This is a genomic window from Streptomyces sp. NPDC053431 (assembly GCF_044544925.1).
In the GTDB taxonomy this organism is placed as follows: domain Bacteria; phylum Actinomycetota; class Actinomycetes; order Streptomycetales; family Streptomycetaceae; genus Streptomyces.
Window position 1 is genome coordinate 4,565 of the sequence record NZ_JBITXX010000010.1, and the last position, 57,671, is coordinate 62,235.

The 57,671-nt window shown below is 73.1% G+C and carries 48 protein-coding genes and 1 pseudogene (1 of these 49 cut by a window edge); 31 read left to right on the top strand and 18 right to left on the bottom strand.

The annotated features are described in order from the left end of the window. The 10 genes from ACIGXE_RS22830 to ACIGXE_RS22875 form a co-directional block, all read left to right on the top strand. The coding region (locus ACIGXE_RS22830) for a HAMP domain-containing protein (RefSeq protein WP_399750166.1) at positions 1-4,211 on the top strand (4,211 nt) is incomplete at its 5' end. A 319-nt stretch (positions 4,212-4,530) separates the two neighbouring features. Next, on the top strand, positions 4,531-5,205 hold the full coding sequence (locus ACIGXE_RS22835; protein ID WP_399750168.1) for a two-component system response regulator: 675 nt from the start codon (positions 4,531-4,533) through the stop codon (positions 5,203-5,205). A 116-nt stretch (positions 5,206-5,321) separates the two neighbouring features. After that, positions 5,322-8,165 (top strand): DNA translocase FtsK, encoded by a 2,844-nt coding sequence (locus ACIGXE_RS22840; RefSeq protein ID WP_399750170.1) that lies wholly within the window; start codon positions 5,322-5,324, stop codon positions 8,163-8,165. Positions 8,166-8,388: 223 nt separating this feature from the next. Further along, the gene (locus tag ACIGXE_RS22845) at positions 8,389-9,228 is read left to right on the top strand and encodes a helix-turn-helix domain-containing protein (RefSeq protein WP_399750172.1); all 840 of its coding nucleotides are present in this window, start codon (positions 8,389-8,391) and stop codon (positions 9,226-9,228) included. 82 nt (positions 9,229-9,310) lie between these two features. Next, positions 9,311-10,819, top strand: coding sequence for a 30S ribosomal protein S12 methylthiotransferase RimO (rimO, locus tag ACIGXE_RS22850; RefSeq protein WP_399750174.1), 1,509 nt, complete (start codon positions 9,311-9,313; stop codon positions 10,817-10,819). Next, positions 10,816-11,502, top strand: coding sequence for a CDP-diacylglycerol--glycerol-3-phosphate 3-phosphatidyltransferase (pgsA, locus tag ACIGXE_RS22855; protein WP_399750176.1), 687 nt, complete (start codon positions 10,816-10,818; stop codon positions 11,500-11,502). Before rimO ends, pgsA begins: the two co-directional genes overlap by 4 nt. Next, a complete protein-coding gene (locus tag ACIGXE_RS22860) occupies positions 11,499-12,032 on the top strand; it encodes a CinA family protein (protein WP_399750177.1) in 534 nt (177 codons plus the stop codon). Before pgsA ends, ACIGXE_RS22860 begins: the two co-directional genes overlap by 4 nt. 109 nt (positions 12,033-12,141) lie before the next feature. After that, positions 12,142-12,525, top strand: coding sequence for a helix-turn-helix domain-containing protein (locus tag ACIGXE_RS22865; protein WP_399750179.1), 384 nt, complete (start codon positions 12,142-12,144; stop codon positions 12,523-12,525). Positions 12,526-12,764: 239 nt separating this feature from the next. Then, the gene (locus tag ACIGXE_RS22870; protein WP_399750181.1) at positions 12,765-13,235 is read left to right on the top strand and encodes a Dps family protein; all 471 of its coding nucleotides are present in this window, start codon (positions 12,765-12,767) and stop codon (positions 13,233-13,235) included. Between the two features lie 119 nt (positions 13,236-13,354). Beyond that, entirely contained in the window at positions 13,355-13,636 is a 282-nt protein-coding gene (locus ACIGXE_RS22875; RefSeq protein ID WP_399750183.1) for a hypothetical protein, read from the top strand. On the opposite strand, the gene ACIGXE_RS22880 is transcribed toward ACIGXE_RS22875, so the two are convergent. From ACIGXE_RS22880 to ACIGXE_RS22890, 3 genes are all read right to left on the bottom strand, one after another. Further along, on the bottom strand, positions 13,584-14,348 hold the full coding sequence (locus ACIGXE_RS22880) for an SDR family NAD(P)-dependent oxidoreductase (RefSeq protein ID WP_399750185.1): 765 nt from the start codon (positions 14,346-14,348) through the stop codon (positions 13,584-13,586). The genes ACIGXE_RS22875 and ACIGXE_RS22880 overlap by 53 nt on opposite strands. A gap of 36 nt (positions 14,349-14,384) precedes the next feature. Next, positions 14,385-15,185, bottom strand: a complete 801-nt coding sequence (locus tag ACIGXE_RS22885) for an Fpg/Nei family DNA glycosylase (protein ID WP_399750187.1) — start codon at positions 15,183-15,185, stop codon at positions 14,385-14,387. 148 nt (positions 15,186-15,333) lie between these two features. Then, entirely contained in the window at positions 15,334-19,971 is a 4,638-nt protein-coding gene (locus ACIGXE_RS22890; RefSeq protein ID WP_399750189.1) for an ATP-dependent helicase, read from the bottom strand. Positions 19,972-20,404: 433 nt separating this feature from the next. Here ACIGXE_RS22890 and ACIGXE_RS22895 point away from each other — a divergent pair, with 433 nt between their 5' ends. The 3 genes from ACIGXE_RS22895 to ACIGXE_RS22905 all read left to right on the top strand — a co-directional run bounded on the left by ACIGXE_RS22895 (position 20,405) and on the right by ACIGXE_RS22905 (position 22,408). Then, on the top strand, positions 20,405-21,178 hold the full coding sequence (locus tag ACIGXE_RS22895) for an AraC family transcriptional regulator (protein ID WP_399750191.1): 774 nt from the start codon (positions 20,405-20,407) through the stop codon (positions 21,176-21,178). 184 nt (positions 21,179-21,362) lie between these two features. Continuing rightward, positions 21,363-22,103: an AzlC family ABC transporter permease gene (locus ACIGXE_RS22900; protein WP_399750193.1), complete on the top strand. Its 741-nt coding sequence runs from the start codon at positions 21,363-21,365 to the stop codon at positions 22,101-22,103. Further along, on the top strand, positions 22,100-22,408 hold the full coding sequence (locus ACIGXE_RS22905; RefSeq protein WP_399750195.1) for an AzlD domain-containing protein: 309 nt from the start codon (positions 22,100-22,102) through the stop codon (positions 22,406-22,408). The genes ACIGXE_RS22900 and ACIGXE_RS22905 overlap by 4 nt, the downstream gene beginning before the upstream one ends. A 27-nt stretch (positions 22,409-22,435) precedes the next feature. On the opposite strand, the gene ACIGXE_RS22910 is transcribed toward ACIGXE_RS22905, so the two are convergent. Next, positions 22,436-23,377: a hypothetical protein gene (locus ACIGXE_RS22910; protein ID WP_399750196.1), complete on the bottom strand. Its 942-nt coding sequence runs from the start codon at positions 23,375-23,377 to the stop codon at positions 22,436-22,438. 79 nt (positions 23,378-23,456) lie between these two features. Between ACIGXE_RS22910 and ACIGXE_RS22915 the strand changes: the two genes are divergently transcribed. The 4 genes and pseudogenes from ACIGXE_RS22915 to recX form a co-directional block, all read left to right on the top strand. Then, the gene (locus tag ACIGXE_RS22915) at positions 23,457-23,651 is read left to right on the top strand and encodes a DUF3046 domain-containing protein (protein WP_389645785.1); all 195 of its coding nucleotides are present in this window, start codon (positions 23,457-23,459) and stop codon (positions 23,649-23,651) included. A 445-nt stretch (positions 23,652-24,096) separates the two neighbouring features. Next, entirely contained in the window at positions 24,097-25,245 is a 1,149-nt protein-coding gene (locus ACIGXE_RS22920; RefSeq protein WP_399750547.1) for an AI-2E family transporter, read from the top strand. Positions 25,246-25,536: 291 nt separating this feature from the next. Then, on the top strand, positions 25,537-26,670 hold the full coding sequence (gene recA / locus ACIGXE_RS22925; protein ID WP_399750199.1) for a recombinase RecA: 1,134 nt from the start codon (positions 25,537-25,539) through the stop codon (positions 26,668-26,670). Further along, a pseudogene (recX, locus tag ACIGXE_RS22930) lies at positions 26,582-27,241 on the top strand (recombination regulator RecX); the annotation flags it as partial. The gene recA and the pseudogene recX, both read left to right, overlap by 89 nt. A gap of 104 nt (positions 27,242-27,345) precedes the next feature. Here recX and ACIGXE_RS22935 read toward each other — a convergent pair. The 8 genes from ACIGXE_RS22935 to ACIGXE_RS22970 form a co-directional block, all read right to left on the bottom strand. Next, positions 27,346-27,831, bottom strand: coding sequence for a rhodanese-like domain-containing protein (locus ACIGXE_RS22935; RefSeq protein WP_399750200.1), 486 nt, complete (start codon positions 27,829-27,831; stop codon positions 27,346-27,348). Further along, on the bottom strand, positions 27,828-28,403 hold the full coding sequence (locus tag ACIGXE_RS22940) for a cysteine dioxygenase (RefSeq protein ID WP_399750202.1): 576 nt from the start codon (positions 28,401-28,403) through the stop codon (positions 27,828-27,830). Before ACIGXE_RS22940 ends, ACIGXE_RS22935 begins: the two co-directional genes overlap by 4 nt. Positions 28,404-28,479: 76 nt before the next feature. After that, positions 28,480-28,566: a putative leader peptide gene (locus tag ACIGXE_RS22945; RefSeq protein ID WP_351110210.1), complete on the bottom strand. Its 87-nt coding sequence runs from the start codon at positions 28,564-28,566 to the stop codon at positions 28,480-28,482. Positions 28,567-28,609: 43 nt separating this feature from the next. Further along, positions 28,610-30,289 (bottom strand): FAD-dependent monooxygenase, encoded by a 1,680-nt coding sequence (locus tag ACIGXE_RS22950; RefSeq protein WP_399750204.1) that lies wholly within the window; start codon positions 30,287-30,289, stop codon positions 28,610-28,612. A 175-nt stretch (positions 30,290-30,464) separates the two neighbouring features. After that, positions 30,465-31,361 (bottom strand): amino acid ABC transporter permease, encoded by an 897-nt coding sequence (locus ACIGXE_RS22955; protein WP_399750206.1) that lies wholly within the window; start codon positions 31,359-31,361, stop codon positions 30,465-30,467. Next, a complete protein-coding gene (locus ACIGXE_RS22960; RefSeq protein WP_399750208.1) occupies positions 31,358-32,005 on the bottom strand; it encodes an amino acid ABC transporter permease in 648 nt (215 codons plus the stop codon). The genes ACIGXE_RS22955 and ACIGXE_RS22960 overlap by 4 nt, the downstream gene beginning before the upstream one ends. Positions 32,006-32,154: 149 nt before the next feature. Beyond that, positions 32,155-33,075, bottom strand: a complete 921-nt coding sequence (locus ACIGXE_RS22965; RefSeq protein ID WP_399750210.1) for a glutamate ABC transporter substrate-binding protein — start codon at positions 33,073-33,075, stop codon at positions 32,155-32,157. Between the two features lie 279 nt (positions 33,076-33,354). Continuing rightward, positions 33,355-34,140, bottom strand: a complete 786-nt coding sequence (locus ACIGXE_RS22970; RefSeq protein ID WP_399750212.1) for an amino acid ABC transporter ATP-binding protein — start codon at positions 34,138-34,140, stop codon at positions 33,355-33,357. Positions 34,141-34,415: 275 nt separating this feature from the next. On the opposite strand from ACIGXE_RS22970, the gene ACIGXE_RS22975 reads away from it, so the two are divergent. Continuing rightward, entirely contained in the window at positions 34,416-35,120 is a 705-nt protein-coding gene (locus tag ACIGXE_RS22975) for a response regulator transcription factor (protein ID WP_399750214.1), read from the top strand. Between the two features lie 18 nt (positions 35,121-35,138). Beyond that, positions 35,139-36,587 carry an ATP-binding protein gene (locus ACIGXE_RS22980; RefSeq protein WP_399750216.1) on the top strand — a complete coding sequence of 483 codons (1,449 nt, stop codon included), beginning with the start codon at positions 35,139-35,141 and terminating at the stop codon, positions 36,585-36,587. A 125-nt stretch (positions 36,588-36,712) separates the two neighbouring features. Here ACIGXE_RS22980 and ACIGXE_RS22985 read toward each other — a convergent pair whose 3' ends face one another. Continuing rightward, the gene (locus tag ACIGXE_RS22985; protein WP_399750218.1) at positions 36,713-37,711 is read right to left on the bottom strand and encodes a TAXI family TRAP transporter solute-binding subunit; all 999 of its coding nucleotides are present in this window, start codon (positions 37,709-37,711) and stop codon (positions 36,713-36,715) included. A gap of 120 nt (positions 37,712-37,831) precedes the next feature. After that, positions 37,832-38,926 carry a LysR substrate-binding domain-containing protein gene (locus ACIGXE_RS22990; protein ID WP_399750220.1) on the bottom strand — a complete coding sequence of 365 codons (1,095 nt, stop codon included), beginning with the start codon at positions 38,924-38,926 and terminating at the stop codon, positions 37,832-37,834. Between the two features lie 181 nt (positions 38,927-39,107). Between ACIGXE_RS22990 and ACIGXE_RS22995 the strand changes: the two genes are divergently transcribed. From ACIGXE_RS22995 to ACIGXE_RS23015, 5 genes are all read left to right on the top strand, one after another. After that, positions 39,108-40,328 (top strand): four-carbon acid sugar kinase family protein, encoded by a 1,221-nt coding sequence (locus ACIGXE_RS22995; RefSeq protein ID WP_399750222.1) that lies wholly within the window; start codon positions 39,108-39,110, stop codon positions 40,326-40,328. Continuing rightward, positions 40,325-41,467, top strand: coding sequence for a 4-hydroxythreonine-4-phosphate dehydrogenase PdxA (gene pdxA / locus ACIGXE_RS23000; protein ID WP_399750224.1), 1,143 nt, complete (start codon positions 40,325-40,327; stop codon positions 41,465-41,467). Before ACIGXE_RS22995 ends, pdxA begins: the two co-directional genes overlap by 4 nt. A gap of 8 nt (positions 41,468-41,475) precedes the next feature. After that, positions 41,476-42,150: a HisA/HisF-related TIM barrel protein gene (locus ACIGXE_RS23005; protein ID WP_399750226.1), complete on the top strand. Its 675-nt coding sequence runs from the start codon at positions 41,476-41,478 to the stop codon at positions 42,148-42,150. 137 nt (positions 42,151-42,287) lie between these two features. Continuing rightward, positions 42,288-43,820, top strand: a complete 1,533-nt coding sequence (gene miaB, locus ACIGXE_RS23010) for a tRNA (N6-isopentenyl adenosine(37)-C2)-methylthiotransferase MiaB (RefSeq protein WP_399750228.1) — start codon at positions 42,288-42,290, stop codon at positions 43,818-43,820. 233 nt (positions 43,821-44,053) lie between these two features. Then, the gene (locus ACIGXE_RS23015; protein ID WP_399750230.1) at positions 44,054-44,761 is read left to right on the top strand and encodes a class III extradiol dioxygenase subunit B-like domain-containing protein; all 708 of its coding nucleotides are present in this window, start codon (positions 44,054-44,056) and stop codon (positions 44,759-44,761) included. Positions 44,762-45,146: 385 nt separating this feature from the next. On the opposite strand, the gene ACIGXE_RS23020 is transcribed toward ACIGXE_RS23015, so the two are convergent. Further along, the gene (locus ACIGXE_RS23020; RefSeq protein ID WP_399750233.1) at positions 45,147-45,386 is read right to left on the bottom strand and encodes an antitoxin; all 240 of its coding nucleotides are present in this window, start codon (positions 45,384-45,386) and stop codon (positions 45,147-45,149) included. 67 nt (positions 45,387-45,453) lie between these two features. Further along, positions 45,454-45,693 (bottom strand): hypothetical protein, encoded by a 240-nt coding sequence (locus tag ACIGXE_RS23025; protein WP_399750235.1) that lies wholly within the window; start codon positions 45,691-45,693, stop codon positions 45,454-45,456. A 113-nt stretch (positions 45,694-45,806) separates the two neighbouring features. Here ACIGXE_RS23025 and miaA point away from each other — a divergent pair, with 113 nt between their 5' ends. From miaA to hflX, 6 genes are all read left to right on the top strand, one after another. Further along, on the top strand, positions 45,807-46,745 hold the full coding sequence (gene miaA, locus ACIGXE_RS23030; protein ID WP_399750237.1) for a tRNA (adenosine(37)-N6)-dimethylallyltransferase MiaA: 939 nt from the start codon (positions 45,807-45,809) through the stop codon (positions 46,743-46,745). 108 nt (positions 46,746-46,853) lie between these two features. Beyond that, the gene (locus ACIGXE_RS23035) at positions 46,854-47,318 is read left to right on the top strand and encodes a hypothetical protein (RefSeq protein ID WP_399750550.1); all 465 of its coding nucleotides are present in this window, start codon (positions 46,854-46,856) and stop codon (positions 47,316-47,318) included. Between the two features lie 314 nt (positions 47,319-47,632). Continuing rightward, complete coding sequence (gene dapF / locus ACIGXE_RS23040) at positions 47,633-48,505, top strand: diaminopimelate epimerase (RefSeq protein ID WP_399750239.1); 873 nt, start codon at positions 47,633-47,635, stop codon at positions 48,503-48,505. A gap of 203 nt (positions 48,506-48,708) precedes the next feature. Next, the gene (locus ACIGXE_RS23045; protein ID WP_399750241.1) at positions 48,709-51,009 is read left to right on the top strand and encodes a RelA/SpoT family protein; all 2,301 of its coding nucleotides are present in this window, start codon (positions 48,709-48,711) and stop codon (positions 51,007-51,009) included. Positions 51,010-51,214: 205 nt separating this feature from the next. Continuing rightward, complete coding sequence (locus ACIGXE_RS23050; protein WP_399750243.1) at positions 51,215-52,759, top strand: M1 family metallopeptidase; 1,545 nt, start codon at positions 51,215-51,217, stop codon at positions 52,757-52,759. Positions 52,760-52,880: 121 nt separating this feature from the next. Next, positions 52,881-54,374, top strand: coding sequence for a GTPase HflX (gene hflX, locus ACIGXE_RS23055; protein ID WP_399750245.1), 1,494 nt, complete (start codon positions 52,881-52,883; stop codon positions 54,372-54,374). Between the two features lie 94 nt (positions 54,375-54,468). Here hflX and ACIGXE_RS23060 read toward each other — a convergent pair whose 3' ends face one another. Beyond that, positions 54,469-55,650, bottom strand: a complete 1,182-nt coding sequence (locus tag ACIGXE_RS23060; protein ID WP_399750247.1) for a trypsin-like serine peptidase — start codon at positions 55,648-55,650, stop codon at positions 54,469-54,471. Between the two features lie 154 nt (positions 55,651-55,804). Next, a complete protein-coding gene (locus ACIGXE_RS23065; protein WP_399750250.1) occupies positions 55,805-56,983 on the bottom strand; it encodes a trypsin-like serine peptidase in 1,179 nt (392 codons plus the stop codon). A 319-nt stretch (positions 56,984-57,302) separates the two neighbouring features. On the opposite strand from ACIGXE_RS23065, the gene ACIGXE_RS23070 reads away from it, so the two are divergent. Continuing rightward, on the top strand, positions 57,303-57,671 hold the 5' portion of the coding sequence (locus tag ACIGXE_RS23070; RefSeq protein WP_399750252.1) for a diaminobutyrate--2-oxoglutarate transaminase family protein. Its footprint extends 1,062 nt past the window's final position; the window shows 369 of its 1,431 coding nt (coding positions 1-369); it begins with the start codon at positions 57,303-57,305; the stop codon falls past the right edge of the window.

The following is a 57,671-nucleotide window of genomic DNA, read 5'->3' on the forward strand; positions in this document are numbered from 1 at the left end:
CGACGGCGGTGGCCAACGGTGATCTGTCGCAGAAGGTCACGGTGGACGTGGCCGGCGAGATGCTGGAGCTGAAGAACACCGTCAACACGATGGTGGACCAGCTGTCGGCGTTCGGTTCCGAGGTGACCCGGGTGGCGCGGGAGGTCGGCGTCGAGGGTCTGCTCGGGGGTCAGGCGGAGGTGCCGGGCGCCGCCGGTACGTGGAAGGACCTCACGGACTCGGTGAACACGGCGTTCCGCAACCTGACGGGTCAGGTGCGGGACATCGCGCAGGTGACGACGGCGGTGGCCAACGGTGATCTGTCGCAGAAGGTCACGGTGGACGTGGCCGGCGAGATGCTGGAGCTGAAGAACACCGTCAACACGATGGTGTCGCAGCTGTCGTCGTTCGCGGACCAGGTGACGCGGATGGCCCGGGACGTGGGCACCGAGGGCCGGCTGGGCGGTCAGGCCCGGGTGGACGGGGTGTCCGGGCGCTGGCGGGAGCTCACCGACTCGGTGAACTTCATGGCCGGCAACCTGACCTCGCAGGTGCGGCAGATCGCCCAGGTGACGACGGCCGTGGCCCGGGGCGACCTGTCGCAGAAGATCGACGTGGACGCGCGCGGCGAGATCCTGGAGCTGAAGAACACCATCAACACGATGGTCGACCAGCTGTCGGCGTTCGCCGACCAGGTGACCCGGGTGGCCCGCGAGGTGGGCACCGACGGGCGGCTCGGCGGGCAGGCGCAGGTGCCGGGCGTGGCCGGTGTGTGGCGCGACCTGACGGATTCGGTGAACGGCATGGCCGGGAACCTGACGGCCCAGGTGCGCAACATCGCGCAGGTCGCCACCGCGGTGGCCCGGGGTGATCTGTCGCAGAAGATCGACGTGGACGCGCGCGGCGAGATCCTGGAGCTGAAGAACACCCTCAACACGATGGTCGACCAGCTGTCCAGCTTCGCCGAGCAGGTGACGCGGGTGGCCCGTGAGGTGGGTACGGAGGGCATCCTGGGCGGTCAGGCCGAGGTGCAGGGGGTCTCCGGCACCTGGAAGGACCTGACCCAGTCGGTGAACTTCATGGCGAACAACCTGACCTTCCAGGTCCGGAACATCGCCGAGGTCACCACGGCGGTCGCGCGCGGCGACCTGTCGAAGAAGATCACCGTCGACGCCAAGGGCGAGATCCTGGAGCTGGTGACGACCGTCAACACGATGGTGGACCAGCTGTCGAACTTCGCCGACGAGGTGACCCGGGTGGCCCGCGAGGTGGGCACCGAGGGCATCCTGGGCGGCCAGGCCCGGGTGCGCGGCGTGACCGGCATCTGGAAGGACCTGAGCGACAACGTCAACCTGATGGCCAACAACCTGACCAGCCAGGTGCGGAACATCTCGCGGGTGTCCGCGGCCGTCGCCAACGGTGACCTGACGAAGAAGGTCACGGTCGAGGCGCGGGGCGAGGTCGCCGAGCTCGCCGACACCGTCAACACGATGGTGACGACCCTGTCCTCCTTCGCCGACGAGGTGACCCGGGTGGCGCGGGAGGTGGGCACCGAGGGCATCCTCGGCGGCCAGGCCCGGGTGCCCGGTGTCTCGGGCACCTGGAAGGACCTGACGGAGTCGGTGAACTCGATGGCCGACAACCTGACGGGTCAGGTGCGGCAGATCGCGGCCGTCACCACCGCCATCGCGAAGGGCGATCTCACCAAGAAGATCGACATCGACGCGCGGGGCGAGATCCTGGAGCTGAAGAGCACCATCAACACGATGGTCGACCAGCTGTCGAACTTCGCCGAGGAGGTCACCCGGGTGGCCCGCGAGGTGGGCACCGACGGGCAGCTGGGCGGTCAGGCCCGGGTGCGGGACGTCGAGGGCACCTGGTGGGACCTGACGGAGTCGGTGAACGAGATGGCCGGGAACCTGACCCGTCAGGTGCGCGCCATCGCCGCGGTCGCCACCGCGGTGACCCGCGGCGACCTCAACGTCAAGATCGACGGTGTGGACGCGGCCGGCGAGATCCAGGCCCTGCAGGACAACATCAACACCATGATCGCGAACCTGCGCGACACGACCCTCGCCAACGACGAGCAGGACTGGCTGAAGGGCAACCTGGCCCGTATCTCCGGTCTGATGCAGGGCCGCCGGGACCTCGACGACGTCGCCTCGCTCATCATGAGCGAGCTGACGCCGGTGGTCTCCGCGCAGCACGGCGCGTTCTTCGTGGCGATGCCGACCGGCTCCGCCAACAGCGACGCCGAACCGGTGGGCGAGGGCGAGGGCTCGTACGAGCTGCGGATGCGCGGCAGTTACGGCTACTCGGCCGGCTCCATGCCGACCTCGTTCCGGCCGGGCGAGACGCTCATCGGCACGGCCGCCGAGGAGAAGCGGACCATCCAGGTCAACGTGCCGCCGGGCTATCTGAAGATCTCCTCCGGGCTGGGCGAGGCCTCGCCGGCCCATGTGATCGTGCTGCCGGTGCTGTTCGAGGGCCGGGTCCTCGGCGTGATCGAGCTGGCGTCGTTCCAGCCGTTCACGCAGATCCAGCGGGACTTCCTCAACCAGATCGCCGAGCTGATCGCGACCACGGTCAACACCATCAGCGTCAACACCCGTACCGAGGTGCTGCTCCAGCAGTCGCAGGAGCTCACCGAGCAGCTGCGGGAGCGTTCGGCGGAGCTGGAGCACCGGCAGAAGGAGCTGCAGAACTCCAACGCGGAGCTGGAGGACAAGGCCGAGCTGCTGGCCCGGCAGAACCGGGACATCGAGGTGAAGAACACCGAGATCGAGGAGGCCCGGCAGGTCCTGGAGGAGCGCGCCGAACAGCTCGCGGTCTCCATGCGGTACAAGTCCGAGTTCCTGGCCAACATGTCGCACGAGCTGCGCACGCCGCTCAACTCGCTGCTGATCCTGGCCAAGTTGCTCGCCGACAACGCCGACGCGAACCTGACGCCCAAGCAGGTGGAGTTCGCCGAGACGATCCACGGCGCGGGTTCGGACCTGCTGCAGCTGATCAACGACATCCTCGACCTGTCGAAGGTCGAGGCGGGCAAGATGGACGTCTCGCCGACGCGGATCGCGCTCGTGCAGCTCGTGGACTACGTGGAGGCCACGTTCCGGCCGCTCACCGCGGAGAAGGGGCTCGACTTCTCGGTGCGGGTCTCGCCCGAGCTGCCCGCCACGCTCCACACGGACGAGCAGCGGCTCCTGCAGGTGCTGCGCAACCTGCTGTCGAACGCGGTGAAGTTCACCGACACCGGCGCCGTGGAGCTGGTGATCCGGCCGGCCGGCGCGGACGTGCCGCAGTCGATCCGGGAGCAGCTCCTGGAGGCCGGGTCGCTGCGCGATCCGGAGGCCGAGCTGATCGCCTTCTCGGTGACGGACACCGGCATCGGCATCGCCGCGGGCAAGATGCGGGTGATCTTCGAGGCGTTCAAGCAGGCCGATGGCACGACGAGCCGCAAGTACGGCGGTACGGGCCTGGGCCTGTCGATCAGCCGGGAGATCGCGCGGCTGCTCGGCGGCGAGATCTACGCGGCGAGCGAGCCGGGTCGCGGTTCGACGTTCACGCTGTACCTGCCGCTGAGCCCCATCGAGCCGGTGCACCCCGGTCAGGGGCAGGAGCAGCAGGACGCGGGGGACCCGATCGGCTACGAGGAGGAGGTCTCCGGGGGCCTGGTGCACTTCGCACCCGCACCGGTGCACACCGAGGCGCGGTCGGGGGCCGGCGCGCTGTTCCGGCATCGCCGCAAGAGCGCGGAGCAGCGGGCCCAGGTGCCCGGACGGTCCGGCAGGGACGACCTGGCGGCCGGCGAGGAGCGGCCGGAGCCGGATCCGCGGCCGACCTTCTCGTTCGCGGGGGAGAAGGTGCTGATCGTCGACGACGACATCCGCAACGTGTTCGCGCTGACCAGCGTCCTGGAGCAGCACGGGCTCGCGGTGCTGTACGCGGAGAACGGCCGGGAGGGCATCGAGGTCCTGGAGCAGCACGACGACGTGGCGGTGGTGCTGATGGACATCATGATGCCGGAGATGGACGGCTACGCGACGACGACCGCGATCCGGCGCATGCCTCAGTTCGCCGGGCTGCCGATCGTGGCGCTGACCGCCAAGGCGATGAAGGGCGACCGGGAGAAGGCCATCGAGTCCGGGGCGTCGGACTACGTGACCAAGCCGGTCGACCCCGATCACCTGCTGACGGTCATGGAGCAGTGGATGCGGGGGGAGGGCCGCTGATCCGGACGTCGGGATCCCCGGAGCACCCCCGGAGCCTCCGGAATCCCCGGGATCCCGACGCTGACCGGCCGTCGCCACACGGGTGTGAGAGCCCGCCGGACGGGGAACCTTCTGGTCTCCCACCGCGTTCGATACAGGGGCACGGAACTGCGTGCTCTGTGACAATGCGGTGACAGGGTGTGGCGACGGGCGGGGTGCGGCTACGATGACCGGCACAAGGACGGACGGCGCATGGGAGTCGTCTTCTGGGGCGGCGCCCGGTGCCTTCCCCGGCTCGCGGAGCCGGAGCGAACCAGTGCCGGGACGAGGAGGACGGGGCATGGTGCAGAAGGCCAAGATCCTCCTGGTCGATGACCGGCCGGAGAATCTGCTGGCGCTGGAGGCCATTCTCTCCGCGCTCGATCAGACGCTCGTGCGGGCATCGTCCGGGGAGGAAGCGCTCAAGGCGCTGCTGACGGACGACTTCGCGGTCATCCTGCTCGACGTGCAGATGCCCGGGATGGACGGATTCGAGACGGCCGCGCACATCAAGCGGCGGGAGCGGACCCGGGACATCCCGATCATCTTCCTGACCGCCATCAACCACGGTCCCCACCACACCTTCCGGGGATACGCGGCGGGCGCGGTCGACTACATCTCCAAGCCCTTCGACCCGTGGGTGCTGCGCGCCAAGGTCTCGGTGTTCGTCGAGCTGTACATGAAGAACTGCCAGCTCCGCGAGCAGGCGGCGCTGCTCCGGCTCCAGCTGGAGGGCGGCAACCAGAACGGCCAGGCCAAGGAGTCCGCCGGCCTGCTCGCCGAGCTCTCCGCCCGGCTGGCCGCGGTCGAGGAGCAGGCCGAGGCGTTGTCCAAGCAGCTGGACGACGACTCCGCCGACGCGGCGGCGGTCGCCACCGCCGCGCATCTGGAGCGCAAGCTCACCGGTCTGCGCCGGGCCCTGGACGCCCTGGAGCCGGGCACGGGCGGCGCTCCCAGCCTGCCCACCCAGAGCTGACGTACGGTCATCGCCCCGGCGCCCGCCGTGAACGGGCGTCAGTTCCCTGCCATGGCAAGGACGACACGAACGGGTGAGCGTGTTTCCCGGACGGCCCCACCGGTAACCTCAGCATCATGGCCTCACGTACGTCCGGCAAGGGTTCCCAGGGCACGGCGGGCACCGCGAAGCCGCGCGCCGGCCGTACGACCGGCACCGCGAAGAAGGCGGCGCCCGCCAAGTCCCCCGCCAAGCCTCCCGCGAAGAAGGCGCCGGCCAAGAAGGCCGCGCCGGCCAAGCGCGCGCCCGCGCGCAAGACCGCGGCGAAGAGGCCCACGCCCCGCCCGGCGCCGTCCCCCACCGGGGGCGTGTACCGGCTCGTGCGCGGGCTCTGGCTCGGGCTCGCGCACGGCGTCGGCGCGATGTTCCGGGGCATAGGGCGGGGAGCCAAGGGCCTCGACCCCGCGCACCGCAAGGACGGCCTCGCGCTGCTGCTGCTCGGCGTCGCGCTGGTCGTCGCGGCCGGCACCTGGTCCAACCTGCGCGGTCCCGTCGGCGACCTGGTCGAGATGCTGGTGACCGGCGCCTTCGGCCGCCTCGACCTGCTCGTACCGCTGCTGGTCGGCGCGATCGGCGTGCGGCTGATCCTCTATCCGGAGAAGCCGGAGGCGAACGGCCGGATCGTCATCGGTCTGTCCGCGCTCGTCATCGGCGTGCTCGGGCAGGTCCACATCGCCTGCGGATCGCCCGGCCGGGGCGACGGCACCGACGCCATGCAGGACGCCGGCGGGCTCATCGGCTGGGCCGCCTCGAAGCCGCTGGTCTTCATGACGGGCGAGGTGCTCGCCGTACCGCTGCTGGTGCTGCTCACGATCTTCGGCCTGCTCGTCGTCACCGCCACCCCCGTCAACGCCATCCCGCAGCGGCTGCGCGCCCTCGGCGTTCGGCTCGGCCTGGTCGAACCGGACTACGAGCCCGAGGAGGGCGGGGCCCACGACCCGTACGGCGACGACTGGCGTGACGACGCGCCCCGGGCCGCCCGCCCGGTGCGCCGGCGCCCGCCCGGCCCCGGGGCCGGGGCGGACCACGACCCGGACCGGGCCGAGGCCGCCGCCCTGGAGCGGCGCGGCCGCCGCCGCACCCCGCCCGCCTCCGCCTTCGACACCTCGGGGCTCGACCCGGTCGACGTGGCCGCGGCGGCCGCCGCCGCGCTGGACGGCGCCGTCCTGAACGGCATGCCGCCCTCGCCGCTGGTCGCCGACCTCACCCGGGACGTCACCGCCGAGCGGGCCGCCGCCGTGGCCGCGGCCGCCGCGGAGCGGACCGCGGCCGACGCGGACCAGGAGGCCCCCGACGTCTCGCGCGGCCCGGCCGCCCCGGTGCCCACCGCGCGGGGCGCCGCCCGGGACCGGACGGCCGGCGGCTCCGTACCCGACCTGACGAAGCCGGCGCCCGAGCCGACCGACCTGCCGGCGCGGGCCGAGCAGCTCCAGCTCTCCGGCGACATCACCTACGCGCTGCCCTCCATGGACCTGTTGGAGCGCGGCGGCCCCGGCAAGACCCGCAGCGCCGCCAACGACGCCATCGTCGAGTCGCTCACCAACGTCTTCGCCGAGTTCAAGGTCGACGCCGCCGTCACCGGCTTCACCCGCGGCCCGACGGTCACCCGCTATGAGGTCGAGCTCGGCCCGGCCGTCAAGGTCGAGAAGATCACCGCGCTCACCAAGAACATCGCGTACGCCGTGGCCAGCCCCGACGTGCGGATCATCTCGCCGATCCCCGGCAAGTCCGCGGTCGGCATCGAGATCCCGAACACCGACCGCGAGATGGTCAACCTCGGCGACGTGCTGCGGCTGGCCGAGGCGGCGGAGGACGACCACCCGATGCTGGTCGCGCTCGGCAAGGACGTCGAGGGCGGCTACGTGATGGCCAACCTGGCGAAGATGCCGCACATCCTCGTCGCGGGCGCGACCGGCTCCGGCAAGTCGTCCTGCATCAACTGCCTCATCACCTCGGTGATGATAAGAGCGACCCCGGAGGACGTCCGGATGGTCCTCGTCGACCCCAAGCGGGTCGAGCTCACCGCGTACGAGGGCATCCCGCACCTGATCACGCCGATCATCACCAACCCCAAGCGGGCCGCCGAGGCGCTGCAGTGGGTCGTGCGCGAGATGGACCTGCGCTACGACGACCTGGCCGCGTTCGGCTTCCGGCACATCGACGACTTCAACCAGGCCATCCGGGACGGCAAGGTGCAGCTGCCGCCGGGCAGCGAGCGCGAGCTCAAGACCTACCCGTACCTGCTCGTGATCGTCGACGAGCTCGCCGACCTGATGATGGTCGCGCCCCGGGACGTCGAGGACGCGATCGTGCGCATCACCCAGTTGGCCCGCGCGGCCGGCATCCATCTGGTGCTCGCCACCCAGCGGCCCTCGGTGGACGTCGTCACCGGCCTGATCAAGGCGAACGTGCCCTCCCGGCTCGCCTTCGCCACCTCCTCGCTCGCCGACAGCCGGGTCATCCTCGACCAGCCGGGCGCCGAGAAGCTGATCGGCAAGGGCGACGGCCTGTTCCTCCCGATGGGCGCGAACAAGCCGATCCGCATGCAGGGCGCCTTCGTCACCGAGCACGAGGTCGCCACCGTCGTCCAGCACTGCAAGGACCAGATGGCGCCCGTCTTCCGGGACGACGTCACGGTCGGCACCAAGCAGAAGAAGGAGATCGACGAGGAGATCGGCGACGACCTGGACCTGCTGTGCCAGGCGGCCGAGCTGGTCGTCTCGACCCAGTTCGGCTCCACGTCGATGCTCCAGCGCAAGCTGCGTGTGGGCTTCGCGAAGGCCGGCCGGCTCATGGACCTGATGGAGTCGCGCAACATCGTGGGGCCGAGCGAGGGTTCGAAGGCCCGGGACGTGCTGGTCAAGCCGGACGAGCTGGACGCCGTGCTCGACGTCATCCGGGGCGGTGACCCGGGCGTCTGAGGGGGGACGACGGGGGAGCTGCCGTAACGAGACCGGGCCGAGACTCACTCGTAAGGGAACGAGGGCAACCGTTTCCCTTGGCCGTACGTCAAGTTGGAGGGAGGGACAGGACCCTGTCCCAGCCTCATGGCGTACAAACGACGCCCGCCCGGTTGCCCCACCCTTTCGTACCACCCATAGACTGAACATCCAGCAGGTGGCTACACGCTCGAAAGGCGCTCTCGTGTCCATCGGCAACTCCCCCGAATCCCCCGAGGACGACCGGAACTTCCCGGCAGATGACCGGGATTCGATCGGTCGTGCCCTCCAGCAGGCCCGTGTCGCCGCCGGTCTCACCGTCGAAGAGGTCAGTGCCTCCACCCGGGTGCGCGTCCCGATCGTGCACGCGATCGAGGAGGACGACTTCTCGCGCTGCGGCGGCGACGTCTACGCCCGCGGGCACATCCGCACGCTCGCGCGCGCCGTGGGGCTCGATCCGGCCTCCCTGATCGAGCAGTACGACGCCGAGCACGGCGGCCGCCCGTCGCCCACCCCCGCCGCCCCGCTGTTCGAGGCGGAACGCATCCGCCCCGAGCCCCGCCGGCCCAACTGGACCGCCGCCATGGTCGCGGCCATCGTGGCCGTCGTCGGCTTCGTCGGCTTCACGATGTTCAACGGCAGCGACGTGCGGGACAACGGCGCGGTCGCCGAGGGCCCGGCCCCGGCGCCCAAGACCAGCTCCGCCCCCGCCAAGCCCAAGCCGGCCAAGCCGGCCGACCCCAAGCCCGTGCCCTCCGAGAGCGCCATCGCCGCGGTCCCGGCCGACAAGGTCACGGTCAAGCTGACCGCGACCGACGACAAGAGCTGGATCTCGGCCAAGGCGCACGACGGCAAGCTGCTCTTCGACGGCCTCCTGAACGAGGGCGAGTCCAAGACCTTCCAGGACGACGAGCGCATCGATCTCATCCTCGGCAACGCCGGGCCGATCGAGCTCTACGTCAACGGCAAGAAGATCGAGGACACCTTCGAGTCCGGCCAGGTCGAGCGCCTGTCGTACACCAAGGGCGACCCGCAGGCCGGCTGAGCCCGCCCCCTCATGTGACGCCCGTCGCGCAGGTGAACCCTGCGCGACGGAGGTACGGCCGGGACGAAGTAGTCTTGAGTCCATGCCCGAACGCCGTACCGTCGCCCTTGTCACTCTCGGCTGCGCCCGTAACGAGGTGGACTCGGAGGAGCTCGCAGGCCGCTTGGCAGCGGACGGCTGGGAGCTCGTCGAGAACGCCGAGGACGCGGATGTCGCCGTCGTCAACACCTGCGGCTTCGTCGAAGCCGCCAAGAAGGACTCCGTCGACGCCCTCCTCGAAGCCAATGATCTGAAGGACCACGGCCGCACCCAGGCCGTCGTCGCCGTCGGCTGCATGGCCGAGCGCTACGGCAAGGAGCTCGCCGACGCGCTGCCCGAGGCCGACGGCGTGCTCGGCTTCGACGACTACGCCGACATCTCCGGCCGCCTCCAGACCATCCTGAGCGGCGGCAGCGTCGAGGCCCACGCCCCGCGCGACCGGCGCAAGCTGCTCCCGCTGTCCCCCGTGGAGCGGCAGCAGGCCGCCGCGTCCGTGGCCCTGCCCGGGCACGGGGACGGCGCCGTGGCGGCCGCAGAGGCCCCCGAGAACGTGCCGGCCGACCTCCCCGAGGGGCTGGCCCCCGCCTCCGGCCCCCGCGCGCCCCTGCGCCGCCGCCTGGACACCAGCCCCGTCGCCTCGGTGAAGCTGGCCTCCGGCTGCGACCGGCGCTGCTCCTTCTGCGCCATCCCGTCCTTCCGCGGCTCCTTCGTCTCGCGCCGTCCCTCGGACGTGCTGAACGAGACCCGCTGGCTCGCCGAGCAGGGCGTGAAGGAGGTCATGCTGGTCTCCGAGAACAACACCTCGTACGGCAAGGACCTCGGCGACATCCGCCTTCTGGAGAGCCTGCTGCCCGAGCTCGCGGCCGTCGACGGCATCGAGCGGGTCCGGGTGAGCTACCTGCAGCCCGCCGAGATGCGCCCCGGTCTGATCGACGTGCTCACCTCGACCGAGAAGGTCGTCCCGTACTTCGACCTGTCCTTCCAGCACAGCGCCCCGGACGTGCTGCGGGCCATGCGCCGCTTCGGCGACACCGACCGCTTCCTGGAGCTCCTGGAGACCATCCGCACCAAGGCGCCGACCGCCGGTGCCCGGTCCAACTTCATCGTCGGCTTCCCCGGCGAGACCGAGGCGGACTTCGCCGAGCTGGAACGCTTCGTCACGCACGCCCGCCTCGACGCCATCGGCGTCTTCGGCTACTCCGACGAGGACGGCACCGAGGCCGCCGGCTACGAGCACAAGCTGCCGCAGGACGTGGTCGACGAGCGGCTCGCGCGGCTGTCCCGGCTCGCCGAGGAGCTCACCGCCCAGCGCGCGGAGGAGCGGATCGGCGAGACCCTGGAAGTACTGGTCGAGTCCTTCGACGAGGAGGAGGACGGCTGGATCGGCCGGGCCGCCCACCAGGCGCCCGAGACCGACGGTCAGGTGCTCGTCCCCGCGGACTCGGCCGAGGGCCTCGACCTGGCCCCGGGCCGTATGGTCAGCGCCAAGGTCGTCGACACCGAGGGCGTCGACCTGGTCGCAGAGTGTCTTTTCGAGGAGGCGGGCAGATGACCGGAGTCCCGGCATCCGCGACGGGCGGGACCGGTAGGCCGGCGCCTCGCGGCAAGCTGGGCGCTGCGGCCGTCAACCAGGCCAGCCTGTGGAACATCGCGAACATCCTCACCATGGTCCGGCTCGTGCTCGTGCCCGGCTTCGTGGTGCTGCTGCTCCAGGACGGCGGGCACGACCCCGCCTGGCGCGCCTGGGCGTGGGCGGCGTTCGCCGTCGCCATGATCACGGACGTCTTCGACGGGCACCTGGCGAGGACGTACAACCTGGTCACGGACTTTGGGAAGATCGCCGACCCGATCGCCGACAAGGCGATCATGGCGGCCGGTCTGATCAGCCTGTCCGCGCTCGGCGACCTGCCGTGGTGGGTGACGGGCGTGATCCTCGCCCGTGAGCTCGGGATCACCCTGATGCGCTTCTGGGTGATCCGGCACGGGGTCATCCCGGCCAGCCGCGGCGGCAAGATGAAGACGCTCGCCCAGGGCACGGCGGTGGGCATGTACGTGCTGATGCTCACCGGTCCACTGGCCACGTTGCGCTTCTGGGTGATGGCGGTGGCCGTCGTGCTGACCGTCGTCACCGGTCTGGACTATGTGCGACAGGCGGTCGTGCTGAGGCGCAGGGGACTCGCGGCGGAACGCGCCGCCGCGGCCGGGACGGACCGCGCGGAGGCGGACGGACGATGAACGAGGCCGCCCGGGTGCTGGCGCTGCTCGCGGAGCGTGGTCACACGCTGGCGGTGGCGGAGTCCCTCACGGGCGGTCTGGTGGCCGCGGAGCTGACCGGGGTGCCAGGAGCCTCCCGGACCTTCCGCGGCTCCGTCACGGCCTACGCGACGCCGCTCAAGGAGCAACTGCTCGGCGTGGACGGCACCCTCCTGGCGGAGCGCGGAGCGGTCCACCCGGAGGTGGCGCTGCAGATGGCGGCGGGTGTCCGGGGGCGGCTGGGGGCCGACTGGGGCATCGCGACGACCGGGGTCGCGGGCCCCGATCCGCAGGACGGGCAACCGGTGGGGACCGTGTTCGTGGCCGTCGCCGGGCCCGCGGGGGAGGGCGCCGGGGCCGGGAAGGTGGCCTCGTTGCGATTGAACGGCGATCGAGCGGAAATCCGTAGAGAGAGTGTACGGAGCGTGCTCGAATTGCTTCGGGAACTGCTCGCCGACGAACACTCGGAAAATGCGCGGGCACAGGATACGGAACAGAACGGGGGAGATTGATGTTTGCAGCCATGAGTGAACACGACATCGCTCCCCGCACGGCCGCGGCGCGAGGCGGTACGGTGGGGCGTGAAGGATGCGGCTACGCGGTCCGAGGAGGGAGCCACCGATGATTCTGCTCCGTCGCCTGCTGGGTGACGTGCTGCGTCGGCAGCGCCAGCGCCAGGGCCGTACTCTGCGCGAAGTCTCCTCGTCCGCCCGAGTCTCACTCGGCTATCTCTCCGAGGTGGAGCGGGGGCAGAAGGAGGCTTCCTCCGAGCTGCTCTCCGCGATCTGCGACGCGCTGGACGTACGGATGTCCGAGCTCATGCGTGAAGTGAGCGACGAGCTGTCGCTGGCCGAACTGGCCGAGTCGGCAGCGGCGAGCGAACCGGTGACGGCACCGGTGCGACCGATGCTCAATTCGGTGTCGGTGACGTCCGTGGGCGGTGTGCCCACCGAGCGGGTGACCATCAAGGCGCCCGCGGAGGCAGTGGACGTCGTCGCCGCCTGAGGCGAGACCCAGCACGAAACGAAGTGGGGCGGAGCCCCGGTCGGTGCCCTGGAAGGGTGCCCGGCCGGGGCTTTTCTCTTGCCCGCTCCAGCCTTTTCTCTTGCCCGCTCCGGCCCGGCCACCGGTCCGCCCACTCCGGGCGGGCCTTTGGTCCCGCCTTCGGGCGATTCCGTTTGAGATGCCGGATTCAGGTCATGCGTGCATCGTGGGGAGAACGAACGACTGTTTGGAGATCACGCATGTCCGTGGTGAAGAGCCCGCTGTCCGAGACCGACCTCAAGACGGTCGGAGGCGCCCTGCAGGGCGCGCTGGTCGACCTCGTCGACCTCGCCCTGGTGGCCAAGCAGGTGCACTGGAACGTGGTCGGCCCCCGTTTCCGGTCGGTGCACCTCCAGCTCGACGAGGTCGTCACCACGGCCCGCACCCACTCCGACACGGTGGCCGAACGCGCCTCCGCGATCGGGGTGAACCCGGACGGCCGTGCGGCGACCGTCGCGTCCGGGAGTGCGATCGGTGCCGTTCCCGAGGGCTGGATCAAGGACGAGGAAGCCGTACGGATCCTGGTGGACGCGCTCGACGCCGTCGTGACGCGGATGCGCGAGCGGATCGACGCGACGGGTGACCCGGACCCGGTGACCCAGGACATCCTGATCGGGCTGACGGCCGACCTCGAGAAGCACGCCTGGATGTTCCAGGCGGAGAGCGCCTGACGATGACGGAGCCGACGGCGATACGGGGGGCGATACGCGTCCTGTGCGCCCGCTCTGCCTCTTGTGCGCCCTCCCGCCGGGTGATCCTGCCGGACTAGCGTCGACCGGAGGAGGCGGCCATGGTACGGCGACGGGTTCCGCTGGTGACGCTCATGCTGGTCGCGGTCGGACTGGTGGTCGGCGGGCTCTGGTGGTGGGCGGTGATGCGCCTGCTGCTGGCGCCGGGGGAGACGGGACCGGTCGAGGGGGCGGTGGCCGCGGGCGGCTGGGGGCTGAGCCTGTTGCCGGTGCACGTGGCCGCCTCTTCGGGACGGCGCGGCGGCGCGCCCCGGTGGGTCGCCGCGGCGGTCACCAGGGCATCGTCACGCCGCCGTTGGGGCGGAGGATCTGACCCGTCGTGAACGACGAGGCGTCGCAGGCGAGATGCAGCACCGCGTGGGCGATGTCCGCCGGCTCGCCGACCCGGCCCAGTGGGGACACACGGACCATCGCGGCCTCGGCCTGCTCCTGGGCGGCCGGCTCGTGGCGGTCCGTCATGGGCGTGCGGATCCAGCCCGGCGCGACCGCGTTGACCCGGATGCCGTGCCGGCCGACCTCGGCGGCCAGGGTCTTGGTCAGCTGCACCACGGCGGCCTTCGCCACGCTGTAGCAGAGCAGGCCGGGGCTCGCGGTGTCCATCGCGCCCGAGGCCATGGTGACGATGGAGCCCGGAACCCCCGCGTCGATCATCGAGCGGGCCGCCTCCTGACAGGCGTGCAGCACCCCCTTGAAGTTCACCGCGAGCACCCGGTCGAGATCCTCGTCGAGGGTCTCCAGGACCGAGCTCGTGTGCATGATCCCGGCGACGGCCGCCATCACGTGGAGCGGCCCCGCGGCGCGCACGGCCGCGGCGAGGGCGGCGCGGTCGGTGACGTCGAAGGCATGCGGGTGCGCGATGCCGCCGCCGGCGGCGATCAGGGACACGGTCTCCTTGAGGCCGGACTCGTCGCGGTCCGCGCAGTGGACGGTCGCCCCGGCCTCCGCGAGGAGCGCGGCGGTCGCGCGGCCGATGCCGCTCGCGGCGCCGGTGACGAAGGCGGTGCGGCCGGTGAGGTCGTACGCGGTGAGGGCCATGCCGGGACCGTACGACCGGATCTGACGGGTCGTCAATCAGTGGGACGGCTCCTGATGCGGGCCCTTCTGGCAGCCCGGGCACCAGTACGTCACCCGGTCGGCGAGCTCCGCCTTGCGGATCGGTGTGCCGCAGCGCGGGCAGGGGCGGCCCTCGCGGCCGTAGACGTGGAGGCGCTCGCCGGGCCGGCGGCTGGTCGTCGTGCGCATGCCGGGCCGGTCCTTGTTCGCCTCCAGCAGTCGGTGCGCGGTGGCCACCAGACGCTCCGGGACCCCCGGGGCGAGCTCCCCGACCGGCAGCCACGGCGTGACGGCGGCCAGGAACGCCAGCTCGCACTTGTAGACATTGCCGATCCCGGCGAGATTGCGCTGGTCGAGCAGCGCCTCGCCGAGCGACCGGGCCGGGTCCGCCCCCAGGCGGCGCACGGCCTCCGCCGGGTCCCAGTCCGGGCCGAGCAGATCCGGACCGAGATGGCCGACCACCCGCTCCTCCTCGGCCGTGCGGATCAACTCCAGCACCGGGAGGCGATAGCCGTACGCCGTGAACTCGGCGTTCCCGAGGATCGCCCGGATCTGGTGGGCGGGACCGCCGCGCGGGCGCTCCCCGGTGGCGTACACCCGCCAGGCCCCGTCCATCCGCAGGTGGGAGTGGAGCGTGAGGCCGCCTTCGATCCGGGCGAGCAGATGCTTGCCTCGCGGGGTGACGTCGAGCACCCGCCGCCCGGTCAGATCGGCGGTCGCGAAACGGGGCACCCGCAGATCCGACCGCGTGAGCACCCGCCCGGCGAGCGCCGAGTCCAGCCGGTGCGCCTCGTACCAGACGGTGTCTCCTTCGGGCATGGGTTCATGATGCCGTGCGTGGGGCGCGGGTGGGGGCGGGGGCGGGGGTGCGGGGCGGGCTGGGGTCGGCGCCCTGGCGGGGCCCCCGCGTGTAACCGGCCGGGCTGCGCCGGCTGGGCGGGTTCGGGGGCGGGGCGCGCCGCGCCGGTCAGGCGCGCAGGCGGAGACCGCGGGGGGTGGCGTGGAAGCCGGCCGCCTCCAAGGAGTGGGAGAGAGGGGAGGTCAGAGCGGTCGCGCCGTTGATCCGCTCCACGGTGACCGTGCCGAGCGAACCCGCCGACGCCGCTGCCGCCAGGGCCTCGGCAGCGGCCCGCAGGGCCGGGGAGTCCGGCTCCGTGGGCCAGGACAGCAGCGTCTTGCCGCCGCGCTCCATGTAGAGCGTCAGCTCGCCGTCCACCAGGACGACCATCGCGCCCGCCTTGCGCCCCGGCTTGTGACCGGCACCCGTCGGAGGCTCGGGCCAGGACAGGGCCGCCCCGTACGCGTTCGCCGGGTCGGCCGCCGCCAGGACCACCGCGCGCGGGCCCGCGCCCTCCTCGGCGCCGCGGTCCCGGGCGTTCGCCGCCGCGCGGAGCCGGTCCACGGCCCCGTCCATGGCGAACTGGGCGGCGCCCAGGCCCTCCACCACGTAGCCGCGACGGGCCTGGCCGCTGTCCTCGAAGGCGGACAGGATCCGGTACGTCGCCGAGAAGCCGCCCTCCACCCCCTCGGCGGCCACCGCGCCCCGGGTGACCACCCCGTGGCGGTCGAGGAGCGTGCGGGCCAGGGCGTGCGCCCGGTGGGTCGGCTCGGGCTCCTGCGGGGGCAGCAGCGACCAGCGGCCGCTCACCGTGGGCGGACCCGTGCGCGAGGTCGGGCGCGCGGCCGCGCTCAGCGTCCCGTACCGGCCGCGGGGCACCGTGCGCCGGGCGCGGTGCGCCGTCGAGCCGGCCGTGCGGCCCGAACCGAGCAGGGAGCGCAGCGGGGCCAGGGTGTCGTTCGTGAGCCGGCCCGACCAGGCCAGGTCCCACAGGGCGTCGGCCAGCTGCGGATCCGTCGCCTCCGGGTGCGTGGTGGCCCGCACCTGGTCGGCGATCTGCCGGAAGAACAGCCCGTAGCCGCCGGAGAGCGCCGTCAGGACGGACTCGTGGAGGCCGGTGAGCTCCAGCGGGTGCGGCGGCGGCAGGAGCAGCGGCGCCGCGTCGGCCAGATAGAGCGAGACCCAGCCGTCCTTGCCGGGCAGCGCGCCAGCGCCCGCCCAGACCACCTCGCCGGTCGTGGTCAGCTCGTCGAGGAGCGCCGGCGCGTAGTCCCGCACCCGGGACGGCAGGATCAGCTTCTCCAGGGCCGAGGCCGGCACCGGCGCGCCCTGGAGCTGTTCGATCGCGCGGGCCAGGCCGTCGATCCCGCGCAGACTGCTGCTCCCCAGGTGCTGCCACTGGGGCAGGAAGGTGGCGAGCGCGGCCGGCGGCACCGGCTCCAGCTCGTGCCGCAGGGCCGCCAGGGAGCGGCGGCGCAGCCGGCGCAGGACGGCGGCGTCGCACCACTCCTGGCCGATCCCGGAGGGATGGAACTCGCCCTGGACGACCCGGCCGGCGGCGGCCAGCCGCTGGAGGGCGCCGTCCGTGACCGCCGACCCCAGGCCGAAGCGGGCGGCGGCCTGCGAGGAGGTGAACGGGCCGTGCGTGCGGGCGTAGCGGGCGAGGAGGTCGCCCAGCGGGTCCTTCACCGGCTCCGTGAACGCCTCCGGCACCCCCACCGGCAGCGCCGTGCCCAGCGCGTCCCGCAGCCGGCCGGCGTCCTCGATCGCCGCCCAGTGGTCCGTCCCCGCGATCCGCACCCGGATCGCCCGCCGGGCCCGGGACAGCTCCTGGACCCAGTCGGCCTCGGCGCCCCGCGCGGCCAGCTCCGCGTCGGTCAGCGGCCCGAGCACCCGCAGCAGGTCGGCGACGCCCTCCCCGTCCTTGATCCGCCGGTCCTCGGTCAGCCACTGGAGCTCCCGCTCCAGCTCGGCCAGCACGTCCGCGTCGAGCAGCTCCCGCAGCTCCGCCTGGCCGAGCAGCTCGGCGAGCAGCCGGGAGTCCAGCGAGAGCGCCGCCGCCCGGCGCTCCGCCAGGGGCGAGTCCCCCTCGTACAGGAACTGGGCCACGTAGCCGAAGAGCAGGGAGCGGGCGAACGGGGACGGCTCCGGTGTGGTGACCTCCACCAGACGCACCCGACGGGACTCGATGTCGCCCATCAGCTCCCGCAGCCCGGGGACGTCGAAGACGTCCTGGAGGCACTCGCGGACCGCCTCCAGGACGATCGGGAAGGAGCCGAACTCGCTCGCCACCTGGAGCAGCTGCGCCGCCCGCTGCCGCTGCTGCCACAGCGGGGTGCGCTTGCCCGGATTGCGCTTGGGCAGCAGCAGGGCGCGCGCCGCGCACTCCCGGAACCGGGAGGCGAACAGCGCGGAGCCGCCGACCTGATCGGTGACGATCTGCTCGATCTCGCCCTTGTCGAAGGCGACGTCGGCCGCGCCGACGGGCGCCTGCTCGCTGTCGAAGGTGGTGTCGGCGAACCGGCCCGGGTCCACCGGCTCGCCGTCGAGCAGGTCGAGCCCCATCAGGTCGGCGTCCGGCAGCCGCAGCACGATGCCGTCGTCGGCGTGCATGACCTGGGCGTCCATCCCGTACCGCTCGGCGAGCCGGGCGCTCAGCGCCAGTGCCCACGGAGCGTGCACCTGCGCGCCGAACGGGGAGTGGATGACGACCCGCCAGTCGCCGAGCTCGTCCCGGAACCGCTCCACCAGGATCGTCCGGTCGTCCGGCACATGGCCGCAGGACTCGCGCTGCTCGGCGAGGTAGGCGATCACGTTCTCCGCCGCCCAGGCGTCGAGCCCGGCGGCGAGCAGCCGCAGCCGGGCGTCGTCGGGCGCCAGGGCGCCGACCTCGCGCAGGAACGCGCCCACCGCGCGGCCCAGTTCGAGCGGGCGGCCCAGCTGGTCGCCCTTCCAGAACGGCAGCCGCCCCGGCACGCCCGGCGCGGGCGAGACCAGGACGCGGTCGCGGGTGATGTCCTCGATCCGCCAGGACGTCGTGCCCAGCGTGAAGACGTCGCCGACCCGCGACTCGTACACCATCTCCTCGTCGAGCTCGCCGACCCTCCCGCCGCCCTTCTTCGGGTCGGCGCCCGCCAGGAACACCCCGAAGAGCCCGCGGTCGGGGATCGTGCCGCCCGAGGTGACCGCGAGCCGCTGGGCGCCCGGCCGGCCGGTGACCGTGCCCCCGACCCGGTCCCACACCACGCGCGGGCGCAGCTCGGCGAACGCGTCCGAGGGATAGCGCCCGGCCAGCATGTCCAGAACCGCCGTGAACGCCGACTCGGGCAGCGCCGCGAACGGTGCCGCCCGGCGCACCGTCGCCAGCAGGTCGTCCACCTGCCAGCTGTCCAGCGCGACCATCGCCACCAGCTGCTGGGCGAGCACGTCCAGCGGATTCGCCGGGACCCGCAGGGACTCGATGGAGCCGGTGCGCATCCGCTCGGTCACCACCGCCGACTGCACCAGGTCCCCGCGGTACTTGGGGAAGACCACGCCCGTGGAGACCGCCCCCACCTGGTGCCCCGCGCGACCCACGCGCTGGAGCCCGGAGGCGACCGAGGGCGGCGACTCGACCTGGACGACCAGGTCCACCGCGCCCATGTCGATGCCCAGCTCCAGGCTGGACGTGGCCACCACGGCGGGCAGCCGGCCCGCCTTCAGGTCCTCCTCGACCTGGGCGCGCTGCTCCTTGGAGACCGAGCCGTGGTGCGCGCGGGCGAGCAGCGCCGGGGCGCCCTGCGCCGCGCCCGACTGGGCCATGATCTCGGCGGGCGGCGCCCCGTCCGGCAGGGCCTCGCCGGTGGCCCGCTCGTACGCGATCTCGTTCAGACGGTTGCACAGGCGCTCGGCCAGACGGCGGGAGTTGGCGAAGACGATCGTCGAACGGTGCGCCTGCACCAGGTCCGTGATCCGCTCCTCCACGTGCGGCCAGATGGAGGGCCGCTCGCCGCCCTCGGCCGCCTCGGACGCGGGGGAGCCCCCGAGCTCGCCCATGTCCTCCACCGGCACGACCACCGAGAGGTCGAACTCCTTGCCGGACGGCGGCTGGACGATCTCCACCTTCCGCTGCGGCGACAGATAGCGTGCCACCTCCTCCACCGGCCGCACCGTCGCCGACAGGCCGATCCGGCGGGCGGGGCGGGGCAGCAGCTCGTCGAGCCGCTCCAGGGAGAGCGCCAGATGCGCGCCGCGCTTGGTGCCGGCGACCGCGTGCACCTCGTCCAGGATGACCGTCTCCACTCCCGCGAGCGCGTCCCGCGTGGCCGAGGTCAGCATCAGGAACAGCGACTCGGGGGTGGTGATCAGGATGTCCGGCGGCCGGGTCGCGAGCGCCCGCCGCTCGGCGGCCGGGGTGTCGCCGGACCGGATGCCCACCTTCACGTCCGGCTCGGGCAGGCCGAGCCGGACCGACTCCTGGCGGATGCCGGTCAGCGGGGAGCGCAGATTGCGCTCCACGTCGACGGCCAGCGCCTTCAGCGGCGACACGTACAGCACCCGGCAGCGCTTCTTGGCGTCGGCGGGCGGGGGAACGGCCGCGAGCCGGTCGAGGGAGGCGAGGAAGGCGGCGAGCGTCTTGCCGGAACCGGTCGGGGCGACCACGAGCACGTCCGAGCCCGCGCCGATGGCCTGCCAGGCGCCTTCCTGCGCCGCGGTGGGCGCGGTGAAGGCACCCGTGAACCAGCTGCGGGTCGCGGGCGAGAACGAGTCGAGTGCGGACCTGACCATGCCCTCCATCGTGCACCCCAGCACTGACAACCGCCCCGGACCTGGGGAAACCGGCTCGTGGCGGCCCGCGAGGGTGACGCAGAATGGGGGAATGGCGAGTGGTGAGCGGGGGCAGGGACGCGAGGCACGCCAGGGCGGACCCGCCGGTCCCGCTGCGCCCGCGACCTCTGCGGACGGAGCGAAGCGGGCGGCCCCGGTGGGCCCCGTGGGTCCCGTGAGCCCCGCTCGTCCTGCCGATGCCGCCGGTCCTGGGGGTCCCGCTCGTTCTGCCGATCCCGCCGGTCCCGCGCACGGCGCGGCCCCCATCGGTCCCGCCGCGCGGCCGCGTGGACATGCCGTCGCCGCCGGCGACCGCAGCGGGGCGCCGGCGCAGGGCGGTGGGGCGACACGCGGGGAGCGGGCGCGGTACTGGCAGCCGGTCGGTCTGCCCGGGGTGGACCTGCTGCACGCCCACTACGTCCGGAAGTCGTTCTCCCGGCACACCCACGAGAGCTTCGTCTTCGCGGCCATCACCGAGGGCGTCGAGGCCTTCCACTACGGCAGCGACCTCGTGTACGCGGGCCCCGGGCAGATCGCGCTGGTGAACCCCGACACCCCGCACACCGGGCACGCCGGGGTCCCCGAGGGATGGACCTACCGCACGATCTACCCGGACGCCGAGCTCATCCGCTCCATCGCCGAGGACACCATCGCCCTGCGCGGCGGCGTGGGCTTCACCGACCCCGTCGTCGACGACCCGTACGCCGCCCAGCTCGTCATCGGGGTGCACCGGGCCGCCGAGGAGGGCAACGCGCTCGCCGCCGACAGTCTGCTGCGACTCGTCACCGCCCGGATGCTGCGCAGCCACGGCGGACGGGTCACCCCGTTGACGCCGCTGGCCGCCGGTGCGCGAGACGCGGCACGCGCGCGTGCCGTCCTGCTGGAGCGGATGGCCGACCCGCCGACCCTGGAACAGCTCGCCGCGGAGCTCGACACCAGCCCCTTCGCGCTGCTGCGGGCCTTCCGGGCCGCGTACGGGATGCCGCCGCACACCTGGCTGACCGACGCCCGGGTACGCCGGGCCCGGCGCCTCCTCGACGCGGGGACGCCCCCGGCGGAGGCGGCCGTCGCCGTCGGCTTCACGGACCAGCCCCACCTCAACCGGCACTTCACCCGGAGCGTGGGCGTGCCCCCGGGCGCGTACCAGCGGGCGCGAGGCGCCCGGTAGCCCGCCCCGCCCCCGGTAGCCCGCCCCGCCCGTCGGGCGCTTCCGGCCGTCCGCCGGGCCGGACTCCCGCGACCCCGCCTGGCCGGCCTACGGTGACCCCGCCGGGCCGGCTCCCGCGACCCCGCCGGGTCGGCCGCAAGAACGTACAAGACCCGGCCGCGGCCCTCCCCGTACCGTCTCTGACGTGGCAGAACAGACAGCACCTCCCGTGATACGCGGCGACGGAACCGCCCCCAAGAGCGACGCCGCCGTCGTGCGCGACGCCCTCGGGGTCGGGGTCGCCGTGGGCCTCTCCGGCTTCGCCTTCGGCGTGACCTCCGCCGGGGCCGGCCTCACCCTGCTCCAGACCTGCGCGCTCAGCCTGCTGGTGTTCACCGGCGCGTCGCAGTTCGCGCTCGTCGGCGCCCTCGCGGCGGGCGGGAACCCGTTCACCGCCGCCGCCGGAGCCTTCTTCCTCGGCACCCGCAACGCCTTCTACGGCCTGCGGCTCTCCCAGCTGCTCGCGCTGCGGCGCTCCGTCCGGCCGTTCGCCGCGCAGTGGGTCATCGACGAGACGACGGCTGTCGCGCTCGCCCAGCCGAACCGCAGGGCCGCCCGCCTCGGCTTCACCGTCACCGGCCTCACCCTGTACGTGCTGTGGAACGTCACCACCCTGCTCGGCGCCCTCGGCGCCGAGGCCATCGGGGACACCGCCGCCTGGGGCCTGGACGCCGCCGGTCCCGCGGTCTTCCTCGCGCTGCTCGCGCCCATGCTGAAGAGCACCACCGAACGGGCCACCGCCGCCCTCGCCGTGCTGCTCGGCCTCGGCCTGCTGCCGGTCCTGCCGGCCGGTGTCCCCGTCCTGGCCGCCGCGCTCGCCGCTCCCGCCGTGCTCTGGTTCCGCGGCCGCCAGGCCGAAGGCCGCTCCAAGGAGGACGCCCGATGAACGTATGGATCGCCATCGCGCTGACCGCCGGCGGCTGTTACCTCGTCAAGCTCCTCGGCCTGCTCGTCCCGGCGCACACGCTGGAACGCCCCCTCGTGCAGCGCCTCGCCGCCCTGCTGCCGGTGGCCCTGCTCGCCGCCCTCACCGCCCAGCAGACCTTCAGCGCCCAGGGCGCCCTCACCGTGGACGCCCGGGCCGCCGGGGTCGCCGCCGCGGCCGTCGCCCTCTTCCTGAGGGCGCCCTTCCTGGTGGTCGTCGGCGCGGCCGTCGCGGTCACGGCCGGCGTCCGGGCACTGGGCGGCTGACCCGGCGGGCCGCCGGAAGCCGCCCGATCAGGCGCGGGCGATCGCCCGGCCGTGCGCCCGCAGGGTCCGCAACGCCTCCACGGTGACGATCGGGCGGTTCTCCAGGGCGGTGCCCGGCGCCCACTGGCGCCAGGTGACCGGCCAGCCGCCGTCCTCCTGCTGGGCCGCCGCGAGGTGGTCCAGGGAGCGGCTCATCTCCTCGTCCGTGAACCAGCGGCGGGCGAGCGAGTCCGGCACGCGCGCGTAGTCGTACGGGTAGTGGTGCTCGCCCGGCGCGTAACCGTCGGCGACCGGGTAGTCCTCCGGCCGGTCCGGGTCGAGGACGGCGAGCCGCTGTTCGCGCACGAGCCGCCCGAGCCGGTCGCTCGCCGCCTGGGCGCGGGCGCGGTCCGGCACCCCGTCGAGAAAGGCGACCGCCGCCTGGACCTCGTACGGATGCGACTTCTCCAGCGAGTCCACGGCCGCCCAGCAGAACTCGGTGGCCCGGAACAGCCAGGCGTGCCAGACCTGGTTGCGGTGCAGCAGACCGACCACCGGGCCGGTGGTCAGGAGCGCGCTGGGCGGGTCGTCGACGACGGGCACGAACGGCGCCGTCGGGTAGCCGCGCTGGGAGGGGTGGACGGCCGGCAGCGCGCCGTCGTGGGTCGACACCTCCGTCAGGTAGCGGCAGATCCGCTCGATCCGCAGTCCGCCGCACCGGCCGATCGAGTCGAGCACCCGCAGCGCGTGCGCGGTGTGCAGCGGCTGGCTGACCGGTCCGCGCAGATCGGGCTCGAGGGCGTGGCCGTAGCCGCCGTCCTCGTTCAGGTACGCGCTGAGCGCGGCCTCGACGGGGTCCGCCCCGCCGCGCAGGAAGTGGTAGGCGAACCGGCGCTGTTCGAGCACGCGGGCAGTCAGCCAGACGAAGTGCTCGGCCCGCGCGAGGGGTGACGCGGGAGGAGCGGGGGTTTCAGGAGGATTTCCGGCCATGTTCCGACCGTAGGGGCGAAAGCGCGGCTGACAAGGTCTACGGCCCGGGCTGCACTCCTGAGGGCGGGATACTGGGGTCATGCGGTTGACGATTTTCTGGGAACGGATGACGGACCACTTCGGTGCGTCCTACGCCGAGACCTTCGCCCGGGACCATGTGATGACCGAACTCGGCGGACGCACGGTGCACCAGGCGCTGGACGCCGGCTGGGAGGCCAAGGACGTCTGGCGGGCGGTCTGCGCGGCCGTCGGCGTACCGGCCGAGAAGCGGTGATGTGAGGGGTCCGGACCGGAATGTCCGCGCGGTGCGCGAGACTGGCGGGGTGGCCCCGATTGACGCGAACGACGAGACCGCTGACGAGAACGATGACGAGAGCCGTGCCGGCGCCCCGGACGAGGGCGGGCCGGTGACCCCGGGGCGGCCCCCCGCCCCGGACGCCCCGGACGGGCGGGACGACGGTGCGGCCGCCCCGGACGGACGCGACGAAGGGGCGAGCGCCCCGGGTGGACGGGCCGACGGGCCGGCCGGCCCGGGCGGACGGGCCGGCCGGCCGACCGCCACGCCCGCGGGAGTCGGCGCCTTCCAGCGGGGCGCCCGCGGCTCTTCGGAGCCGGCAGGGTCGGCGAAGTCGGCGGAAGCGGAGCGGTCGGTGGAAGCGGAGCGGTCGGCGGAGTCGGCGTACTCCACGGGGGCGGCCGCCCCCGCCGCCGCGGCACGCATGCCGCGCTGGCTGCCCCGGGCCCTGGTGCTCGCCCTCGCCCTCTACGCCTGCTTCCAGCTCGGCAACTGGGCCTTCCACCAGCTCATCGGGCTCCTCGTCAACATCCTGCTCGCCTTCTTCCTGGCCCTCGCCATCGAGCCGGCCGTGGGGCGCATGGCGGCGCGCGGGATGCGCCGGGGCCTCGCCACCTTCATCGTCTTCTTCGCCGTCCTGGTCATCGGCGCCGGCTTCGTCGTGCTGCTCGGCTCGATGCTCGCGGGCCAGATCGTCGACATGGTCGAGAACTTCCCCAAGTACCTCGACTCCCTGATCAACTGGGCCAACGAGCACTTCCACACCGAGCTCTCCCGGGTCGAGGTCCAGGACAGCGTGCTGCGCTCCGGCTGGCTCCAGAAGTACGTCCAGAACAGCGCGGCGGGCGTACTGGACGTCTCCGCGACCCTCCTCGGCGGGCTCTTCAAGCTCCTGACGATCTTCCTGTTCGCGTTCTACTTCGCCGCCGACGGCCCCCGGCTGCGCCGGGCGCTGTGCTCCGTCCTGCCGCCGGCCAAGCAGACCGAGGTGCTGCGCGCCTGGGAGATCGCCGTCGACAAGACGGGCGGCTACCTCTACTCGCGCGGCCTGATGGCGCTGATCTCGGGTGTGGCGCACTTCGTGCTCTTCGAGATCCTGGGCGTGCCGTACGCGCCCGCGCTGGCCGTCTGGGTCGGACTGGTCTCGCAGTTCATCCCCACGATCGGCACCTATCTGGCGGGCGCCCTGCCGATGCTGATCGCCTTCACCGTGGACCCCTGGTACGCGCTGTGGGTGCTGGGCTTCGTCGTGGTCTACCAGCAGTTCGAGAACTACATGCTGCAGCCCAAGCTGACGTCCAAGACGGTCGACATCCACCCGGCCGTGGCCTTCGGCTCGGTCATCGCGGGCACCGCGCTGCTCGGCGCCGTCGGCGCGCTGATCGCGATCCCCGCCGTCGCCACCCTCCAGGCGTTCCTCGGTGCCTACGTGAAGCGGTACGACGTGACCGACGACCCGCGCGTGCACGGTCACCGGCGGTACGGGGAGGCCGTCGTCGCCCGCCTCCAGAAGGCGCTGCACCACAAGAAGGAGCAGGCGGAGAAGAGCCGGCGGAAGGAGGGCGGGACGTAGCCGCGCACGGTCCGTGGACGGGAGGGGACGGGAGACGGGACGAGGCGCTGCGCGATCTCGTCGTCGGACAGCCCACCCCCGCCAGGGGCCCGCGGGCCGGGTCGTGGCACCGGCGTGGTGCGCTTGACACGAAAATCGAACATCCATTCTCATGGGAGTTCAGGGCCTTGGAATCACGGGGTTGTCGCCGAGTTATCCACAGGTCGGGAGGGACGTCGGGGCCCATTGTCAGTGGCAGGGGTTAGCGTCTTTCACATGAAGCGATCGACTCAAGCAAACCGGGTGGAACCCATGGCAGGAACCGACCGCGAGAAGGCGCTCGACGCCGCGCTCGCACAGATTGAACGGCAATTCGGCAAGGGTGCCGTCATGCGCATGGGCGAGCGCTCGAAGGAGCCGATCGAGGTCATCCCGACCGGATCGACCGCCCTCGACGTCGCCCTCGGCGTCGGCGGCCTGCCGCGCGGCCGTGTCGTCGAGATCTACGGCCCGGAGTCCTCCGGTAAGACGACCCTGACCCTGCACGCCGTGGCCAACGCGCAGAAGGCCGGCGGTCAGGTCGCCTTCGTGGACGCCGAGCACGCCCTCGACCCCGAGTACGCCCGCAAGCTCGGCGTCGACATCGACAACCTCATCCTGTCCCAGCCGGACAACGGTGAGCAGGCCCTCGAGATCGTCGACATGCTGGTCCGCTCCGGCGCCCTCGACCTGATCGTCATCGACTCCGTCGCCGCGCTCGTCCCGCGCGCCGAGATCGAGGGCGAGATGGGCGACTCGCACGTCGGTCTGCAGGCCCGCCTGATGAGCCAGGCCCTCCGGAAGATCACCAGCGCGCTCAACCAGTCCAAGACCACCGCGATCTTCATCAACCAGCTCCGCGAGAAGATCGGCGTGATGTTCGGCTCGCCGGAGACCACGACCGGTGGCCGCGCCCTGAAGTTCTACGCCTCGGTGCGCATCGACATCCGCCGCATCGAGACCCTGAAGGACGGCACGGAGGCGGTCGGTAACCGCACCCGCTGCAAGGTCGTCAAGAACAAGGTCGCGCCCCCGTTCAAGCAGGCCGAGTTCGACATCCTCTACGGCCAGGGCATCAGCCGTGAGGGCGGCCTGATCGACATGGGCGTGGAGCACGGCTTCGTCCGCAAGGCCGGCGCCTGGTACACGTACGAGGGCGACCAGCTGGGCCAGGGCAAGGAGAACGCCCGCAACTTCCTGAAGGACAACCCCGACCTCGCCAACGAGATCGAGAAGAAGATCAAGGAGAAGCTGGGCGTCGGCGTGCGGCCCGAGGAGCCCTCGGCGGAGCCGGGCGCGGACGCCGCCGGCGGCACGGACGCGGCGGGCGTGGACGAGGCGGGCAAGTCCGTCCCGGCCCCGGCCAAGGCCGCCAAGGCGACCAAGGCCACCGCGGCCAAGAGCTGACCCGGTGACCGGTCGCACCGAATGGCCGGACGACAGCCCCGACTCGTCGAGGGCCGAGAAGGAGCTGTCGTCCCAGGATCCGGCTGAGCGGGCGCGGGCGATCTGCCTGCGCCTGCTCACCGGGACCCCCCGGACCCGCAAGCAGCTCGCCGACGCCCTGCGCAAGCGGGAGATCCCCGACGAGGTGGCCGACGAGGTGCTCTCCCGGTTCGAGGACGTCGGGCTCATCGACGACGCCGCCTTCGCCGGGGCCTGGGTCGAGTCCCGGCACCACGGCCGCGGGCTCGCCCGCCGGGCCCTCGCCCGGGAGCTGCGGACCAAGGGCGTCGACCCCACCGTGATCCAGGAGGCCGTCGACCGGCTCGACACGGACCAGGAGGAGGTCCGCGCCCGCGAGCTCGTCGACCGCAAGCTGCGCGCCACCCGCGGCCTGGAGCGCGACCGGCGCCTGCGCAGACTCGCCGGCATGCTCGCCCGCAAGGGGTACCCGGAGGGCCTGGCCCTGCGGGTGGTCCGCCGGGCGCTGGAGGAGGAGGGCGAGGACACGGAGGGACTGGAGGAGCCTTTCTAGTCCGTCGAGCCGGCCCGTGATCCGTCGTGCCGGCCCACCTTCCCCGCCGCCCCCGCTCTCCCGGCCTCGCCGCCCCCGCTCTCCCGGCCCCGCCGTCCGTGCCTCTACTCCTGATCCGTCTCCCGGTTCGCGTTCGCCGGGAGGAGCACCGGGAGGCCCGCCGCTCGCCAGGCCTGGAAGCCGCCGATCAGGTCCGTCGCCCGGTGCAGGCCCAACTGGTGCAGGGAGGCGGCCGCGAGGGAGGACGCGTAGCCCTCGTTGCACAGCACGACGACCCGCAGATCGTGGCTGTTCGCCTCGGGGGCGCGATGGCTGCCGAGCGGGTCGAGCCGCCACTCCAGCTCGTTGCGCTCGACGATCAGCGCGCCGGGGACCAGGCCGTCCCGGTCGCGCAGTGCGGCATAGCGGATGTCGACGAGCAGGGCGTCACCCGCCTGGTAGGCCTCGTACGCGGTCCGGGCGTCGATCCGGTCGAGACCGGTCCGAACCCGCTCCAACAGCTCGTCGATACCGATCCGTTCGCCGACGCCGTCGCCGAAGGGCTCACCGGCGCGTTCGCCGACGGTCTCGCGCTTGAGTGTGTCGCTCACTGCCAGTCCTCCGGACGTTCGACCTGCTCGAGACGGAGCACCGCGCCCGTCCGGCTGAAGCGCCGGATCAGCGGGAGCGGCGGATAGTAGGCGTGCACCGAGACCGCGTGCTCGGCACGCGACTCGTTCAGCACCTCGTGCACATGATGGCGGCCGAAGGCGCGGCCCCGGCCGGCCGGGAGCTCACGGCCGCGGTCGACGCCGTCGGCGAGCTCCAGGTTCTTCCAGCCGCCCGCCGGGAGCCGTACCGCGAGGGAGTGCTCGCGCAGGGTGCCGCGCGCGGTGGCGAAGGCGCCGAAGGACTCGGCGTGATCGTGCCAGCCGGTCCCCGTGCCGGGCGGCCAGCCGATCAGCCAGGCCTCGCTGCCACCCGGGCCGTCGAGCCGTACCCACGTCCGGCCCTCGGGGTCGAGAGGGAGCGAGTCGATCAGCGCGGTGTCGGTGGCCGTTCGCCGGACGAAGTCCAGCAGATCGGCCTCGGTGGGAGCGGAGGAGGGAACGGCGGCGGGGGAGGAGGAAGGGGAAGGGGAGGGCCCGGAAGTGGGCGTGGAGGCGTGCTGTGTCTGAGACACCAAGGACCGTCCTGAGGTTCGCGAAAGCGCGCGAGGCCCGGAGGGCGCGCGCGAAAGCCGTGAAGGGAAGGCGAATTCAGCAGGACGGGCGACACACGCAGCCCGCGTAGCGGATCAGGTCCATATGGACCCTCCGCCACAGGCGCACATCGGTGTCGGTCACGCTCCGGAGTACACCATGGACACCTGCGGCGGTCAATCGACCGTCAGGAGGCGTCCGCGGCCACGTCCGCGGTCACGTCCTCGGGCAGCTCGTCGGCCGCGTCCTCGGACCCCTCCTCCGCCGCGGGGTCGGCGCCCCGTACGGCGTCCGCCGCGGCGTGCAGCTCCTCCGGCCGCACTCCGGCGAACGCGGCCGCCAGATGCCCGTCCGGACGCACCAGGAGCACGGCGTGCGCCGGGGCGCCCGGATACGCCTCCGTCACCAGGAGTTCGGCCGGCGCCGGCAGCGTGTCCACGGCCTCGGCGAGCCGCGGCATCACGCCCGCGCTCACCCAGTGCCGCCGGTCCCAGACCCCCGTGCCCGGCGCGACGAGGAGCACGAGCAGCCGGCCCTGACCGAGCCGGTCCCGCAGCCGTACGGTCGTGCCGTCGGGCGCCGTCACCCGGACGTCCTCGACCGGCGCCCCGTCCGGCGTGCCCACCGGGATCCGGCCCTCGGAGGGCTCCGGCGCCAGCGGCGAGTGCGGGTAGGCGGGCAGCGCGCCCAGCGGGCCGCGCCCCAGGTGCCCGTCGGCCAGCAGGGCGTCGTGGCCCCGCCCGCCGCCGGACAGGTACGTGCGCAGGCCTCCGCCGCCGCGCAGTACGGGCAGCGCCTGGTCGGCGGCGCGCAGCAGACCCGCGACGGCGGCCCGGCGCTCGCTCTGGTAGCTGTCGAGCAGCGTGGCCGAGGCGTCCCGGTGGTGCCAGCTGTGGGCGAGCTTCCAGGCCAGGTTCTCGACGTCCCGCAGCCCCTCGTCGAGGCCCTGGGTGCCGACCGCGCCCAGCAGGTGCGCCGCGTCCCCGGCGAGGAACACCCGGTCCACCCGCCAGCGCCGGGCGAGCCGGTGGTGCACGGTGTGGACGCCGGTGTCGATCAGGTCGTACGGCGGGGTCGTGCCCTCGCACCAGCCGGCCAGCGTGTCGCGGATGCGGGTCACCAGCGCGTCGGGGGTGACGAGCTCGCCGCGCGGGGGCAGCAGCCAGTCGATCCGCCACACGCCGTCCGGCAGCGGCCGGGCCGCGATCTCGTCGCCGACGCCCCGCCACGGCGGCTGGCGGTGCAGCAGGGCCTCGCCGGCCCAGGGGAGCTCGGTGCGCAGTGCGGCGACCGCGTACCGCTCGACCGCCGTGCGCCCGGGGAAGCGGACGCCGAGCAGTTTGCGGACGGTCGAGCGGGCGCCGTCGCAGCCGACCAGATGGCTGCCGCGCCACCAGGTGCCGTCGGGCCCCCGGGTGTGCGCGCCGACCCCGCGCGCGTCCTGCTCGACGGTGTCGACCCGGGCGTCCGTCACGAGCGTGACGAGCTCCTCGCGGGCGACGGCGTCGCGCAGGCCGCGGGCCAGGGCGTGCTGGGGGATGTGCAGCGGCGCGGCCGGCATCTCGGCGCCGCCCTCGGCGCCGACGTCCGCGGCCAGGCCCAGGTCGAGCGGGACGTGCCGCATCTGCTGCCGGCGGCGCATGGAGCGCCAGCCGACCCAGCGGACCCCCTCGTCACGGAGCGTGGCGCAGCCGAGCCGCTCCACCAGGGCGGCCATGTCGGCGCGGAGCACGACGGTGCGGGCGGGCCGCGGTTCCTCCTTGCCCGTGGTCTCGTCGAGGACGACGCTGGGGACGTCCTGGGCGGCCAGGGCGAGGGAGAGCGCGAGGCCGACAGGCCCCGCGCCCACGATGATCACCGGGTCCACGGCGCGGCTCCTGAAGGCGTGCGAGGCCGTACGGTCATGCGGGAAGCACAGCAGAGTGTGGCACGGGCCCGGAGCTTGATCACAGAACGTATGCAACCCACTGGGGGTGCGTGCGTCAAGTGACGGGGGCAGCGGCGTCGCCACTGCCCCCGGATGATGTCACATACCGTCAGTTCTATGCCGTACCGGGCCCACCGGTGCCGCCGTGCTGTCCGCCGTCCGCGGTCACCACGACGGTCTGCGCCTCGGCGTCGGCGACCGTGATTCCGGTCTTCGCCCGCCGTCCGCGCTTCTCGATCCAGGTCGCCAACGCGGAGAGCGCCAGGCACAGCGCGATGTAGATGGCGCCGAAGACCACGATCACGGAGACGTACGGGTACTGGCCGTTGACCAGCGTGTTGGAGGCGATCAGACGGGCCGAGTAGAGCAGCTCGGGGTAGAGGATGACGAAGCCGAGCGAGGTGTCCTTCAGGGTGACCACCAGCTGGCTGATGATCGTCGGCAGCATGGCCCGGACCGCCTGCGGCAGCAGGACGCTGGTCATCACCTGGGACTTGGTCATGCCGAGCGCGTAGGCGGCCTCACGCTGTCCGCGCGGCACCGCGTTGACGCCGGCGCGCAGCACCTCGGCCTGGACGCAGCCGTTGTACACGGACAGGCCGACCGCCAGGGCCCACATCGAGTAGTCGGTGAGGAAGGCGACCCACACCGCGTAGATGGTGATGAGCAGCGGCAGGGAGCGGAAGACCTCGATGAAGCCGGTGGCCAGCCAGCTGACCGCCTTGTGGTCGGAGAGCCGCGCCACGGCGAGCAGCACGCCGAGCACGAGGGAGCCGATCGCGGCGAGCCCGAAGGCCTTCAGGGTGGCGAGCAGCGCGTCGGCGATGTTCTGCCGGATGCCCGCGTAGTTGAAGATGTCCCACATCTCGGGGGCGAGGTGCCCCTTGTCGCTCAGCCGCACCAGGCTGATCGCGAGCAGGATGAGCAGGACGAGGCTGCCGACGACGGCGTAGATCCGGTTGCGGATCCGGGCCTTGGGGCCGGGGGCGTCGAAGAGAACGCTGGCGCTCATCGGGCGACCTCCAGGTTGCGCTCAAGGAGACGGAAGAGTCCGCTGATGGCGAAGGTGATGACGAGGTAGGCCACGGCGACCCAGGCGAAGACCGGGCCGATCGCGTAACCCTGCTCGCTCATCAGGGTCTGCCAGCCGAAGAGTTCGGTGACGCTGAAGGCGCCGGCGATGGCCGAGTTCTTGGCGAGCGCGATGAAGATCGAGCTGAGCGGCGGCAGCACCGTCCGGGTGGCCTGCGGCAGCACGATCAGGCGCAGCGTCTGCGAGAAGGTCAGACCGAGCGACCGGGCGGCCTCGGCCTGGCCCAGCGGCACCGTGCCGATGCCGGAGCGCACCGCCTCGCAGACGAACGAGGAGGTGTAGAAGCCGAGTGCGAGCGAGGCCAGCAGGAAGGGGCTCATGCCCGGGAAGAGGATCTCCGGGACCACGAAGAAGAAGACCAGGAAGAGCAGCGTCAGCGGGGTGTTGCGCAGCAGCGTCACCCACGCGGTGCCGAAGAAGCGCAGCGGGGTGACGGGGGAGACCCGGAAGCCGGCGACGAGGATGCCGAGGACCAGCGCGATGGCCGAACTGACGGCGGTGATCTCCACGGTTCCTATGAATCCGTTGCGGAACTCCGCGAAATGGTCGAGCAGTACGTTCATGAGGACTCCGCGTCGGCAGTCAGCGGCGGGCTTGCGGGCAGCAGGCGGTACGGGCAGGGGGCGGGCGCCCCGCGGCCTCGGAGCCGGCGTCCGGGGAGGACGTGTACGCGACTACGGGGCCACGGGGCGCTCGCGGCGGTGGGGCGCCGTCAGTACTTGACGATCGCCGGCGGCTCGGTGTAGGCCGAGCCCGAGAGGCCGAGGGTGGCCTCGTAGATCTTCTTGTAGGTGCCGTCGTCCTCGTGCGCCTTGAGGATGTCGTTCACCTTGTCGCGGAGGGCCTTGTCCTCCTTGTTCATGCCGATGCCGTACGGCTCCTTGGTGAACGGCTTGCCGATGACCTTGAGCTTGCCGGCGTTGGCGGCGGCGTAGCCCTTGAGGATCGAGTCGTCGGTGGTGACGGCGTCGACCTGCTTGGTGAGCAGCTGCTGGACGCAGTCGGAGTACTTGCCGAGCTCGACGGTCTCCGCGCCGTACTGCGGCTTCTTGATCTCCTGGAGCGGGGTCGAGCCCGTGATCGAGCAGACCTTCTTGCCCTTCAGGGTCTCCGGGCCGGTGATCCCGGCCTCGTCCTTGCGGACCAGGAGGTCGGCGCCGGCCTGGTAGTACGGGCCCGCGAAGCCGACCTGCGCCTTGCGCTTGTCGTTGATCGTGTAGGTGCCGACGTAGTAGTCGACCTGGCCCGTGGCGATGGCGGTCTCGCGGAGCTTGGAGTCGACCGTCTTCCACTCGATCTGGTCCTCGGAGAAGCCCAGGTCGGCGGCGATCATCTTGGCGATCTCGATGTCGAAGCCGGAGCGCTTCTTCGTGGCCTGGTCCTCGAAGCCGAGGTACGGCTGGTCGGCCTTGGAGCCGATGATCAGCTTGCCGCGCTCCTTGGCCTTCTTGAAGGTCGGCGACGCGGCCAGGTCGACGCCGCTGGCCACCGTGTACTTGGGAAGCTGCGGGGCGCCGGCGTCGCCGGGCTTGGTGGCGGGCTTGTCACCGGCCGAGCCCTCCTTGCCGCCACAGGCGGTCGCGGTCAGCGCGAGGACGGCAACGGCCACGGCCGCGGTCTTGCGGAGCTTCATCGTGAACATCCCTAAGGGTCGAGGGTAGTTGGTCGTCAGTGTGCAGCAAGGCGCCTGCAGTGACTAAGGAGTTCCGGGCGCGTGGCGTCGGTGCGGAGGATCGCGCGGGGGCGCGATCCCGGTGGTGCGGGAGACCTGGGTGGTGCGGGAGATCCCCGTGGTGGGGGGAGTTCCCGGTGGTGCGGGTGGTCCTGGTCGTGCGGGTGGTCCCGGTGGTGCGGGAGATCCCCGTGGCGGGGGAGTTCCCGGTGGTGTGGATGATTCCCGTGGTGCGGGATCTCAGTGGTGCAGGATCTTCGAGAGGAAGTCCTTGGCGCGGTCGCTGCGCGGGTTGCTGAAGAACTCGTCCGGCGTGGCCTGCTCGACGATCCGGCCGTCCGCCATGAAGACCACGCGGTTGGCGGCCGAGCGGGCGAAGCCCATCTCGTGGGTGACGACCACCATCGTCATGCCGTCCCGGGCCAGCTGCTGCATGACCTCCAGGACCTCGTTGATCATCTCCGGGTCGAGCGCCGAGGTCGGCTCGTCGAACAGGATGACCTTCGGGTCCATGGCCAGCGCGCGGGCGATGGCCACGCGCTGCTGCTGGCCGCCGGAGAGCTGCGCCGGGTACTTGTCGGCCTGGGTGCCGACGCCGACCCGGTCGAGCAGGGCGCGGGCCTTGGCCTCGGCCGCCTTCTTCTCCGTCCGGCGGACCTTGACCTGGCCCAGCATCACGTTCTCGAGCACGGTCTTATGCGCGAAGAGGTTGAAGGACTGGAAGACCATGCCGACGTCCGACCGCAGTCGCGCCAGCTCCCTGCCCTCCTGGGGCAGCGGCTTCCCGTCGATGGTGATGCTGCCGGAGTCGATCGTCTCCAGGCGGTTGATGGTGCGGCACAGCGTGGACTTGCCGGACCCGGACGGCCCGATGACCACCACGACCTCGCCCCGACGGATCGTCAGGTCGATGTCCTGGAGCACGTGCAGCGCGCCGAAGTGCTTGTTCACGTCGGACAGCACGACCAGATCGTCCGTGGCCGGCACCGCGTCCTTGGAACCCTTGGTCACTGACACTCCGCTCATCGGCTTCTCGCTCCGTCCTGCTCGGTTGGGGAGGACACTAGAGACCGGGCCGGAGGAGCGTCATCACATCTGAGCGAAGTTTGAGGATAACGATCCGGTCGCAATCGGACACACTGCGTGAACGGGATGGCCGGGGCCGTACCGGGTGGATAACAGAAGCACGAGCGTCCGGGGGCAGACTTGACTGTGACCGTGACCATCGGCGTTCATGCCCTGGTACACAGAACGTCATCACGCGCGTCGCGCACCGCACGGAGAGAGCACGGAGGAGGGCCATGAGACTGCTGCTCGTCGAGGACGACGACCACGTCGCCGCCGCGCTCTCCGCGGTCCTCGCCAAGCACGGCTTCACCGTCACCCACGCCCGTAACGGCGAGGAGGCGCTCCAGGCCGTGCTGCCCGCCGCGCACGGCGAGCGCCCCTCGTACGGGGTGATCCTGCTCGACCTCGGCCTGCCCGACCAGGACGGCTACCAGGTCTGCGGGCGCATCCGGAAGCTCACCACCACCCCCGTGATCATGGTGACCGCGCGCGCCGACGTGCGCTCCCGGATCCACGGCCTCAACCTCGGCGCCGACGACTACGTCGTCAAGCCCTACGACACCGGTGAGCTGCTCGCCCGCATCCACGCCGTCAGCCGGCGCAGCACCGGCGCCGACGACCAGGCCGGAACGGGCGAGGACAGCACCCTGCGGCTCGGCTCCGTCACCATAGAGCTGCCCACCCGCCGGGTCAGCGTCGACGGCGACGCCGTCCCGCTCACCCGCAAGGAGTTCGACCTGCTCGCGCTGCTCGCCCAGCGGCCCGGCGTGGTGTTCCGCCGCGAGCAGATCATCAGCGAGGTCTGGCGCACCAACTGGGAGGGCACCGGCCGCACGCTGGAGGTCCATGTCGCCTCCCTGCGCTCGAAGTTGCGCATGCCCGCCCTGATCGAGACCGTGCGGGGCGTCGGCTACCGCCTGGTCGCGCCCGCCGCGTAACCGAGGGGCCGCCCGGCCGTGCGCACCCGACTCCTCCCGCTCCTCATCGTCCTGATGGCCGGCGTCCTGCTGGCCCTCGGCTTCCCGCTGGCCGCCAGCACCGCCGCCTCCGAACAGCAGCGGGTGGTCGTCGACCGGCTGGACGACGCGGCCCGGTTCGCCGCGCTCGCCCAGTTCGTCAGCGAGCGGAACATCGGCCCCGACGAACGCCGCTCCACCCTCAGCGGCGAACTCACCAGCTACCACGACGTCTACGGCATCCGCGCCGGCATCTTCTACCGCGACAACCGGTCCATGGCCGCGGCCCCCGAGGACTGGGTCGTACCGTACGAGGGGGAGGGCAGGCGCGCCTTCAACGAGGCCCTGCTCGGCCGCCGCAGCCACGACCCGCCGCAGGTCTGGCCCTGGCAGCGGAACGCCCGCCTCACCATCGCCTCCCCGGTCGTCCGGGACGGCGACGTCGTCGCCGTCGTCGTCACCGACTCGCCCACCGCGCAGCTGCGCTCCCGCATCCTGCGCGACTGGCTGCTGATCTTCGCCGGCGAGGCCGCCGCCATGCTGCTGGCCGTCGGTGCCGCCTTCCGGCTCACCGGCTGGGTGCTGCGCCCCGTCCGGGTCCTCGACGCCGTCACCCACGACATCGCCACCGGCCGGATGAAGTCCCGGGTCGCCGCCGCCGGCGGACCGCCCGAACTGCGTAACCTCGCCCGCTCGTTCAACGAGATGGCCGACCACGTCGAGGACGTCCTCGAACAGCAGCGGGCCTTCGTCGCCGACGCCTCCCACCAGCTGCGCAACCCGCTGGCCGCGCTCCTGCTGCGCATCGAGCTGCTCGCCCTCGAGCTCCCCGAGGGCAACGAGGAGATCGCCTCCGTCCGCACCGAGGGCAAGCGGCTCGCCCGCGTCCTCGACGACCTGCTCGACCTCGCGCTCGCCGAGCACACCGCCGCCGAGCTCCGGCTCACCGACATCGGCGCGCTCACCGCCGAGCGGGTCGCCTCCTGGCGGCCGGTCGCCGACGACAAGGGCGTCGGGATCGTCGCCGACACCGCCGCCGTCACCGCCTGGGCGGACCCGGTGGCGCTGTCCAGCGCGCTCGACGCCGTCATCGACAACGCCCTCAAGTTCACCCCCGCGGGCGAGGACGTCAGCGTCGCGACCCGGCTCTCACCCGGCGGCGCCACCGTCGAGATCGAGATCGCCGACCACGGCCCCGGGCTCACCGACGAGGAGCTGGAGCGGGTCGGCGACCGCTTCTGGCGCTCCGGCCGCCACCAGAACATCAACGGCTCCGGCCTCGGCCTGTCGATCTCCCGCGTGCTGCTCACGGCCGGCGGCGGCACCATCGCCTACGCCCGCAACGAGCCCCACGGACTGAAGGTGACCGTGCGCGTCCCCCGCCACGACCCGTGGGCCGGCCAGGAGCCGGGCCCGGACGCGGGCCCGCGGGCCGGGTCCGGGCGTTAGGGCCGGGGGCCGGGGGCCGGGTCCGGACGGTAGTGGCGGGGCCGGGGGCCGGGTCCGGACGGTAGTGCCGGGGCCGGGGGCCGGGTCCGGGCGGTTGGGTCCGGGCGGTAGGGCGGGGGCCGGGCTCAGGGCTTCACGGAGCGGTAGTAGCGCCGGGCGCCCTCGTGCAGCGGGAGCGGGTCCGTGTAGATCGCGGTCCGCAGGTCCACCAGCTGCGCCGGGTGGACCTGGTTGCCGATCCGGTCCCGGCTGCCGATCACCGTACGGGTGAAGCCCTCCACCAGGTCCGCGTCGGCCTTGTCCGTGGTGACCAGGATGTTCGCCACCGCCAGGGTGTCCACCGGGTTGCCGTCCTGGGCCAGGCTGTACGCGTCCGCCGGGATGGTCGCCGAGCGGTAGTAGCGGGTGGACTCGCCCACGTCGTGCAGGCTGTCGATCAGGGCGTCGTCCAGCGGCACGAGCCGGATCGGCATCCGCTCGGAGAGCGTCTGCACGGCCAGGGTGGGCAGCCCGCCCGACCAGAAGAAGGCGTCCAGCCGTCGCCGCTCCATGAGGCCCGGCATGGTGTCGATGCCGGCCGACACGGGGACGATGTCGACGTCCGGGGTGAGTCCGGCGGCCGCCACCACCCGGTCGGCGATCAGACGCACACCCGATCCCGGCTGGCCCACCCCGACCCGCAGCCCACGCAGGTCGGCCACCGACTGGACGTTCGAGCCCTTGGGGACGACCAGCTGGACGTAGTCGTCGTAGAGCCGCGCACAGCCGCGCAGCCGCTCGAAGCCGGGCTTGCGGTCCCGCTGGTACTGGGCCACGGCGTCCGCCGTGGCCACCGTGAAATCGGCCTCCCCGGAGGCGAGCCGGGCCAGGTTCTGCTGGGACCCCTCGCTGTTCTTCAGCGTTATCGAGACGTCCGGAAGATCCTTGGCCAGCGCCTGCTGGAGCAGCTCCCCATACCGCTGGTAGACGCCCGTGGGCACTCCCGTGCTGAAGGCGATGTGCCCGCTCGGCGTCTTCGTACCGAACGGAACCAGCCACCAGACGAGCAGCCCGACCAGCACCAGCAGGGCCGCCGAGACCTGGAGCAGGCGGCGGCGGGCGGTGCGGGACAGTGCGGCGGGCATGGCGCGATCCTGCCAGCTCGGTCCCGCTCCTGGCCAGGGCGGCCGTCACGCCCCGGCCGGGACCCGGCCTCACCGCGCCGGCCCGGACCGTCCCGCGCGGTCGACCCCGCCGTACCGACCTCAGTCCCTGTCTCCGCCCGCCCGGAACCGGTCCCGGGCGGGCGGCGTCAAGGACCCCGCCTGCTCCCGCAGCCAGTCGAGGAGCGTGGCGATCCGCGCGTCCCGCTCGGGCGGGCGCGGGCTGAGCAGCCCGTAGCCGGTGCCGTCCGCGACGAACCCGTACGGGGCCGCCAGCTGTCCCCGTACGAGGTCGTCGTGGACCAGCGCGTACGGTCCGACCGCGACGCCGACCCCGGCGACGGCGGCCTGGAGGGCCAGGTAGAAGTGCTCGAAGGTCTGCTGAGAGGTCGAGGCCGGGGGTTTGATCGGGGTCGCGGTCGGGGTCGGGGTCGGGGTCGAGGCCGGGAGTGAGGCCGGGGTCGGGGTCGAGGCCGGGGCCGGGGGTGAGGTCGAGTCCGGCGTCGAGTCCGGGGTCGAGATCGAGGCCGGGGGCGAAGTCGTAGCCGTGGTCGACGTCGATGCGGCGGCCGGGGCGCCCCCGGTCAGTCGGCGCCAGTCGTCCCAGGCGGCCGGGCGGGTGCTGGTGTGCAGGAGCGTCACCGGTTCCCCGCTCGCCAGCCGGGCGGCGAGCTCGGGACGGCAGACCGGCCCGATCCACTCCTCGAACAGCGGCAGCCGGCTCACCCCCTCGGGCACCGGGAAGTCGTCCCGGCGCAGGGCCACGTCCACCGTGTCCCGCGCGAAGACCACGGGGCCGCCGCCCGCCGACAGGTGCACGGTCAGCTCCGGATGACGGGCGGCGAGGTCCGGGAGGCGCGGGATGAGCCAGCGCATCAGGAGCGTGGGCTCGCAGGACAGGGCGAGCGGGCCGGTGCTCCGGTCCCGGCCCGCGGCCTCCCGGGCGGCCGACTCGATCAGGTCCAGCGCGTCCCGCACGGCCGCGGCGAGGCGGCGGGCCTGCGGGGTGGGCCGCAGCGAGCGCGCCCCGCGCTCGAACAGGGGCGTTCCGAGGGCCTTCTCCAGGTTCTGCACCTGTCGGCTGACCGCCCCGTGCGTGACGTGGAGCTCCTGGGCGGCCCGGGTCATGCTCGCGTGCCGGACGGTCGCCTCGAAGGGCAGCAGGGTGTTCAGAGGGGGCAGGTCCGGCCTGGTCATGTGTGAAATCTAGTCACAGGTGCGGTGAGAAGGAATCGCTTGTCCTGCGGGTTCGCGGCGGGACAGGGTTGATCCCGTCACGGAAGCGCGAGCGACGGCGAGCAGAGGCGAGCCCGGCGACCCCGCGAGCACCGGCGATCCGCGACGAGCAGCCACCACCCGAGGGACAGGACCCGCCCAGATGCCGCCATCCACCGTCGTCGTCCTCGCCGACGACCTCACCAGCGCCGCCGACGGCGCCGCCCCCTTCCGGCGGTCCGGCCACCGGGCCCTGGTCCTCTTCGGCCCCGCAGACGTCCCCGGTGAGCCCGCTCCGCCCGGGGTGACCGCCGTCGACCTCGGCACCCGCCTCCTGGGAGAGCCGGAGGCCGCCGCCCGGACCCGGCACGCCGCCGAGGCGTACGCGAAGGCGGACCTCCTCTTCAAGACGGTCGACTCGACCCTGCGCGGCCATGTCGCCGCCGAACTGCGCGCCGCGCTCGCCGGATCGGGCCGGCGCGCCGCGATCCTCGCCCCGGCCTTTCCGACGGAGGGGCGAACGACCGTCGGGGGTGTCCAGTACGTGCGCGGGGTACGTGTCGACGCGAGCGAGTTCGCGCGCGATCCGGCCCACCCGGTCCGCACGGCCGACCTCGCCGAGCTCCTGCCGGAGGCGGTCCTGGTCGGTCCCGAGCCCGGCCGAGCGGCCGACCTGCCCCGTCTGGTGGAGTCCGGTGGGGTGTTCGTCTGCTCGGCGGCGACGGAAGCGGACCTCGACGCCGTCGTGGCCGCCGTGACCCGACCCGAGGACGTCCTCTGGGTCGGTTCCCCGGGCCTGGCCGCCGCCCTCGCCCGCCGCCATGCCCGCCACCCCGCCGACCCGCTTCCCGAACTCCCCGTCGTACGGCGCCCGCTGGCGGTCGTCGGCAGCGCCAACCCGGCCAGCCGGCGCCAACTCGCCGTGCTGTACGAGGAGACCGGAGCGCGCGAGGCCACCACGCACCCGTCGTCCCCGTCCTCGTCCGCGCCCCTGGCCTCGTCCCCGGCCCCGTCTCCAGCCTCGTCCCCGGCCCCGGCCCCCTACCCGAACCCGGCCCTCACCCTCCACACGCCCGACGAGCGGTCGGCCGATCCCACCGGGCTGCTCGACCGGCTCGCCGACGCCGCGGGTGAGCTGATCAGGGAGCGGCGCGCCGACGGGCTCGTCCTCACCGGCGGCGAGACCGCCGCCGCCGTCCTCGGCGCACTCGGCGCCACCGGCATCGAGCTGTACGACGAACCGGAGCCCGGTATCGCCCGCGGCACCCTCCACGGAGCGCACGCGCCCCGCCTCCCCGTGCTGGTCAAGGCGGGCGGCTTCGGCGACGACCGCACCCTGGTCCGCCTCCACGCCGTGCTGGCGGCAGGGGAGGCCACCCCGTGACCCGGCCCGTGATCGGCCCCGTGACCCGCCCAATGATCCGCCCCGCGCTCGATGCTGCACCCGGCCCGGCACCCGGCCCGGCACCCGGCCCTGCGCCCGGCCCGGCGCCCGCCCCCGCGCTCGACGCGGTGCCCGGCCCCGCGCCCCGTCCCCTCGCCCTCACCATGGGCGACCCGCACGGCATCGGCCCCGAGATCACCGTGAAGGCCTGCGCCGACCCGCGCCGGCCCGGCGCCGCCCCCCTCCTCGTCATCGGCGACCCGGGCGCCCTCGCCCGCGCCTGCCGCGTCACCGGCGTCCCGCTCCGGGTACGCACCGTGCCGGGCCCCGCCGGGGCCGGGCGCACCCCCGGCGTCCTGGACGTCCTCGCCGTCGGCCCCGCCCTCCCCGACGACCTCGCCCTCGGCACCGCCGCCGCCGAGGCGGGCGCGGCCTCCTACGCGTACGTCCGGAAAGGCGTCGAGCTGGCCCTCGCCGGAGCCGTCCGGGCGATCGTCACGGCCCCGATCAACAAGGAGGCGCTGCGGATGGCCGGTGTGCCCCACCCGGGGCACACCGAGATCCTCGCCGAGCTCTCCGGGACCGAGCGCTACGCGATGATGATGGCCAACGACGAGCTGCGGGTCGTCCTCGTCACCGTCCACCAGTCGCTGCGCACCGCGATCGACACGCTCACCGTCGCGCGCGAGCTGGACACCATCCGGCTCACCCACGAGGCCCTGCGCGCCGCCGAAGGCACGGGCCGCCGGCCCCGGATCGCCGTCGCGGGACTCAACCCGCACGCCGGCGAGAACGGCCTCTTCGGGCGCGAGGACCTCGACGTCATCGCACCCGCCGTGCGCGCCGCCCGCGCCGAGGGAATCGACGCCAGCGGGCCCTGGCCCGCCGACACCGTCTTCATGCGGGCGCGGTCGGGCGAGTTCGACGCCGTCGTCGCCCAGTACCACGACCAGGGGCTGATCCCGGTGAAGTACCTGGGGCTCGAGCACGGCGTCAACATCACCCTCGGCCTGCCGTTCGTGCGCACCAGCGTCGACCACGGCACCGCCTTCGACCTCGCGGGCACCGGCACCGCCGACCACACCAGCCTGCTCACCGCTCTCCGCCACGCCCACGAGCTGGCCGCCGCCCACCCCTAGGGACTCCCATGGACTTCGTCTTCATGCTCACCCGGGACGACCGGACCGTCACCGACTGCCTGCGCGTCCTCGACTCCGTCCGCGAGCTCGGCATCACGCACATCGGCTTCAAGGACGTCGGCGTCGCCCCCGCCACCCTGCGCCGCCTCCACGAGGAGATCAGGGCGCTCGGCGCCACCAGCCACCTGGAGGTCGTCTCCACCGGCCGCGACCAGGCGGTCGACTCCGTACGGACGGCCGTCGACCTCGGCGTCGACTGGCTGATGGGCGGCACCTGGGTGGCCGAGACCCTCGCCCTGCTCGCCGGCACCTCCGTCCGCTACCTGCCCTTCGTGGGCGAGCCCCAGGGGCACCCGACCCGCCTGGCCGGCGACCCGGCCCGGATCGCCGCGGACTGCCGCCGGGCCGAGGCGGCCGGCTGCGCGGGCGTGGACCTGCTCGCCCACCGCGCCACCGAGGCCGACCCCCTCGCCCTGGTCCGCGCCGCCCGCGCCGCGACCACCGGCCGGCTCGTCGTCGCCGGTTCGCTCACCACCCCGGCCCAGATCCGGGCCCTCGCCGAGGCCGGCGCCGACGCCTTCACGGTCGGCTCGGCGGCCTTCGCGGGCGCCGTCCGACCGGACGCGGGCGGCCTCGCCGCCCAGCTCACCGCCGTGATGGAGGCGAGCGGCGGGAGGGCGTGACGGCGGGCGGCGTCGCCGGTGGCGACGCCCGGCGGAACGCGGCCGCGGGCGGCGGTGGGGACGCGGCCGCGGGCGGGCGGCGGCGGGGCGGCCCCGACCGGGGCGGGGCAACCCTCGGACCCCCTTACCCTTGTCAGGTGACCAGCAGCAAAGACGGGACCGGAGCCGTGGCCGAGCAGGGCGTGACGCGAACCTACGAAGTACGCACCTACGGGTGTCAGATGAACGTCCACGACTCCGAGCGGCTCTCCGGCCTCCTTGAGGAGGCGGGTTACGTCAAGGCCCCCGCCGGTTCCGACGGCGACGCCGACGTCGTGGTCTTCAACACCTGCGCGGTCCGTGAGAACGCCGACAACAAGCTGTACGGCAACCTCGGCCACCTCGCGCCGAAGAAGGCCGCCCGGCCCGGCATGCAGATCGCCGTCGGCGGCTGTCTGGCCCAGAAGGACCGCGACACCATCGTCAAGAAGGCCCCCTGGGTCGACGTGGTCTTCGGCACCCACAACATCGGCAAGCTGCCGGTCCTCCTGGAGCGCGCCCGCGTCCAGGAAGAGGCGCAGGTCGAGATCGCCGAGTCCCTGGAGGCGTTCCCGTCGACGCTACCGACCCGTCGCGAGTCCGCGTACGCCGCGTGGGTCTCCATCTCCGTCGGCTGCAACAACACCTGCACCTTCTGCATCGTCCCGGCGCTGCGCGGCAAGGAGGAGGACCGCCGTCCCGGCGACATCCTCGCCGAGATCGAGGCGCTGGTCGGCGAGGGCGTCTCCGAGATCACCCTGCTCGGCCAGAACGTCAACGCCTACGGCTCCGACCTGGGCGACCGCGAGGCCTTCAGCAAGCTGCTGCGCGCCTGCGGGGAGATCGAGGGCCTGGAGCGGGTCCGCTTCACCTCGCCGCACCCGCGCGACTTCACGGACGACGTCATCGCCGCCATGGCCGAGACCCCGAACGTGATGCCGCAGCTGCACATGCCGCTGCAGTCCGGTTCGGACACAATCCTGAAGGCGATGCGCCGCTCGTACCGGCAGGAGCGTTTCCTCGGGATCATCGAGAAGGTGCGCGCCGCGATCCCGCACGCCGCCATCTCCACCGACATCATCGTGGGCTTCCCGGGCGAGACCGAGGAGGACTTCGAGCAGACCATGCACGTCGTCCGCGAGGCCCGCTTCGCGAACGCCTTCACCTTCCAGTACTCCAAGCGCCCCGGCACCCCGGCGGCCACCATGGAGGGCCAGATCCCCAAGGAGGTCGTGCAGGCGCGCTACGAGCGCCTCGTCGCCCTCCAGGAGGAGATCTCCTGGGAGGAGAACAAGAAGCAGGTCGGCCGCACCCTGGAGGTCATGGTCGCGGAGGGCGAGGGCCGCAAGGACGGCGAGACCCACCGCCTCTCCGGCCGCGCCCCCGACAACCGCCTCGTCCACTTCACCAAGCCGGACGAGGACGTGCGCCCGGGTGACGTCGTGACCGTCGAGATCACCTACGCCGCCCCGCACCACCTGCTCGCCGAGGGTCCGACCACCGCCGTCCGCCGCACGCGCGCGGGCGACGCCTGGGAGAAGCGCACCGCCGCGGCCGCCGCCAAGCCGGCCGGCGTGCTCCTCGGCCTGCCGAAGATCGGCGTGCCGGAGCCCCTTCCGGTCAGCGACGCCCCGGCCTGCGGGAGCCACTGACAGAAGGCCCTCCGGGCACGGAGGGGCCGGCCTGCGCGAGCGGCTGGCAGTGGGACCCCCGGTCAGGGGCAGGTCGGCGCCCCGGGTCACCGACGCCCCGGCCTGCGGGAGCCACTGACAGAAGGTCCTCCCGTCACGGACGCGTCGGCCTGCGGGAGCCACCGACTCGGGGAGCCCTGGGCCGGCGAGCGGAGGACCGGCCCCGGGCGCGCCCGCGCAGTAGGCTGCGGATCATGCTTGTCGCCGCAGCCGTCTGCCCCTGCCCCCCGCTGCTCGTGCCCGCCGTCGCGGCCGGTGCCGCGCCCGAGCTCGCCGAGGCCCGTACGGCCTGCTCCGACGCACTCGGCGTGCTCGCCGCCTCCAGGCCCGACCGGCTCGTCGTCGTCGGCCCGGCCGCCGAGGCCGCCCGGGGCCCGTTCCCGGCCGGTTCGGCCGGCTCCTTCGCCGGGTTCGGCGTCGACCTGACCGTACGGCTCGGCGGCGGGACCGGCGGCAACCGCCCGCTGCCCGCCTCCCTCGCCGTCGCGGGCTGGCTCCTGGAACACACCGACTGGGCCGACGCGCCCGTCGAGGGCCTCGGGGTCGGCGAGCAGCTGGAGGCCGCGCGCTGCGCGGCGACCGGCCGGGAGATCGCCGCGTCGGCGGAGCGGGTCGCCCTGCTCGTGATGGGCGACGGCAGCGCCTGCCGCACGGTGAAGGCGCCGGGCTACCTGGACGAGCGCGCCGAGGCCTTCGACGCGGAGGCCGCCCGGGCGCTCGGCACGGCGGACCCGGCCGCGCTCCTCGCCCTGGACGAGGAGCTGGCGTACGAGCTGAAGGCGGCCGGCCGGGCTCCCTGGCAGGTGCTCGCGGGCGCCGCGGAGGGCGCGGGCCTGGCGGGCCGGCTCCTCTACGAGGACGCCCCTTACGGCGTCGGCTACTTCGTCGCCGCCTGGAGCTAGCTCTCGCGGCCCGGAGCGGGCCGGGAGCTGGGGCGGCGTCAGGTTCTGCGTCCGGCCGCCCTGGACGGAACAGCCGGGCGGGCGGACAGCCGTACGGACGCGCAACGGCGGACGGCCGCGGGGCGTCGTGCTCCGCGGCCGTCCGCCGGGGGGGGGGGGCGGGCGCCCGGGGGTCAGGCGGGCGGGGGCGGGGGGGGGCCCCCCGGCGGGTGGGGTGACGCGCGCCCGCACGCCCCCACCGCCCCCACCACCCCCCCCACCCGCCCCGGCCGGGGGCCCCGCGGGGGGGGGGCCGCCCCGCCGCCGCCCCCCCCCCCGGGCCCCGCCGGGGGCGGGCGGGCCGCCCCCCCCCCCCCCCCGTGGGGGAGGGACGGGCGCCCGGGGGTCAGGCGGCCGGCGGCGTGGTCGGGCCCTCGTCCTTGTGGGCGAGCCGCTCGATGGCGTGCTTGGCCTTGCCGGTGCCGGACTCGATCTTGTCGCTGTACTTGCCCTTGGTCTTCTCGTCGACCTTCCGGGCGGCCTTCTCCAGACCGTGCTCGACCTTGCCCCCGTGCTCCTTGGCCAGGTCGGAGACCTTGTCCTTGGCCGGGGCGAGCTTGGCCTTCAGTGAATCCATGAGACCCATATGGGGTCACCGTCCCTCCGCCGGACCCGCGGGGGTCCGTGTCGTTCCGTGCGAATCCGTGCCGTACCTAGCTACGGGCGTTCTCGCCGGCCTCGTTGTCCGCGGCCTCCTCCGCCGACTGCTGCTTCGGGATCTCGACGGCCTCGGCCTTCACCGCGGGTTCGGCGGCCACCGCGACGGCCTCGCCGTCCTCGTCGGACGCGGTGCCCTCGGGCGCCTCGGCCGCGGCCTCCGTCTCCTCCGTCACGGTCGCCGTCCCGGAGACCTCGTCCTTGCTCTTCCGGCGAAACAGTGAGAAAACGCCCATATCTGCTCCCTAGCGTACTCAGGGTCGGAATTCCGCAACAGGCAACGAAGCCGGATGAGGGCCGTCACGTAGCTCATTCGGGGACGGGCCGTGAGGTTTGCGAGACTGGGGAAGTGAGAACTGCAGCTCCCGCCCCGCGGGTCATCGCCGTCGTCGGTCCCACAGCGGCCGGAAAGTCCGATCTGGGCGTCTTTCTCGCCCAGCAGCTGGGCGGCGAGGTCGTCAACGCCGACTCGATGCAGCTCTACCGGGGGATGGACATCGGCACCGCCAAACTGACGGTGGAGGAACGCGGCGGCGTCCCGCACCACCTCCTCGACATCTGGGACGTGACCGAGGCCGCCAGCGTCGCCGAGTACCAGCGGCTCGCCCGCGCCGAGATCGACCGGCTGCTGGCCGAGGGCCGCACCCCGATCCTGGTCGGCGGCTCGGGTCTCTACGTGCGCGGGGCCCTCGACGTCATGGAGTTCCCCGGCACCGACCCGGAGCTCCGGGCCCGCCTGGAGGCCGAGCTCGAGGAGCGCGGCTCCGGCGTCCTGCACGCCCGCCTCGCCGCCGCCGACCCCGAGGCCGCCCGGGCGATCCTGCCGAGCAACGGACGCCGCATCGTCCGTGCCCTGGAGGTCATCGAGATCACCGGCAAGCCCTTCACGGCCAACCTCCCCGGCCACGACTCCGTCTACGACACCGTGCAGATCGGCGTCGACGTCGCCCGCCCGGAGCTCGACGAGCGGATCGCCACCCGGGTCGACCGCATGTGGGAGGCCGGCCTCGTCGACGAGGTCCGCACCCTGGAGGCGCAGGGCCTGCGCGAGGGACGCACGGCGGCCCGCGCGCTCGGCTACCAGCAGGTGCTCGCGGCGCTCGCGGGGGAGTGCACCGAGGACGAGGCCCGCGCCGAGACGGTACGCGCCACCAAGCGCTTCGCCCGCCGCCAGGACTCCTGGTTCCGGCGTGATCCCCGGGTCCACTGGCTCAGCGGCGCCGCCGAGGACCGCGGGGAACTCCCGCGGCGGGCGCTGACGTTGCTCGAACGAGCGGTTACAGCCTGATCACGTGATGGCATCGGGACGTCATGCCCGTCATTCCGGGGGTCGGGGGCGTGCCATCATCGAGCATCGATCGACCAAGTGGAGTCCGAGTTGGGAGGGCGCGTGGCGATGGAGGCCGGCCCTCGCGACACAGAGCAGCAGGGCGCCGTACGGGGCGAAATCCCCGGTGAGGCGCCCGGACTGACCCCGGACGGCCCGGACGAGGCCGAGGGCAGCGCCGTCGAGGTGGACGCGGCGGAAGTAGAGGTGGAACTGCGCCCGCAGCGGCGTCTGAGGATCTGGCAGCTCGCCCCGATCGTCGGGCTCGCCGCCGTCGGCTCCCTGATGTTCGCCTTCCCGCTCGCCTTCGGCTCGGGTGACGGCGGCGCCGTCGTCGCCATGCTGGGCCTGCTGATCAGCTCCTGCGCGGCCGGCTGGGGCATGATGGCCGCCCGCCGGGTCGGCCACACCTGGCCCGGCCTGCCCGCCCGCGGCTCCGGCGAGCGTCCCGACTGGCGCGTCCTCGCCCTGTACGTCTCCCTCAGCGCCCTCCTGGTCGCCCTCGCGGTCTGGCGCGTGGCCCGCCTGCGCTGAGCGCGACGGGGATCCCGTACGCACCTACGGCCGGAGCCGCGCAGGCGGCCGAGCCGCGCCGACGGCCGGGAGCAGCCCTACGGGCCGGCAACGGGCGGGAGCAGCCCTACGGGCCGCCGACGGCCGGGAGCAGCCCTACGGGCCGGTGCCGGGCGGGCGGCGCGGGGTGTCGGGAGGTCGGTGCCGGGCGGGCGGCCCGGGGCAGCGGCCGGGTGTCGGGAGGCCGGCGCCGAGGGCGGGGCCGTGGTTTCACGCCCGTACCGCTCCGTGGACCGTCGCGCCCCTCGTCGTACCCGACCCGTACAGTTGATCCCGTGACCAGCGCGCAGACCTCGCCCCTCGCCTTCCTCAAGGGACACGGCACCGAGAACGACTTCGTGATCGTCCCCGACGCGGAGAACACCCTCGACCTGCCCCCGGCCACCGTCGCCCGGCTCTGTGACCGCCGGGCCGGCATCGGCGGCGACGGGGTGCTGCATGTCGTGCGCAGCGCCGCGCACCCCGAGGCGCGGCACATGGCCGACGAGGCCGAGTGGTTCATGAACTACCGCAACGCGGACGGCTCCGTGGCCGAGATGTGCGGCAACGGCGTCCGCGTCTTCGCCCGCTATCTGCAGCACGCCGGCCACGTCACCGCCGGCGAGGTCGCCGTCGCCACCCGAGGCGGCGTCAAGCGCGTCCACCTCGACAAGGACGGCTCCGTCACCGTGCGGATGGGCAGGGCCGTGCTCCCCGAGGCCGGGGTCACCGTCACCGTCGACGGCCGCAGCTGGCCCGCCCGCAACGTGAACATGGGCAATCCGCACGCGGTCGCCTTCGTCGAGGACCTCGCCCACGCCGGGAGCCTGTACGAGGAGCCGCCCTACGCCCCGGCGTCGGTCTACCCGGAGGGCGTCAACATCGAGTTCGTCGCCGACCGCGGCCCCCGCCACGTCGCCATGCGCGTCCACGAGCGCGGCGCCGCCGAGACCCGCTCCTGCGGCACCGGCGCCTGCGCCGTCGCGGTCGCCACCGCCCGCCGGGACGGCGCCGACCCGGCCGTGACCGGCACCCCCGTCACGTACACCGTGGACGTCCTCGGCGGGACGCTCGTCATCACGGAGCACCCCGACGGCGAGATCGAGATGACCGGCCCGGCCGTGATCGTCGCCGAGGGCACCGTCGAGCCGTCGTGGCTCGACGCCTGAGGCGCACACAGCCCCTCCGACGGGCCCTCGGACGCGGCGGAATCGAAACCGTCAACGACTGATCGGTCCCTCGAATGGGTGATCCCGTTCACGCTCGGCGAGAGCGGGACTGCGCCACGTGGTGGGGTCGGTAGCATCAAGCACCGGCCCACCGGGCACGCCTGCCCGGCCCACCGCCGGTCGACGCCGCCGGAGGTGCCCCCATGAGCGCAGAGGCCACCAATCCCGTGAGCGAGGCCGGGGCCACCGGCCCCGACGCTCCCGGCCGCAGACGAGCCCGCCCGAGGATCGATCTGCGCCGGCTGGGCCGTGCCGCGCTGCTCGGGGCGACCGCGGGGCCCGCCGTCCGCGACCGGCTGCCCGACGCCATCGGGCACGTCGCCGAGGCCCACCGCGCCCACCACCCGGACGCCGACCTGGCCGTGCTGCGCCGCGCGTACGTCCTCGCCGAGTCCTCGCACCGGGGCCAGTTCCGCAAGAGCGGCGAGCCGTACATCACCCATCCGCTCGCGGTCACGCTGATCCTCGCCGAACTCGGGGCCGAGACGACGACGTTGACCGCCGCGCTGCTGCACGACACCGTCGAGGACACCGAGGTGACGCTCGACCAGGTGCGGAGGGAGTTCGGCGAGGAGGTCGCCTATCTCGTCGACGGCGTCACCAAACTGGAGAAGGTCGACTACGGTGCCGCCGCCGAGCCCGAGACCTTCCGCAAGATGCTCGTCGCCACCGGCAACGACGTCCGGGTCATGTCGATCAAGCTCGCCGACCGCCTGCACAACATGCGCACGCTCGGCGTGATGCGCCCCGAGAAACAGGCCCGCATCGCCAAGGTCACCAGGGACGTCCTCATCCCGCTCGCCGAGCGCCTCGGCGTCCAGGCGCTCAAGACCGAGCTGGAGGACCTGGTCTTCGCCATCCTCCACCCCGAGGAGTACGAGACCACCCGCGCGCTCATCGCGGACAACTCCGGCGCGGGCGACGCCCTCGCCGCCATCGCCGAGCAGGTCGCGGCCGTCCTGCGGGAGGCGGGCATCGGCGCGGAAGTCCTCGTGCGGCCACGGCACTTCGTGTCCGTCCACCGCGTGCGCCTCAAGCGCGGCGAACTGCGCGGCAGCGACTTCGGACGGCTCCTCGTCCTGGTCGCCGAGGACGCCGACTGCTACGCGGTCCTCGGCGAACTCCACACCTGCTTCACGCCGGTGGTCTCCGAGTTCAAGGACTTCATCGCCGCGCCCAAGTTCAACCTCTACCAGTCGCTGCACACGGCCGTCGCCGCCCCCGACGGCGCCGTCGCCGAGGTCCTCATCCGCACCCATCTGATGCACAAGGTCGCCGAGGCCGGCGTCGTCGCCCTCGGCAACCCGTACGCGGCGGCGGCCCCCGACGGCGCCGAGGCTGCCGGAGGCGCCGGGGCTTCCGGAGGTGCCGGTGCGGCGCGCGCTGCCGGGGTTGCCGGAGGTGCCGGGGCGGCCCGAGCTGCCCGCGCGGGTCGGGCCGCCGGAGCTTCCGAAGCCCCCGGGGCAGCAGGGGCGGACGGGGCGGCTGGGGCGGCCGAGGTCCCCGAGGACGGCGAGCGCGTCGACCCCACCCGGCCCGGCTGGCTCTCCCGGCTCCTCGACTGGCAGCAGGCCGCCCCCGACCCGGACACCTTCTGGACCTCGCTGCGCGCCGACCTCGCCCAGGACCAGGAGATCACCGTCTTCCGCGTCGACGGCGGCACCCTCGGCCTCCCCGCCGGCGCCACCTGCGTCGACGCCGCCTACGCGCAGCACGGCGAGGCCGCGCACGGCTGTCTGGGGGCGCGGGTCAACGGCCGGCTCGCGCCCCTCAGCACCGTGCTCCACGACGGCGACACCGTCCAGCTCCTGCTGGCCCAGGACGCCACCTCCGGGCCCTCCCCGCAGTGGCTCGACCACGCCCGCACGCCCGCCGCGCGCATCGCCATCACCGGCTGGCTCCAGGCGCACCCCGAGGCCGCCAAGGCGCCCGCCGCGGCCCCCCGCCCGCCCGCCAGCGTCACCGCGGACCGGCGGTCCGGGACGCGGCTGCGCGCCGACCTGCCGGACGGCCCGGCCGGTGCCGTACGCCCCGCCGGGTGCTGCACTCCCGTACCGCCCGACGAGATCACCGGCTTCGTCGTCCGCGGCGGCTCCGTCACCGTCCACCGCACCGGCTGCGCCTCCGCCGACACCATGCGCCGGCTCGGCCGGGAGCCCGTCACCGTCCACTGGGGCGACACCGCCGAATGCCGGGTCACCCTCGTCGCCGAGTCCTTCGGCCGGCCCCGCCTCCTCGCCGACCTCACCGAGGCCATCGCCACCGAGGGCGCCGCCGTCGTCTCCGCCACCGTTGAGCCCCCGAGCGAGCAGCGGGTCCGCCACACCTACACCCTGCAACTCCCCGACGCCGCCGGTCTGCCGGCCCTGATGAAGGCGATGCGGGACGTGCCGGGGGTGTACGACGTGAGCAGGGCGAAACACCCGGCCTCGCCGGACGTGTGATCCGGGATCCGATCTCCGGGATATCGGATCCAAGCTCTCCACGGGATCCATCTCCCTAACATCGGGACATCGGAAACACCGGGACATCGGATCCAAAATCCAAGATCCAGAATCCAGAATCCGACGCCGGCCGCCCATGCCCCCTTCGGGTGGCGGGCGCGCGCGTCGCCCGGGGGCGCGGCCCGCGCCCTGGTAGCGGTAGCCCATGCCGCTCCCCTCCCGCACGCCCCGTAAGACGGCAGCACGCGCGCGCGTGCTGCGCTCCGCCGTTCTCGTCGCCCTCTCCGCGGGCCTCGTCGCCGCCGCCCTGCCCGCGCCCGCGCCGCTGGGCATCGGTGACCCGCTCTTCCCCCAGCTCGGCAATCCCGGCTACGACGTCCTGTCGTACGACATCGCCCTGACCTACCCCGGCCGCAACACCGAGCCGCTCGCCGGCGTCACCACCATCGAGGCGCTGGCCACGGACGACCTGGAGCGGATCAACCTCGACTTCACCCACGGCACCGTCTCGGCCGTCACCGTCGAGGGCGAGCCGGCCGCATGGGCGAGCAGCGGCGAGGACCTGGTGATCACCCCGGCCGAGCCGGTCGACCAGGGGGAGGCGGTCGAGATCACCGTCACCCACACCAGCGACCCCAGCGGCCCGGCCGACTCGGGCGGCTGGGTCCGCACCGGCGACGGCCTCGCCATGGCCAACCAGGCCGACGCCGCCCACCGGGTCTTCCCCTCCAACGACCACCCCTCCGACAAGGCCTGGTTCACCTTCCGGATCACCGCCCCCAGCACGCTGACCGCCGTCGCCAACGGCCTCGCCGAGAGCCCCGTCCGCGACGGCGCGACCACCACCTGGACGTACCGCACCGTCCATCCCATGGCGACCGAGCTGGCCCAGGTCTCCATCGGTAAGTCCACCGTCGTGCACCGCGAGGGCCCCCACGGCCTGCCCGTACGGGACGTCGTCCGCACCGCCGACCGGGAGCTTCTGGAGCCCTGGCTCCGGCGCACCCCGGGCCATCTGGAGTGGCTGGAGCGCCGGATCGGGCCGTACCCCTTCGAGAACTACGGGGTGCTCGTCGCCGACGCCGACACCGGCTTCGAGCTGGAGACGCAGACCCTCTCCCTCTTCGAACGCGGCCTGTTCACCGAACCCGGCTACCCCGAGTGGTACGTCGACTCCGTCATGGTGCACGAGCTCGCCCACCAGTGGTTCGGCGACAGCGTCTCGCCGCGCGCATGGTCCGACGTGTGGCTCAACGAAGGGCACGCGACCTGGTATGAGGCGCTGTACGCGGAGGAGAAGGGCGGTCCGACCCTGGAGCGGCGCATGAAGGCCGCGTACGCCGCCTCCGACCAGTGGCGGGCGGACGGCGGCCCGCCGGCCGCGCCGAAGCCGCCGGCGCCCGGCCAGAAGATCAGCCTCTTCCGCCCGGTCGTCTACGACGGGGCCGCCCTCGCGCTCTACGCCCTGCGCCACGAGATCGGCACCGAGGCCTTCGAGAGCCTGGAGCGCCGGTGGGTCGACGAGCACCGGGACGGCACGGCGACCACCGCCGACTTCACGGCCCTGGCCGACGAGGTCTCCGGGCGCGATCTGACCCGCTTCTTCGCCGACTGGCTGTACGCGGGGAAGACCCCGCCCATGCCCGGGCACCCCGACTGGCGCAGCCGGGCGCCGCACCGGGGTACGGGTACGGGGGTCAGGGCCGGCGTGGGCAGCGAGGCCGCGGCGGGCACCGTGAAACCGGGATGACGGGCCAGGTCCGGCCGTGTCACCATCTTCAGGTCGGCGGCGCGGCCGGCCCCCGGGAATTCTTCCGGCGGATCACGCGTTGTGACTGCCGTAACGGACTTTTCTTCGACGTAAGGATCAAATGACCTCCTCTTCTTCCGCTTCCCAGGACAAGCAGAGCTTCGCGGAGACGAGCCGCACCGAGAGCCTTCGGGCCGATGCCCTGATGGAAGAGGACGTCGCCTGGAGCCACGAGATCGACGGAGAGCGGGACGGCGAGCAGTTCGACCGCTCCGAGCGCGCGGCTCTGCGACGTGTCGTGGGCCTCTCCACCGAGCTCGAGGACGTCACCGAGGTCGAGTACCGCCAGCTGCGCCTCGAGCGCGTCGTGCTGGTCGGTGTGTGGACCTCGGGGACGGTGCAGGACGCGGAGAACTCCCTCGCGGAGCTCGCGGCCCTCGCCGAGACGGCGGGTGCCCTCGTGCTCGACGGCGTGATCCAGCGCCGCGACAAGCCGGACCCGGCCACCTTCATCGGCTCGGGCAAGGCGCAGGAGCTCCGGGACATCGTCCTCGAGACCGGCGCCGACACCGTCGTCTGCGACGGTGAGCTCAGCCCCGGCCAGCTCATCGCCCTCGAGGACGTCGTCAAGGTCAAGGTGGTCGACCGGACCGCCCTGATCCTCGACATCTTCGCCCAGCACGCCAAGTCCCGAGAGGGCAAGGCGCAGGTCGCCCTCGCGCAGATGCAGTACATGCTGCCGCGCCTGCGCGGCTGGGGTCAGTCGCTGTCCCGGCAGATGGGTGGCGGCGGCGGTGGCGGCATGGCCACCCGTGGTCCCGGTGAGACCAAGATCGAGACCGACCGGCGTCGGATCCGCGAGAAGATGGCGAAGATGCGCCGGGAGATCGCGGAGATGAAGACCGGCCGCGACATCAAGCGCCAGGAACGCCGGCGCAACAAGGTGCCCTCGGTCGCCATCGCCGGATACACCAACGCCGGCAAGTCGTCCCTGCTCAACCGCCTCACGGGCGCGGGTGTGCTGGTGGAGAACGCGCTGTTCGCCACCCTGGACCCGACCGTCCGCCGGGCCGAGACGCCCAGCGGCCGGGTCTACACCCTGGCCGACACCGTGGGCTTCGTCCGGCACCTGCCGCACCACCTGGTCGAGGCGTTCCGCTCCACCATGGAGGAGGTCGGCGACTCCGACCTCATCCTGCACGTGGTGGACGGTGCGCACCCGAACCCGGAGGAGCAGCTCGCCGCCGTGCGCGAGGTGTTCCGCGAGGTCGGCGCGGTGAACGTGCCGGAGATCGTCGTCGTCAACAAGGCGGACGCGGCCGACCCGCTGGTGCTCCAGCGCCTGCTGCGGGTCGAGAAGCACTCCCTCGCGGTCTCGGCGCGCTCGGGCCAGGGCATCGACGAGCTGCTCGCGCTCATCGACGCCGAACTGCCGCGCCCCGAGGTCGAGATCGAGGCCCTCGTGCCGTACACGCAGGGCGGTCTCGTCTCGCGGGTGCACGCCGAGGGCGATCTCCTCTCCGAGGAGCACACCCCGGAGGGCACGCTGCTCAAGGCGCGGGTCCACGAGGAACTGGCGGCGCTGCTCGCGCCGTACGTTCCGGCCGCGCACTGACGCCCGGCGCTCCGGCGCCGCGCACTCATGAAGAAGGCGCCGGCCGCCTCCCGCGAGGGAGGGGGCCGGCGCCTTCCGCGTGTGTCCGGTCAGGTCAGCGGGCGAACTTCTTGCTGACCATCTCGTGGGCCGCCTTGGCGCCCCTGCCCAGCTGGGGTCCGGCCAGCCAGCCGTTGCGGCCGGCGGGGCCGATCGAGGTGTTCGACACCAGCGCCGTCGTGCCGTTGGGCAGCACGCGGAACCAGCCGCCGCCGGACGAACCGCCGGTCATGGTGCAGCCGATGCGGTACATGGTCGGCGTGACCGGGGCCGTGGTCATACGGGTGGCGCGGTCCAGGCACTTGTGCATGATCATGCCGTTGTACGGCGGCGCCGCCGGGTAGCCCCAGGCGCCGACGGTGCCGGCCTGCGCGGGCGTGGGAGCCGAGAAGTCGACCGGCAGGGCCACGCCCACCGTCTCCTCCAGGGACTTGCGGCCCTGCTGCGGCTGGACGTGCAGCACGGCGTAGTCGTACGGCCAGGCCTGGTTGGTGCCGCCGCCCTGGATCCACTCGCCGGAGGTCACGGCCCAGTCGGCCCAGTACTGGCCGTACGGGTAGACCTCGTGCGGCTGCGCGTTGCGCAGCGCGGCGGGGGACTTGCCCAGGTCGTTGAAGGCCGGGACGAAGGTGATGTTGCGGTACCAGCCGCCCTTCTTGCCGGCGTGCACGCAGTGGCCCGCGGTCCACACCAGGTTGGACTTACCGGGCCGGCGCGGGTCCTTCACGATCGTGCCGGAGCAGACCATGTGGCCCTCGGGGGCGTCGAAGAAGATCTTGCCGACCGGGGCCGCGTAGCGGTGGTACGGGGTCTTCTCGCGCTGCGCCGTCACCGGCCGCGGCACCGGGTCGCTGCCGCCGGTGGTCGCCTGGGTCTCGACGGTCGGGTCGGGGCTCTTTGCGGACTGCATCCGCTCGGTGTCCCAGAGGCCGTCGATCACCGGGTTGACGAAGTCCTCGGCCTCACGGAGCCAGGTGTCCTGGTCCCAGTTCTTCCACTCGCCGTCCTTCCACTTGTCGACGTCGACGCCGTGCTTCTTCAGCTTGTCGGCGAAGCCGTTCGCCAGATCGGAGGCGTCGGAGCCGGAGCCGCCCTCGGAGGGGCTCGCGGTGGCGGTGGTGTCGGCGGGCTTGTCGGCCGCCGGAGTCTCCGTGGGGCCGCAGGCCGTGGCGGTCAGCGCGATGGCGAGCGCCGCCGCCACGCCGGTGACGGCGGGCAGGAGTCGTATGGAACGCATGAAGTGGTGTCCCCCTGGGGTGTTCGCGCGTCCGGCCGGTGTTCGGCAGCGGCCGCCACGGATGGCATTGCCATGGACGCGTCACTAGCGGTGCACAGTATGCCCGTACGGCCGGGCGGAACCGCACAGGTCCCGCCCGGCGCGACGGCGCGACCTACTGGTTCGCGTACTTCTTGCTCACGCCCTCGTAGAGGGCCTTGGCCTCGGCGCCCAGCCGCGGACCGGCCAGCCAGCCCGCCGTCACCGGACCGATCGAGGTGTTCGACACCAGCGCCGGCTTGCCGTCCTTACCGGTGGCCACCCAGCCGCCGCCGGACGAACCGCCGGTCATGGTGCAGCCGATGCGGTACATCGTCGGCTGCTCGGCCTTCACCGAGAGCCGGCCCGGCTTGTCCGCGCACCGGAACATCTTCTGGCCGTCGAACGGCTTGCCCGCCGGGTAGCCGGTCGCCGTCATGCTCGCGATCTTCGGCACCGCCGGCGCGTTGAAGTCCACCGGAAGCGCCGAACCGACCGTCTCCTCCAGGGACTTGCCCGTGGAGCCCTTCTCCGGCGTCACGTGCAGCACGGCGAAGTCGTACGGAGCGCCCTTGCCGCCGGTCTGACCGCCCTGGTCGATCCACTGCTGGGAGGTCTGCGCCCAGTCGCTCCACCACACGCCGTACGGCGCGATCTCCTCGCGCGTCGCGTTCTCCAGCTCGGAGGTCGGCCTGCCGCTGTCGTTGTACGACGGGACGAAGGCGATGTTGCGGTACCAGCCGCCCTTCTTGCCCGCGTGCACGCAGTGCCCGGCCGTCCAGACCATGTTCGACTTCCCCGGGTGCGCCGGGTCCTGGACGACCGTGGCCGAGCACACCATCGAGCCCTCGGGGCCGTCGAAGAAGACCTTGCCGGACGCCGGCGAGCTCGAGTGGTACGGCGCCTGCACGGCCTTCGCCTTCACCGGCTCCGGCGTCGGGTCCGTCACCCCCTTGTCACCCGAGATGTCCTCCTCCTCGACCGGCTTGTCCGGACGCTCGGCGTCCCGCATCCGGTCCGGGTCCCAGAGGTCCTCGATGATCGGGTTGACGAAGTCCTTGGCCTCCCGCAGCCACTTGTCCTTGTCCCAGTTCTTCCACTCGCCGCCGCGCCACCTGTCCACGTCGATCCCGTGCTCCTTCAGACGCTTCTTCACGTCGTCCGGAATCGTGATCTTGCCGCCGCCGGACGGGGTCGCGGTGGCGCTGGGCTTGTCACCCCCCGCGTTGTCCTCGGTCGGACCGCAGGCAGTCGCCGTCAGCGTCAGCGCCGCGACGGCGGACGCTGCGGCCAGCAGCGGACGAATCGATCGCATCTCGTGATCCCCCTGGGACTACGTCAACTTGTGCATCAGTGAACAGCGGCGACGCGGCAGGCCGCGTCGCACGAACCCCCCACTATGCCGGTGCCGGGTGGGACGGCACGACGCAGGTCCGCGGTTCCGCCCCCTGCAGGTCGTTGCCGTGCCGTGATCCGGGACACGCCAAGGAACTTGGCCGCCGCCCGTGATCCCCGGCAGTCACCGTCGTTGGTACGTACGGGGGACCCGTCTGCCGCCTTCAGCACGTCCGACGGGGCGGCCCTGCAACGTACCGATGTGCAACGCAACCGTTATCGCGGGAGGACACCGAGCTGTGGCCGTGACCGAACCAGCTCCGGCCGTACCACCGGGCGCGACGATCCACGAGGACCGTCGTGCGACCGGTGAGGGAGGCGCACACGAGGGCATCCTGCGCCGTCAGGCGCAGCGTGAATCCGCCGCGCGCACCTATGCGCGCTCCCTGCCCATCGTCCCCGTGAGGGCCAGGGGACTCACCATCGAGGGCGCCGACGGGCGGCGTTACCTGGACTGCCTGTCCGGCGCCGGCACCCTCGCGCTCGGCCACAACCACCCCGTCGTGCTGGAGGCCATCCGCAAGGTCCTCGACTCCGGCGCGCCCTTGCACATCCTCGACCTCGCCACCCCGGTCAAGGACGCCTTCGTCACCGAGCTGTTCGCGACC

Coding starts and splice junctions, on each gene's coding strand:
- ACIGXE_RS22985 (WP_399750218.1), bottom strand. CDS start 37,711: ATGCCCGCCGCACTGTCCCGCACCGCCCGCCGCCGCCTGCTCCAGGTC.
- ACIGXE_RS22870 (WP_399750181.1), top strand. CDS start 12,765: ATGTCCGTGGTGAAGAGCCCGCTGTCCGAGACCGACCTCAAGACGGTC.
- ACIGXE_RS22875 (WP_399750183.1), top strand. CDS start 13,355: ATGGTACGGCGACGGGTTCCGCTGGTGACGCTCATGCTGGTCGCGGTC.
- ACIGXE_RS22860 (WP_399750177.1), top strand. CDS start 11,499: ATGAACGAGGCCGCCCGGGTGCTGGCGCTGCTCGCGGAGCGTGGTCAC.
- ACIGXE_RS22960 (WP_399750208.1), bottom strand. CDS start 32,005: ATGAACGTACTGCTCGACCATTTCGCGGAGTTCCGCAACGGATTCATA.
- ACIGXE_RS22905 (WP_399750195.1), top strand. CDS start 22,100: ATGAACGTATGGATCGCCATCGCGCTGACCGCCGGCGGCTGTTACCTC.
- ACIGXE_RS22970 (WP_399750212.1), bottom strand. CDS start 34,140: ATGAGCGGAGTGTCAGTGACCAAGGGTTCCAAGGACGCGGTGCCGGCC.
- ACIGXE_RS22885 (WP_399750187.1), bottom strand. CDS start 15,185: ATGCCCGAAGGAGACACCGTCTGGTACGAGGCGCACCGGCTGGACTCG.
- recA (WP_399750199.1), top strand. CDS start 25,537: ATGGCAGGAACCGACCGCGAGAAGGCGCTCGACGCCGCGCTCGCACAG.
- ACIGXE_RS22865 (WP_399750179.1), top strand. CDS start 12,142: ATGATTCTGCTCCGTCGCCTGCTGGGTGACGTGCTGCGTCGGCAGCGC.
- ACIGXE_RS22965 (WP_399750210.1), bottom strand. CDS start 33,075: ATGAAGCTCCGCAAGACCGCGGCCGTGGCCGTTGCCGTCCTCGCGCTG.
- ACIGXE_RS22955 (WP_399750206.1), bottom strand. CDS start 31,361: ATGAGCGCCAGCGTTCTCTTCGACGCCCCCGGCCCCAAGGCCCGGATC.
- rimO (WP_399750174.1), top strand. CDS start 9,311: ATGCCCGAACGCCGTACCGTCGCCCTTGTCACTCTCGGCTGCGCCCGT.
- ACIGXE_RS23015 (WP_399750230.1), top strand. CDS start 44,054: ATGCTTGTCGCCGCAGCCGTCTGCCCCTGCCCCCCGCTGCTCGTGCCC.
- ACIGXE_RS22840 (WP_399750170.1), top strand. CDS start 5,322: ATGGCCTCACGTACGTCCGGCAAGGGTTCCCAGGGCACGGCGGGCACC.
- ACIGXE_RS22890 (WP_399750189.1), bottom strand. CDS start 19,971: ATGGTCAGGTCCGCACTCGACTCGTTCTCGCCCGCGACCCGCAGCTGG.
- ACIGXE_RS22995 (WP_399750222.1), top strand. CDS start 39,108: ATGCCGCCATCCACCGTCGTCGTCCTCGCCGACGACCTCACCAGCGCC.
- ACIGXE_RS22835 (WP_399750168.1), top strand. CDS start 4,531: ATGGTGCAGAAGGCCAAGATCCTCCTGGTCGATGACCGGCCGGAGAAT.
- ACIGXE_RS22880 (WP_399750185.1), bottom strand. CDS start 14,348: ATGGCCCTCACCGCGTACGACCTCACCGGCCGCACCGCCTTCGTCACC.
- ACIGXE_RS23035 (WP_399750550.1), top strand. CDS start 46,854: ATGGAGGCCGGCCCTCGCGACACAGAGCAGCAGGGCGCCGTACGGGGC.
- ACIGXE_RS23025 (WP_399750235.1), bottom strand. CDS start 45,693: ATGGGCGTTTTCTCACTGTTTCGCCGGAAGAGCAAGGACGAGGTCTCC.
- ACIGXE_RS23060 (WP_399750247.1), bottom strand. CDS start 55,650: ATGCGTTCCATACGACTCCTGCCCGCCGTCACCGGCGTGGCGGCGGCG.
- ACIGXE_RS22975 (WP_399750214.1), top strand. CDS start 34,416: ATGAGACTGCTGCTCGTCGAGGACGACGACCACGTCGCCGCCGCGCTC.
- ACIGXE_RS22915 (WP_389645785.1), top strand. CDS start 23,457: ATGCGGTTGACGATTTTCTGGGAACGGATGACGGACCACTTCGGTGCG.
- ACIGXE_RS23050 (WP_399750243.1), top strand. CDS start 51,215: ATGCCGCTCCCCTCCCGCACGCCCCGTAAGACGGCAGCACGCGCGCGC.
- ACIGXE_RS23005 (WP_399750226.1), top strand. CDS start 41,476: ATGGACTTCGTCTTCATGCTCACCCGGGACGACCGGACCGTCACCGAC.
- ACIGXE_RS22910 (WP_399750196.1), bottom strand. CDS start 23,377: ATGGCCGGAAATCCTCCTGAAACCCCCGCTCCTCCCGCGTCACCCCTC.
- pgsA (WP_399750176.1), top strand. CDS start 10,816: ATGACCGGAGTCCCGGCATCCGCGACGGGCGGGACCGGTAGGCCGGCG.
- ACIGXE_RS22920 (WP_399750547.1), top strand. CDS start 24,097: ATGCCGCGCTGGCTGCCCCGGGCCCTGGTGCTCGCCCTCGCCCTCTAC.
- ACIGXE_RS23045 (WP_399750241.1), top strand. CDS start 48,709: ATGAGCGCAGAGGCCACCAATCCCGTGAGCGAGGCCGGGGCCACCGGC.
- ACIGXE_RS23020 (WP_399750233.1), bottom strand. CDS start 45,386: ATGGGTCTCATGGATTCACTGAAGGCCAAGCTCGCCCCGGCCAAGGAC.
- ACIGXE_RS22990 (WP_399750220.1), bottom strand. CDS start 38,926: ATGACCAGGCCGGACCTGCCCCCTCTGAACACCCTGCTGCCCTTCGAG.
- hflX (WP_399750245.1), top strand. CDS start 52,881: ATGACCTCCTCTTCTTCCGCTTCCCAGGACAAGCAGAGCTTCGCGGAG.
- ACIGXE_RS23065 (WP_399750250.1), bottom strand. CDS start 56,983: ATGCGATCGATTCGTCCGCTGCTGGCCGCAGCGTCCGCCGTCGCGGCG.